The organism is Nocardia crassostreae, assembly GCF_001613405.1.
Taxonomy (GTDB): Bacteria; Actinomycetota; Actinomycetes; order Mycobacteriales; family Mycobacteriaceae; genus Nocardia; species Nocardia crassostreae.
Genome location: NZ_BDCH01000012.1, coordinates 453889 through 511559 on the forward strand (window position 1 = coordinate 453889; position 57671 = coordinate 511559).

50 protein-coding genes and 2 pseudogenes (2 of these 52 only partly in view) are annotated in these 57671 nt (G+C 67.3%); 24 read left to right on the plus strand and 28 right to left on the minus strand.

The genetic code is table 11. The annotated features are described in order from the left end of the window. The 3 genes from NC4_RS08915 to NC4_RS08925 all read left to right on the plus strand — a co-directional run. Positions 1 to 291: the end of a ComF family protein gene (locus tag NC4_RS08915; protein ID WP_067534871.1), read on the plus strand. The gene continues 354 nt to the left of window position 1, outside the view; 291 of the gene's 645 nt are visible here — the last part of the coding sequence; the start codon falls outside the window, past its left edge; its stop codon occupies positions 289 to 291. A 249-nt stretch (positions 292 to 540) separates the two neighbouring features. Continuing rightward, positions 541 to 1194, plus strand: a complete 654-nt coding sequence (gene hpf, locus NC4_RS08920) for a ribosome hibernation-promoting factor, HPF/YfiA family (protein WP_439957496.1) — start codon at positions 541 to 543, stop codon at positions 1192 to 1194. 86 nt (positions 1195 to 1280) lie between these two features. Continuing rightward, a complete protein-coding gene (locus NC4_RS08925) occupies positions 1281 to 2564 on the plus strand; it encodes an acetyl-CoA C-acyltransferase (RefSeq protein ID WP_067534873.1) in 1284 nt (427 codons plus the stop codon). A 4-nt stretch (positions 2565 to 2568) separates the two neighbouring features. Here NC4_RS08925 and bluB read toward each other — a convergent pair whose 3' ends face one another. The 6 genes from bluB to NC4_RS08955 form a co-directional block, all read right to left on the minus strand. Continuing rightward, the gene (bluB, locus tag NC4_RS08930) at positions 2569 to 3195 is read right to left on the minus strand and encodes a 5,6-dimethylbenzimidazole synthase (RefSeq protein ID WP_067536009.1); all 627 of its coding nucleotides are present in this window, start codon (positions 3193 to 3195) and stop codon (positions 2569 to 2571) included. 61 nt (positions 3196 to 3256) lie between these two features. Further along, positions 3257 to 4510: a fatty acid desaturase family protein gene (locus tag NC4_RS08935; protein ID WP_067534875.1), complete on the minus strand. Its 1254-nt coding sequence runs from the start codon at positions 4508 to 4510 to the stop codon at positions 3257 to 3259. Positions 4511 to 4605: 95 nt separating this feature from the next. After that, positions 4606 to 6051 (minus strand): fatty acid desaturase family protein, encoded by a 1446-nt coding sequence (locus tag NC4_RS08940; RefSeq protein WP_067534879.1) that lies wholly within the window; start codon positions 6049 to 6051, stop codon positions 4606 to 4608. A 191-nt stretch (positions 6052 to 6242) separates the two neighbouring features. Beyond that, complete coding sequence (locus NC4_RS08945; RefSeq protein WP_067534882.1) at positions 6243 to 7403, minus strand: ferredoxin reductase; 1161 nt, start codon at positions 7401 to 7403, stop codon at positions 6243 to 6245. Between the two features lie 92 nt (positions 7404 to 7495). Continuing rightward, a complete protein-coding gene (locus tag NC4_RS08950; RefSeq protein WP_067536012.1) occupies positions 7496 to 8017 on the minus strand; it encodes a DUF6912 family protein in 522 nt (173 codons plus the stop codon). Positions 8018 to 8069: 52 nt separating this feature from the next. Continuing rightward, the gene (locus NC4_RS08955; RefSeq protein ID WP_067534885.1) at positions 8070 to 9485 is read right to left on the minus strand and encodes a WS/DGAT/MGAT family O-acyltransferase; all 1416 of its coding nucleotides are present in this window, start codon (positions 9483 to 9485) and stop codon (positions 8070 to 8072) included. A 434-nt stretch (positions 9486 to 9919) separates the two neighbouring features. On the opposite strand from NC4_RS08955, the gene secA reads away from it, so the two are divergent. Further along, on the plus strand, positions 9920 to 12751 hold the full coding sequence (gene secA / locus NC4_RS08960) for a preprotein translocase subunit SecA (RefSeq protein WP_067534887.1): 2832 nt from the start codon (positions 9920 to 9922) through the stop codon (positions 12749 to 12751). 75 nt (positions 12752 to 12826) lie between these two features. Here the strand turns inward: secA and NC4_RS08965 are convergent, their stop codons facing one another. Continuing rightward, positions 12827 to 13144 carry a hypothetical protein gene (locus NC4_RS08965; protein ID WP_067534895.1) on the minus strand — a complete coding sequence of 106 codons (318 nt, stop codon included), beginning with the start codon at positions 13142 to 13144 and terminating at the stop codon, positions 12827 to 12829. 188 nt (positions 13145 to 13332) lie between these two features. Here NC4_RS08965 and NC4_RS08970 point away from each other — a divergent pair, with 188 nt between their 5' ends. Then, entirely contained in the window at positions 13333 to 14748 is a 1416-nt protein-coding gene (locus NC4_RS08970; RefSeq protein ID WP_067534898.1) for a nitrilase-related carbon-nitrogen hydrolase, read from the plus strand. A gap of 34 nt (positions 14749 to 14782) precedes the next feature. Here NC4_RS08970 and NC4_RS40025 read toward each other — a convergent pair whose 3' ends face one another. Beyond that, positions 14783 to 14947 (minus strand): hypothetical protein, encoded by a 165-nt coding sequence (locus NC4_RS40025; protein ID WP_157554402.1) that lies wholly within the window; start codon positions 14945 to 14947, stop codon positions 14783 to 14785. A 638-nt stretch (positions 14948 to 15585) separates the two neighbouring features. Here NC4_RS40025 and NC4_RS08975 point away from each other — a divergent pair. Continuing rightward, complete coding sequence (locus tag NC4_RS08975; RefSeq protein WP_084528713.1) at positions 15586 to 18195, plus strand: AAA family ATPase; 2610 nt, start codon at positions 15586 to 15588, stop codon at positions 18193 to 18195. 357 nt (positions 18196 to 18552) lie between these two features. Here NC4_RS08975 and rsgA read toward each other — a convergent pair whose 3' ends face one another. The 3 genes from rsgA to NC4_RS08990 all read right to left on the minus strand — a co-directional run bounded on the left by rsgA (position 18553) and on the right by NC4_RS08990 (position 22434). Beyond that, the gene (gene rsgA, locus NC4_RS08980) at positions 18553 to 19560 is read right to left on the minus strand and encodes a ribosome small subunit-dependent GTPase A (protein WP_067536018.1); all 1008 of its coding nucleotides are present in this window, start codon (positions 19558 to 19560) and stop codon (positions 18553 to 18555) included. Then, positions 19557 to 20831: a 3-phosphoshikimate 1-carboxyvinyltransferase gene (gene aroA, locus NC4_RS08985; RefSeq protein ID WP_067534901.1), complete on the minus strand. Its 1275-nt coding sequence runs from the start codon at positions 20829 to 20831 to the stop codon at positions 19557 to 19559. The genes rsgA and aroA overlap by 4 nt, the downstream gene beginning before the upstream one ends. A 91-nt stretch (positions 20832 to 20922) precedes the next feature. Beyond that, a complete protein-coding gene (locus tag NC4_RS08990) occupies positions 20923 to 22434 on the minus strand; it encodes an aldehyde dehydrogenase family protein (RefSeq protein ID WP_067534903.1) in 1512 nt (503 codons plus the stop codon). A 145-nt stretch (positions 22435 to 22579) separates the two neighbouring features. On the opposite strand from NC4_RS08990, the gene NC4_RS08995 reads away from it, so the two are divergent. Beyond that, positions 22580 to 23347: an SOS response-associated peptidase gene (locus NC4_RS08995; protein WP_067536021.1), complete on the plus strand. Its 768-nt coding sequence runs from the start codon at positions 22580 to 22582 to the stop codon at positions 23345 to 23347. A gap of 34 nt (positions 23348 to 23381) precedes the next feature. Here the strand turns inward: NC4_RS08995 and NC4_RS09000 are convergent, their stop codons facing one another. The 4 genes and pseudogenes from NC4_RS09000 to ybaK all read right to left on the minus strand — a co-directional run bounded on the left by NC4_RS09000 (position 23382) and on the right by ybaK (position 26672). Next, the gene (locus tag NC4_RS09000) at positions 23382 to 23696 is read right to left on the minus strand and encodes a hypothetical protein (RefSeq protein ID WP_157554404.1); all 315 of its coding nucleotides are present in this window, start codon (positions 23694 to 23696) and stop codon (positions 23382 to 23384) included. Between the two features lie 150 nt (positions 23697 to 23846). Beyond that, a pseudogene (locus NC4_RS09005) lies at positions 23847 to 25476 on the minus strand (MDR family MFS transporter). Positions 25477 to 25538: 62 nt separating this feature from the next. Beyond that, positions 25539 to 26066, minus strand: coding sequence for a MarR family winged helix-turn-helix transcriptional regulator (locus NC4_RS09010; protein ID WP_067534913.1), 528 nt, complete (start codon positions 26064 to 26066; stop codon positions 25539 to 25541). 111 nt (positions 26067 to 26177) lie between these two features. Continuing rightward, positions 26178 to 26672, minus strand: a complete 495-nt coding sequence (ybaK, locus tag NC4_RS09015; RefSeq protein WP_067534914.1) for a Cys-tRNA(Pro) deacylase — start codon at positions 26670 to 26672, stop codon at positions 26178 to 26180. A gap of 300 nt (positions 26673 to 26972) precedes the next feature. On the opposite strand from ybaK, the gene NC4_RS09020 reads away from it, so the two are divergent. Both NC4_RS09020 and rsrA read left to right on the plus strand, forming a co-directional pair. Continuing rightward, on the plus strand, positions 26973 to 27674 hold the full coding sequence (locus tag NC4_RS09020; RefSeq protein ID WP_439957497.1) for a sigma-70 family RNA polymerase sigma factor: 702 nt from the start codon (positions 26973 to 26975) through the stop codon (positions 27672 to 27674). An 8-nt stretch (positions 27675 to 27682) separates the two neighbouring features. Continuing rightward, the gene (gene rsrA, locus NC4_RS09025; RefSeq protein ID WP_067536031.1) at positions 27683 to 27949 is read left to right on the plus strand and encodes a mycothiol system anti-sigma-R factor; all 267 of its coding nucleotides are present in this window, start codon (positions 27683 to 27685) and stop codon (positions 27947 to 27949) included. A gap of 81 nt (positions 27950 to 28030) precedes the next feature. On the opposite strand, the gene NC4_RS45075 is transcribed toward rsrA, so the two are convergent. Continuing rightward, positions 28031 to 28105 carry a 50S ribosomal protein bL37 gene (locus tag NC4_RS45075; protein ID WP_371820987.1) on the minus strand — a complete coding sequence of 25 codons (75 nt, stop codon included), beginning with the start codon at positions 28103 to 28105 and terminating at the stop codon, positions 28031 to 28033. Positions 28106 to 28195: 90 nt separating this feature from the next. On the opposite strand from NC4_RS45075, the gene NC4_RS09030 reads away from it, so the two are divergent. Further along, a complete protein-coding gene (locus tag NC4_RS09030; RefSeq protein WP_067534917.1) occupies positions 28196 to 28411 on the plus strand; it encodes a biotin/lipoyl-binding carrier protein in 216 nt (71 codons plus the stop codon). A 97-nt stretch (positions 28412 to 28508) separates the two neighbouring features. Beyond that, the gene (locus NC4_RS09035; RefSeq protein WP_067534920.1) at positions 28509 to 30023 is read left to right on the plus strand and encodes a sensor histidine kinase; all 1515 of its coding nucleotides are present in this window, start codon (positions 28509 to 28511) and stop codon (positions 30021 to 30023) included. A gap of 169 nt (positions 30024 to 30192) precedes the next feature. On the opposite strand, the gene NC4_RS09040 is transcribed toward NC4_RS09035, so the two are convergent. Continuing rightward, a complete protein-coding gene (locus NC4_RS09040; RefSeq protein WP_011211115.1) occupies positions 30193 to 30447 on the minus strand; it encodes a WhiB family transcriptional regulator in 255 nt (84 codons plus the stop codon). Between the two features lie 258 nt (positions 30448 to 30705). Next, entirely contained in the window at positions 30706 to 31668 is a 963-nt protein-coding gene (locus NC4_RS09045; RefSeq protein WP_067534922.1) for a diacylglycerol/lipid kinase family protein, read from the minus strand. Positions 31669 to 31772: 104 nt separating this feature from the next. Here NC4_RS09045 and NC4_RS09050 point away from each other — a divergent pair, with 104 nt between their 5' ends. Further along, entirely contained in the window at positions 31773 to 32207 is a 435-nt protein-coding gene (locus NC4_RS09050; RefSeq protein ID WP_245721572.1) for a hypothetical protein, read from the plus strand. Between the two features lie 101 nt (positions 32208 to 32308). On the opposite strand, the gene NC4_RS09055 is transcribed toward NC4_RS09050, so the two are convergent. From NC4_RS09055 to NC4_RS09080, 6 genes and pseudogenes are all read right to left on the minus strand, one after another. After that, entirely contained in the window at positions 32309 to 33460 is a 1152-nt protein-coding gene (locus NC4_RS09055; RefSeq protein WP_218020964.1) for an RNA polymerase sigma factor, read from the minus strand. A 23-nt stretch (positions 33461 to 33483) separates the two neighbouring features. After that, positions 33484 to 33831 carry a YciI family protein gene (locus NC4_RS09060; RefSeq protein WP_067534931.1) on the minus strand — a complete coding sequence of 116 codons (348 nt, stop codon included), beginning with the start codon at positions 33829 to 33831 and terminating at the stop codon, positions 33484 to 33486. Positions 33832 to 33929: 98 nt separating this feature from the next. Then, a complete protein-coding gene (locus tag NC4_RS09065; RefSeq protein WP_067534936.1) occupies positions 33930 to 34415 on the minus strand; it encodes a GNAT family N-acetyltransferase in 486 nt (161 codons plus the stop codon). Between the two features lie 11 nt (positions 34416 to 34426). Then, positions 34427 to 35038: an acid phosphatase gene (locus tag NC4_RS09070; protein WP_157554406.1), complete on the minus strand. Its 612-nt coding sequence runs from the start codon at positions 35036 to 35038 to the stop codon at positions 34427 to 34429. A 95-nt stretch (positions 35039 to 35133) separates the two neighbouring features. Beyond that, positions 35134 to 36354, minus strand: a complete 1221-nt coding sequence (locus tag NC4_RS09075) for an Rv3212 family protein (protein WP_067534939.1) — start codon at positions 36352 to 36354, stop codon at positions 35134 to 35136. A 1164-nt stretch (positions 36355 to 37518) separates the two neighbouring features. Then, positions 37519 to 39093: pseudogene (locus NC4_RS09080) on the minus strand (DEAD/DEAH box helicase); the annotation flags it as partial. Between the two features lie 467 nt (positions 39094 to 39560). Between NC4_RS09080 and NC4_RS09085 the strand changes: the two are divergent. After that, positions 39561 to 40595 carry an alpha/beta hydrolase gene (locus tag NC4_RS09085; protein WP_067536039.1) on the plus strand — a complete coding sequence of 345 codons (1035 nt, stop codon included), beginning with the start codon at positions 39561 to 39563 and terminating at the stop codon, positions 40593 to 40595. Here the strand turns inward: NC4_RS09085 and NC4_RS09090 are convergent. Beyond that, complete coding sequence (locus NC4_RS09090) at positions 40588 to 41769, minus strand: SGNH/GDSL hydrolase family protein (RefSeq protein WP_067534942.1); 1182 nt, start codon at positions 41767 to 41769, stop codon at positions 40588 to 40590. The genes NC4_RS09085 and NC4_RS09090 overlap by 8 nt on opposite strands. Positions 41770 to 41931: 162 nt before the next feature. Between NC4_RS09090 and NC4_RS09095 the strand changes: the two genes are divergently transcribed. Next, the gene (locus NC4_RS09095) at positions 41932 to 42633 is read left to right on the plus strand and encodes a ferritin-like fold-containing protein (RefSeq protein ID WP_157554408.1); all 702 of its coding nucleotides are present in this window, start codon (positions 41932 to 41934) and stop codon (positions 42631 to 42633) included. Positions 42634 to 42730: 97 nt separating this feature from the next. Beyond that, positions 42731 to 42958: a DUF3107 domain-containing protein gene (locus tag NC4_RS09100; protein ID WP_067534945.1), complete on the plus strand. Its 228-nt coding sequence runs from the start codon at positions 42731 to 42733 to the stop codon at positions 42956 to 42958. Positions 42959 to 43026: 68 nt separating this feature from the next. Here the strand turns inward: NC4_RS09100 and fasR are convergent, their stop codons facing one another. Beyond that, positions 43027 to 43692, minus strand: a complete 666-nt coding sequence (fasR, locus tag NC4_RS09105) for an HTH-type transcriptional activator FasR (protein WP_067534947.1) — start codon at positions 43690 to 43692, stop codon at positions 43027 to 43029. A gap of 332 nt (positions 43693 to 44024) precedes the next feature. On the opposite strand from fasR, the gene NC4_RS09110 reads away from it, so the two are divergent. The 6 genes from NC4_RS09110 to NC4_RS09135 all read left to right on the plus strand — a co-directional run bounded on the left by NC4_RS09110 (position 44025) and on the right by NC4_RS09135 (position 49993). Further along, a complete protein-coding gene (locus tag NC4_RS09110; RefSeq protein ID WP_439957490.1) occupies positions 44025 to 45119 on the plus strand; it encodes a DUF3152 domain-containing protein in 1095 nt (364 codons plus the stop codon). 116 nt (positions 45120 to 45235) lie between these two features. Next, positions 45236 to 46423, plus strand: coding sequence for an adenylyltransferase/sulfurtransferase MoeZ (gene moeZ / locus NC4_RS09115; protein WP_067534950.1), 1188 nt, complete (start codon positions 45236 to 45238; stop codon positions 46421 to 46423). A gap of 123 nt (positions 46424 to 46546) precedes the next feature. Further along, entirely contained in the window at positions 46547 to 47014 is a 468-nt protein-coding gene (locus NC4_RS09120; RefSeq protein WP_067534953.1) for a YbaB/EbfC family nucleoid-associated protein, read from the plus strand. A gap of 4 nt (positions 47015 to 47018) precedes the next feature. Then, the gene (locus NC4_RS09125) at positions 47019 to 48725 is read left to right on the plus strand and encodes a WXG100-like domain-containing protein (RefSeq protein WP_067534956.1); all 1707 of its coding nucleotides are present in this window, start codon (positions 47019 to 47021) and stop codon (positions 48723 to 48725) included. A 2-nt stretch (positions 48726 to 48727) separates the two neighbouring features. Beyond that, complete coding sequence (locus NC4_RS09130; RefSeq protein ID WP_157554410.1) at positions 48728 to 49060, plus strand: hypothetical protein; 333 nt, start codon at positions 48728 to 48730, stop codon at positions 49058 to 49060. Positions 49061 to 49141: 81 nt separating this feature from the next. Next, complete coding sequence (locus tag NC4_RS09135) at positions 49142 to 49993, plus strand: TIGR02569 family protein (RefSeq protein WP_067536049.1); 852 nt, start codon at positions 49142 to 49144, stop codon at positions 49991 to 49993. A 69-nt stretch (positions 49994 to 50062) separates the two neighbouring features. Here the strand turns inward: NC4_RS09135 and NC4_RS09140 are convergent, their stop codons facing one another. Beyond that, positions 50063 to 51529, minus strand: coding sequence for an MFS transporter (locus NC4_RS09140; protein WP_067534962.1), 1467 nt, complete (start codon positions 51527 to 51529; stop codon positions 50063 to 50065). Positions 51530 to 51726: 197 nt separating this feature from the next. After that, positions 51727 to 52398 (minus strand): FadR/GntR family transcriptional regulator, encoded by a 672-nt coding sequence (locus NC4_RS09145; RefSeq protein WP_067534964.1) that lies wholly within the window; start codon positions 52396 to 52398, stop codon positions 51727 to 51729. A 143-nt stretch (positions 52399 to 52541) separates the two neighbouring features. On the opposite strand from NC4_RS09145, the gene NC4_RS09150 reads away from it, so the two are divergent. The 3 genes from NC4_RS09150 to nirB form a co-directional block, all read left to right on the plus strand. Next, on the plus strand, positions 52542 to 53756 hold the full coding sequence (locus NC4_RS09150) for an MFS transporter (RefSeq protein WP_067536053.1): 1215 nt from the start codon (positions 52542 to 52544) through the stop codon (positions 53754 to 53756). A 259-nt stretch (positions 53757 to 54015) separates the two neighbouring features. After that, positions 54016 to 55467 (plus strand): nitrate/nitrite transporter, encoded by a 1452-nt coding sequence (locus tag NC4_RS09155; protein WP_157554412.1) that lies wholly within the window; start codon positions 54016 to 54018, stop codon positions 55465 to 55467. Positions 55468 to 55492: 25 nt separating this feature from the next. Next, positions 55493 to 57671, plus strand: partial view of a nitrite reductase large subunit NirB gene (gene nirB / locus NC4_RS09160; protein ID WP_067534967.1) — the 5' portion only. Its footprint extends 392 nt past the window's final position; the window shows 2179 of its 2571 coding nt (coding positions 1-2179); the start codon lies at positions 55493 to 55495; the stop codon falls past the right edge of the window.

The following is a 57671-nucleotide window of genomic DNA, read 5'->3' on the forward strand; positions in this document are numbered from 1 at the left end:
GCGCGCGTCGCGGCGAGTTGGCTACCCGATTGCCGAATGTTCGGCATATTGCGCATGCGGCCCGGTGTGCGTGATTCGGTGGGCCTGGACTCCGGTGACCGCCAGCATAATCTGTCCGGCCGGGTCATGGTGGTCCCCGGCTGTCCTCCAACCGGGTGGTTTGTGGCAAATGCCGAGGTAGTGCTGGTTGATGACGTGCTCACCACCGGTACCACCATGCGCGAGTCGGTGCGCGCGCTGACTGGTGCGGGAGTGACTGTTCGTGCCGTGCTGGTTACCTGCCACGCTTGATTCTTCGAAATTTGCGTGAACACTGGCGGACAGGTCGCTGGCGAACTAGCGTGGCGATCAGACACCCGAACTCGAAAGTTTGGAGGTGGCGCCTCGGACATCATGTGCCGAGCGAGTTTCGATCGGCACACGTTTCAATCCCGCCGCACGAGCGGCTTGTGCGGCCAGATCCGGGAGGTACGCGTGACGACTACTTCACGACCTTCAGCGAAGAACACAGACACCGCGGTGCTGCTGGACGACGCTTACTTGTCAGACGAGCAGGCAGCTGCTCGGGCCACCAACGCGGATGTCGTGGTCAAGGGCCGAACCCTCGGTGAGGGTGGAGTGCCCGACCACTTCCGAATTCACGTCGCGGACAAGCTTTCCCGCTTGGAACGCTTCGACCCGACGATCTATCTCTTCGATGTGGAACTCACCCACGAACGCAACCGTCGTCAGCGCAAGAACTGCCAGCGGATCGAAATCACCGCCCGCGGCAAGGGGCCCGTCGTCCGGGCCGAAGCATGCGCGGACAGCTTCTACGCCGCCCTCGAGTCGGCGGTCGAGAAGCTGGAGAGCCGGTTGCGCCGCCTGAAGGATCGTCGCCGCGTACATCACGGGGACAAGACGCCGATCTCGGTCTCGGAGGCCACCGCGGGTCTCATCGACGACGCTCTGTTCGCCTCGTCGAACGGCTCCGATGCCCACGACCACGCCGCCGAAGCCGAGGACAACTCCGGTCCCGGCCACGTGGTGCGCACCAAGACCCATCCGGCCATTCCCATGGCGGTCGATGACGCCCTGTACCAGATGGAGCTCGTCGGCCACGATTTCTTCCTGTTCCAGGACAAGGAGACCGACCGACCGTCGGTCGTCTATCGCCGCCACGCCTTCGACTACGGTCTCATCCGGCTGGCGTAAAGGAACGGATCGTCCATCCATTTCGGCCGGGGCTTGCAGGGCCCCGGTCGCTTGATGTAACAGCGTGTATCAGATACAACTGATTCGTGAGCTCTCGTCGCGCTGTCATCGTATCCGGTGTCCGAACCCCCTTCGTGCGGGCCTTCACCGACTACACGCGTATGGATTCCATCGACCTGGCCGATACCGCCGTGCGCGGACTGCTGGAGCGCACCGGCCTGGCGAAGGCGCAGGTGCAGGCCATGGTGTGGGGCGGTGTGATCCTGCCGAGCGCCGCGCCCAATATCGCCCGCGAGATCGCCCTGGACCTGCGGCTCGATCCCGGCTGCGAGGGCTACACGGTCACGCGCGCCTGCGCCTCCGGACTGCAGGCCGTCACCTCGGCGGCCGCCGCCATCGAGCGCGGCGAGTACGACATCATGATCGCGGGCGGCAGCGATTCGACCAGCAATGCGGAAGTGAAGCTCCCGCAGAAGGTGGTGCACGCCGCCGCCCCCTTGGCGCTGGGCAAGCCCAAGCCGAAGGACTACCTCGCGGCGGCCGCGCAGCTCGCGCCCTTCTACGATCTGGTCCCGCGCCGCCCGAAGATCGAGGAACGCACCACCGGCGAGGTCATGGGCGAGTCCGCCGAGAAGATGGCCCGCATCCACGGCATCTCCCGGGCCGCGCAGGACGAGTTCGCCGCCCGCTCGCACCACCGTGCCGCCGCCGCCATCGAATCCGGCCGCTTCGACGGCGAAGTCCTCGCGGTCACCACCCCCGACGGCACGACCGTCACCCGCGACGCCCTGGTCCGCCCGAATACCAGCATCGAGAAACTCGCCACCCTCCCACCGGTTTTCGACAAGCACGGCACCGTCACCGCGGGCAATGCCAGCCCCCTGACCGACGGCGCCGCGGCGGTCCTGCTCATGAGCGAGGAGAAGGCCCGCGCCCTCGGCTTCGAGCCCCTCGCCGCCTTCCGCTCCTGGAGCTACGTCAGCGTCGATCCCCGCGACCAGGTCCTCATCGGCCCCGCCATCTCCATGCCCCGCGCCCTCGACAAGGCCGGATTGTCCCTGCCCGACATCGATTTCGTCGATATCCACGAAGCCTTCGCCGCACAGACCCTCTCCGTCGTCTCGGCCCTGGCCAGCGACGACTGGGCCAAACAACGCCTGGACCGCGACACCGCCGTAGGCGAGATCGACCCGGCCATCCTCAATGTCCACGGCGGCTCGGTCTCCCTCGGCCACCCCTTCGGCGCCACCGGCGCCCGCATGGTCACCACCATGGCCAACGAACTGGCCCGCACCGGCAAATCGACCGCATTGCTGGGCATCTGCGCCGCCGGTGGCATCGGCGCCTCCGCCGTCCTGGAACGCGTCTGACCGGTCAGTCGCGGTCGGTGAATCGGTCCCAGTGCACGGCCGCCGTCAGGGGGCGGCGGTCGCGCCAGCCGAAGCGTTCCAGGTCGGGGACGGTCTGGAATTCGGTGACCGGGCCGACGCAGAGCCAGGCGACCGGTTTGACGTGGGGCGGGAGGTTCAGGAGGTCGGTGAGGACCGGGGTGTCGTAGAAGCTCACCCAGCCGACGCCGACGCCTTCGGCGGTGGCCGCCAGCCAGAGGTTCTGGATGGCGAGGATCGTGGAGTAGATACCGGTTTCGGGGACGGTGGCGCGGCCCAGGATATGGGTGCCTCCGCGGGATTGGTTGTGCGTCACCACGATGCCGGTGCCGGATTCGACAATGCCCTCGATCTTGATGGGGTTGAAGGTCCCGGTGCGATCCGAGGGCAGGGAATCGTGGAATTCGCGGCGTTTATCGGCGACGTGGTCGGCGAATTCGCGCAGCATCGCGGTCTCCCGGACCACCACGAAATCCCAGGGCATGGAATTGCCGACGCTGGGGGCGCGATGGGCGGCTTCGAGAATGCGCAGCAGGGTGTCGTCGGGCACGACCTCCCCGGTGAATTCCACGCGCACGTCACGGCGCAGGCGGATGGCGTCGTAGACGCTCAGACATTCAGACGGGGAGATCGGGCCTTCGGAACACACGGGCTCCAGTGAACCAGGCGCCGGATCAGCCGACGAGCGCGGGCTCGCGGCGGCGCGCGAGCTTCTTCCGACCCTGCGCCAGGGCGGTGCGCAGGCCGCGGCGCTTACCGGTCGCCGGATCGATGACGGTCGCCCCACCGAAGACCTTCTCCGACTTGGTCTCCGGAGCGTCGTCGGTGGTGCGGCGCAGGTACTTGTTGGGCAGCGACAGCTTCATGATGGTGCGCCACGCCTTGGCGTACTGCACCGGCAGCGAGCCGGCGGTGTACGGCAGGTCGTACTTGTCGCACATGGCGCGCACCCGGACGGCGATCTCGGCGAGCCGGTTCGACGGCAGATCCGGGAACAGGTGGTGCTCGATCTGGTGGCTCAGATTGCCGGTCATGAAATGCATGAGCTTGCCGCCGGAGATATTGGCGCTGCCCAGCATCTGCCGCAGGTACCACTCGCCCTGGGTTTCGCTGTCCACATCGCCGCGGGTGAATTTCTCCGCGCCGTCGGGGAAGTGGCCGCAGAAGATGACGGCATTGGTCCACACATTGCGCATCACATTGGCGGCCAGATTGGCGGTCAGCGTGCCGAAGAAGGCCGGGCCGGTGAGCAGCGGGAAGAGCAGGTAGTCCTTGCCGACCTGCTTTCCGATCTTCTTCAGCACCAGCTTGCGGTCGGCGTCGAACTGCTGCCACTCGGGGCTGTCCTTGGCCCACTTCTTCTTCGCGACCTTGCCGAGCTCCAGATGCTGGATGGCGACGCCGTATTCGAAGAACATCTGCAGCAGCAGGTTGTACACCGGCTGGCCCAGGTAGAACGGCGTCCACCGCTGATCGCGGGTGACGCGCAGCAGGCCGTAGCCGATATCGTCGTCCATGCCGAGCACATTGGTGTACTTGTGGTGCAGGAAATTGTGGGTGATCTTCCAATGCTCGGCCGGACCGGCATTGTCCCATTCCCACGAGGTGGAATGGATTTCCGGATCGTTCATCCAGTCCCACTGGCCGTGCATGACGTTATGGCCGATCTCCATATTCTCGATGATCTTGGCCGTGCCGAGCAGTGCGACGCCCGCGAGCCACGCGGGCGGGAAGAGGCTGAAGAAAAGCACGCCGCGCCCGCTGATTTCGAGCGCGCGCTGTAGGCGGATCACCCGTCGGATGTAGCGGGCATCGGCCTCGCCCCGGGAGGATTCGATTTCGCGGCGGATGGCGTCGAGCTCAGCACCGATGGCTTCGACGTCCTCCGGGGTGAGGTGCGCGTATTCCTTGACATCCGATATCGCCATGCGGGTTACACTACCGTAGGTTACGGTCCCGTAGGTTACCTACGAATGAATCCCTAACGTGTCGAACACCGCATTGCGTTCGATACCCGGATCTGTTAGGATGTGCGACGCCGCAGGCGCGGGAAGGAACGCTTCCGCCCGGCCTTCTCGGTCAGCAAAGCCTTTTCCTGCCTTGCCTTTTCCTGCCTTGCCTTTTCCTGCAGCGCGGCCTTCGTCTCGCGCAGCACCTCCTTCTCGTGCTGCGCCTTCTCCTTGAGCGCCACCTTGGCCTCCTGCAGCGCCGACCGCAGGCCGCGCCGCTGCCCCGTCACCGGATCCACGCCCGGCCAGTGATGCTCGGACAGCCATTCGCTGTGCTCCGCGATCCATTCACTACCGGTGGCCAGCGAGGGCATGGACGGCAGCGTGATACCCGCGAACTTGCGCTCCGAGGACGTCTCGGGCGCGTCGTCGGAGGTGCGCTTGAGGAACTTGTCCGGCAGCGCCAGCTTGTGAATCGTGCGGAACGCCAGCAGATACTGCTTGCCCAGCGATCCGGTGGTGTAGGGCAGGTCGTACTTGTCGCACAGCTCCCGCACCTTCACCGACACCTCCGGATACCGATTGCTCGGAATATCCGGGAACAGGTGATGCTCGATCTGGTAGCTGAGATTGCCGCTCATGAAACCCATGACCGGCCCCGCCTTGAAATTGGCGCTGCCCAGCATCTGCCGCAGGTACCACTCGCCGCGCGTCTCGTTCTCGAACTGCTCGACGGTGAACTTCTCCGCGCCGTCGGGGAAGTGGCCGCAGAAGATGACCGCGTAGGCCCACAGATTGCGGATCAGATTCGCGGTGGCGTTCGCCTTCAGCGTGGACTTCCACGCCGGTCCGGTGAGCGCCGGGAAGATCACGAAATCCTTGGCGACCTGACGACCGGCCTTCTTCCAGAAGTCCTTGTTGGGCTCGGAGAAGATCTGGCCGTGCGGGACGCCCATATGTTCTTTCATTGCCGACAGATCGTGCAGCGCGATGCCCCACTCGAAGGTCGCCGCCAGGATCAGATTCGCGAATGGCTGGGCGAGGTTGATGGGCCGCCATTCCTCGTCGCGCGTCATGCGTAGAATGCCGAAGCCCAGGTCCTCGTCCATATCGAGGATATTGGTGTAGGTGTGGTGCGAGTAGTTGTGCGCGGCCTTCCACTGCGCCGACGTCCCCGTCATATCCCACTCCCAGGTGGTGGAGTGGATCTCCGGGTCGTTCATCCAATCCCATTGCCCGTGGCTGATGTTGTGCCCGAGCTCCATATTCTCGATGATCTTGGCGACCGACAGCAGCGCCGTACCCGCCAGCCAGGCCCAGCGATTCTTGGAGCCGAAGAGGGCGGCGCGCCCGGCCGCCTCCAGAATGCGCTGCCCGGCAATGGTGCGGCGGATGTACTTGGCGTCCCGCTCACCGAGCGAGAGCTCCACATTCCGGCGAATGGTGTCGAGCTCCTGACCCAGGGTCTCGATATCGGCCGCCGTCAGATGGGCGAAAGCTTTGATGTCGGTGATGGCCACGGTGTTTTTCTGCCTCCGCTTCGCTCCGGCGGGTTCGCGGCCCCGGAGGTCTCGTTCTTCCCTCCCTCCGCTCCCCCGCTCCGCTCAGTCCAGAACGAGACGGGCCGCGAACCATGAGGTCCATGCATCGAGGGGTGGTTGTCATCGAGGGTATAGGTTGTCGGGCGCCGGCGCTCCACCCGGTGGGTGCGTCACACGTCGAGGGTGCAGTCACCGGCGGCCGCCGAGATGCAGGTTTGCACCTTGTCACCGGCCCGGTGCTCATTGCCGTTGCGCAGATCGCGCACATGCCCGTCGGTGACGGTGAGCACGCAGGTCTGGCAGATGCCCATGCGGCAGCCGAACGGCATCTGCACGCCCGCGCTCTCACCCGCCTGCAGCAGCGTGGTGGCGCCGTCCACCTCGACGCTGCGGCCGGTGCGGCCGAAGGTGACGGTGCCGCCCTCGGCGGAGGCATTGCGCTCGATCTCGAATCGCTCGATATGCAGCTTCTCGGCGATTCCGGCCGCCGCCCAATGCTTTTCCATCTCGTCCAGCATGGCGGCCGGACCGCAGGCCCAGGTCTCGCGCTCGCGCCAGTCCGGGACGCGCTCGTCCAGCTCGGTGAGCGCGAGCTTGCCGTGCTCACCGGTGAGATGCAGATCCGCGGTGAAACTCGGGTGCTTGTCGTGCAATTCGCGCAGTTCATCGCCGAACATGACATCGTCCGGGGTGCGTGCGGAGTGAATGTGGCGCACATCCGGGACCACGCCGCGGCGATCCATGGTGCGCAGCATGGCCATCACGGGCGTGATGCCCGAACCGGCCGTCAGGAACAGCGTCTTGGCGGGCGGCGGCTCCGGCAGCACGAAACCGCCCTGCGGCGCGGCCAGGCGCACGATGGAGCCCACCGGAACGCCATTGACCAGATGGCTGGACAGGAAGCCCTCCGGCATGGCCTTGACCGCGATGGAGATGAGCCGCTTGCTGCGATGTTCGGGATCGGTCCAATCCGGCGGGCAGGTCAGCGAATACGACCGCCAATGCCAGCGCCCGTCCACCAGCACGCCGATGCCGATGTACTGACCGGGCTCGAACTTGAAGTCGAACCCCCAGCCCGGCTTGATGACCAGCGTGACCGAATCCGCGGTCTCCTTGCGCACCTCCACGATCCGCCCGCGCAGCTCGCGCGCCGACCACAGCGGATTCACGAGGTGCAGATAATCGTCCGGCAGCAGGGGAGTGGTGATCCGGGCGGAGGCTCCGCGCAGTGCGTTGAGCTTCGTGCGGCCCGCGATGGCGCTCTCGGTGACCGGGGCTTCCAGCCATTCCTTGAGCCCACGCACGGAGAATCCACCAGCTTTCAAACCCATGATGCGGAGCTTTCCTGTCGTTTGCGTAATGCGGTCACCGCAAGGTTACGGCATCGTAGGTTACGCCGCCGTCGGTAGCAGTAGGGGTTGTGTCAGAGCAGGTCGAGCAGGAACGGTAGTTCCTGTGCCGCGTACCAGGCGAGCTGGTGGTCTTCGGCATCCCCGAGCACGAATTCGGCATCGGATTCACCCAGGTCCGCGGCATCGATCACATCCACGGCCTTGGCCACCTCCGGCTCGGCCTCGGCCAGGTCGACGTGCACCGAAGCGATCCGGTCATAGGCGATCGGAGCCGACAGCCGCACCACGGCATCGTCGAGATCCGGCCGCAGCGTCGCGCCGTCCACATCGGCCGCGATGACCGTCCGCCGGAAGATCGGCCGCCGCACCGGGGCCTCGCTGTCATCGTCGGAGTCGGAGTCCACGGCGTTCTCGTCGGCGGCCTGCTCATCGGCCAGCAGCCGCAGCGAGGCCCGCGCGGCCTCGGCCATGGCGACCTCGGCGAGCTCCTCGTCGTCGCCGGAGGCGTACGCCTCGCGCAGCGCGGGCGTGACGGCGAAGGCGGTGTCGTTGAGCGCGCGGATCTCCCGGTCCGCGACCAGCTCCCGCAGCATGGGCACCGTCGCCGGGACGTAGACACGCAGCTTCTTGGTCACGGCGGACGACTCACTGGACGCAGGCACCGAGCATCTCCTCCATCGACTCGTGCACCGAAGCGGTCAGCACCGCGATATCGGCCATGGCGTCGCGATCGGCGGTGAGCCCGTAGAACACCCGCCCGTCGTAGGACGTGAGCCCGATACTCAGAGCCTGAAAGCGCAGCAATGGCGATACCGGGTACATCTCCAGCATCCGCGCGCCGCCGATGAACATCGGCTGCTGCGGACCCGGCGCATTGGTGATCACCAGATTGAACGTGTGCTCAGCAAAGTTACTCGCCGATCGCACGCTCATGGCATGCAGGCTCGCCGGAGCGAATCCGGCCATGTGCACCAGCGTCCGCGCCCGTACCCCGCGCTGATGCTGGGCGTGCGCCTCGGTGGCGTGCTTGATGTGCGCCAGCCGGATCACCGGATTCGGTTCGCCGACAGGCAGATCCACCAGCAGCGAGGTCACCTCCCCGGCCGGTTTCAGCTCCGCGCCGTCGGCGTAGACCGACATGGGCACCACCGCGCGCAGGGTATCGGCCTCGGTGAGCACCTGGCCGCGGGAGAGCAGCCAATTGCGCAGCGCGCCGGTGACCACGGCCAGGATGACATCGTTGATGGAGCAGTCGAACCGCTTGCGGATCTTGCGGTAGTCCTCCAGATCGGTGCGCACCACCTCGACCCGCCGATTGCGGGAGGTCCGGGTGTTCAGGGGGCTGTCGGGTGCGCCGATGGCGGCCGTGCGCAGCATGGACACCATCTTCTTGACGGCCTTGCCGGTGGCGTCGAACAGCGCGAACGCCTCGGCGCTGTGATGGCGCGCGACCTCGAGGGCCTCGCGCGGCTGGGTGGCCAGGTGCAGGACCGTCCCGACCAGCAATTCCAGATCGGCGGGTTCGCGTTTCGCGCCCCACGGGGCCTCGGCGACCTCGCGCGGCGCGGCCGAGGTGTCCAGGATCACATGCCCGATCTCGAGGGCGCTGTCGCCGTCCACCAGCGCCGAATGCGTTTTGGTGAAGATGGCCGAGCGGCCCTCGGAGAGGCCTTCCACCAGGTACATCTCCCACAGCGGGCGGGTGTGGTCAAGCGGCCGCGAGGCCAGGCGCGCCACCAGATCCAGCAGCTGATCGTCGGTGCCCGGCTCGGGCAGCGCGGAGCGCCGGATGTGATAGGTGATGTCGAAGTGCGGATCGTCCACCCAGACCGGGCGGCCCAGGGCGAACGGGATCTCGCGCACCTTGCGCCGGTACAGCGGCACCAGCGGTAGCCGCGATTCCACCAGGTCGACCAGGCCCTCGTAGTCCAATGGCGGCTTACCGGAGTTCCCGGTCGGCGCGGGATTGCGGAGAATGGCCAAGGATCCGATGTGCATCGGGTTGCTGCTCGACTCGAGCCGATAGAACGACGCGTCCTGCGGTGTCAGCCTGGTGATCACGCTGCCCGCTACTCCCTTATCTTGCCTGCGCCCGCATGCTTTCCCCTGCCGAGGCGTCGGCGGTCGGCGTCGCGCGCCGATTGAGTGCAAGTTATCGCAATCCGATGACCAGGGGGGACCGTCCGGGCGCCACTGCCCGCCGCGCGCGCCCTCGTCGGCGCCCCCCGGCCCGGGTGTGCGGGCGCAAGCCTCCGCACGCCGGACGTTCCCCATGGTACGCCAGAGGAGTCTGAAACACCTTCTCCAACAATGCGATTCATGAGCGAATCGCCGCAGCTCAGCAAGGCTGTCCAGGGCTGAACGCAATTCACCCACGCCTACACAGCTGCCACACAGCGTTGCGCATTACCATGGCATTGCGTGCGCGCCCGCGTGCGCCTTTCCCGCCCCGGCGGGCGCCCAGACGACCACCGACCAGAGGAACGACAAGACCCGTGCCTGCGCTGACGCTTTCGAGGTTGCTACGGATTGGTGAAGGTCGCACGGTCAAGCGGCTTGCGAACCTGGCGGATGAAGTCATCGCCCTGGAGGACGAGTGGTCGGTGCTGACCGACGCCGAACTCCAGGCCAAGACCGACGAGTTCAAACAGCGCTATGCCGAGGGGGAATCCCTCGACGAGCTGGTGCTGGAGGCCTTCGCGACCGCGCGGGAAGCGTCCTGGCGAGTGCTCAATCAGAAGCACTACAAGGTGCAGATCATGGGCGGCGCCGCCCTGCACATCGGCAATGTGGCGGAGATGAAGACCGGTGAGGGCAAGACCCTCACCTGTGTGCTGCCCGCCTACCTGAACGCCATCAGTGGCGAGGGCGTGCACGTCGTCACCGTCAACGACTACCTGGCCAAGCGCGATGCCGAGTGGATGGGACGCGTGCACCGCTTCCTTGGCCTCGAGGTGGGCGTGATCCTGTCCGGCATGACCCCGGCCGAGCGCCGCGTGGCCTACGCCGCCGACATCACCTACGGCACCAACAACGAGTTCGGCTTCGACTACCTGCGCGACAATATGACCCATTCGCTGGACGATCTGGTCCAGCGCGGTCACAACTTCGCCGTGGTCGACGAGGTCGACTCCATCCTCATCGACGAGGCGCGGACCCCGCTCATCATCTCGGGCCCGGCCGATGCCTCCTCGAAGTGGTACGCCGAGTTCGCGCGCATCGCGCCGCTGTTGAAGAAGGACCTGCACTACGAGGTCGACATCAAGAAGCGCACCATCGGCGTGCACGAGGCGGGCGTGGAGTTCGTCGAGGATCAGCTCGGTATCGACAATCTCTACGAGGCCGCCAACTCGCCGCTGGTGAGCTACCTGAACAACGCCATCAAGGCCAAGGAGCTCTACACCCGCGACAAGGATTACATCGTCCGCGATGGCGAAGTGATCATTGTCGACGAGTTCACCGGCCGCATTCTGGTGGGCCGCCGCTACAACGAGGGCATGCACCAGGCCATCGAGGCCAAAGAGGGCGTGGAGATCCAGCCGGAGAACCAGACCCTGGCCACCATCACGCTGCAGAACTACTTCCGCCTCTACGACAAGCTGTCCGGTATGACCGGTACCGCCGAGACCGAGGCGGCCGAGCTGCACCAGACCTACGGCCTGGGCGTGGTGCCGATCCCGACCAATAAGCCGATGATCCGCGCCGACCAGTCGGACCTCATATACAAGACCGAGGAGGCCAAGTACTCCGCGGTCGCCGACGATATCGTCGAGCGGCACGAGAAGGGCCAGCCGGTGCTGGTCGGCACCACCTCGGTGGAGCGCTCGGAGTACCTGTCCAAGCAGCTCACCAAGCGCGGTATCCCGCATTCGGTGCTGAACGCCAAGTTCCACGAGCAGGAAGCCCAGATCGTCGCCGAGGCCGGTCGCCCCGGCGCGGTCACCGTCGCCACCAATATGGCCGGTCGCGGTACCGATATCGTGCTCGGCGGCAACCCGGACATCATTGCCGACCTGCTGCTGCGCAAGCAGGGCCTGGACCCGGTGGAGACCCCCGCCGAATACGAGGCCGCCTGGCACGGCGCGCTGGAGCGGGTGAAGGAGCAGACCGAGGCGGATGCCGACGAGGTGCGCGAGGCCGGTGGCCTCTACGTGCTCGGCACCGAACGCCACGAGTCGCGGCGCATCGACAATCAGCTGCGCGGCCGCTCCGGCCGTCAGGGCGATCCGGGCGAGTCCCGCTTCTACCTGTCGCTGGGCGACGAGCTCATGCGGCGCTTCAATGGCGCGGCGCTGGAGTCGATCATGACCCGCCTGAACCTGCCCGACGATGTCCCGATCGAGGCCAAGATGGTCTCCCGCGCCATCAAGTCCGCCCAGACCCAGGTCGAACAGCAGAACTTCGAGATCCGCAAGAACGTTCTGAAGTACGACGAGGTCATGAACCAGCAGCGCACGGTCATCTACGCCGAGCGCGGCCGCATCCTCAATGGCGAGGACATGGAAGGCCAAGTCCAGGAGATGATCACCGACGTGGTCACCGCCTACACCGAGGGCGCTACCACCGAGGGCTATGTCGAGGACTGGGACCTGGAGAAGCTGTGGGGGGCGTTGAAGACGCTGTACCCCATCGGCATCGACTACCGCGAACTCAGCGGCCAGACCGAGGACGGCGAATTCGGCGAGCTGTCCCGCGAGGAACTCCTCGACGCGATCCTCGATGACGCCCACGCCGCCTACGAACGCCGCGAATCCGAAATCGACGGCCTCGCGGGCGAAGGCAGCATGCGCAATCTGGAACGCCAGATCCTCCTGTCGGTCCTGGACCGCAAATGGCGCGAACACCTCTACGAGATGGACTACCTCAAAGAGGGCATCGGCCTGCGCGCCATGGCCCAGCGCGACCCCCTGGTCGAGTACCAGCGCGAGGGCTTCGACATGTTCACCGCCATGCTCGAGGGCCTGAAGGAGGAGTCGGTCGGCTTCCTGTTCAACCTCCAGGTCGAGGTCCAGCAGCCGCAGCCCGCGGGCGTCAATGTCGGTGCGGGCCTGCAGTCCCCGGTCGGCAACCGTCCCCTCCCCACCCAGGAGCAGCAGCCCGCCGCCAATGGCGCACCGGCTGCCCTGCGCGCCAAGGGCATCGATGAGTCGGGTCCGCGCGGCCTGAGCTATTCGGGCCCCGACGAGGGCGGCCGCGCCGCCGTCCACAGCGACGCCGAGGAGTACGGCAACACCGGCGGCGCGCCCGGCACTCGCCGCGAACGCCGCGAAGCCGCCCGCTCCCAAGGCAAGCTGGACAAGGCCCCCAAGTCTAAGCGTCGCCGCTGACCCCTGAAACCCATTGGCCCCCTGGAGAAATCCAGGGGGCCAGTGTCGTTACCGGGCCGTTTCCGGGCGGGACGCCTAGTCGAGGTCGACCGATTCCCCCCAGTACCGCGGATCCCAGTTGATCAGGATCATCCCGGCCACACTGCCCGTGCAGGATCCGCAGGCGTTCACATGAATATGGCTGTCGACGTCGGTGTCGCCGTCCAGGACGGCGCGGGTGGAAAGCCAGACGGCGCGCAGGTACATGGCGGCGGGTCTGCCGCAGCGGACGCATTCGGGGAGCCCGTTCGCGGCATCGTTGCGGCCGATGCGCACCTCGGGCGTCACCGGCGCACCGGGACCCAAGGCCGCATCGAGGAGCGGCGAGAATTCCTTGCGCTCATAGTCTTCCACCTCGGCAGGCTAGCGACTTCCGAAAGCGGGCGCTACCGGTACCGATGTAGGGGCGGTAACGGTCGCCTCACCGTACGGTCGTAGTGCGAACTCACCCCCGGGTAGCATCCCCGAATCGCCTGGGCGGACCCAGTATTGAGGACGGCTCGGCGACGATCACGGTTCGCTGGGGGAGAGGCGGGCAACCGATGCAGCGTGCGATCGTGGCGGCGGCGGCGATTGCGCTGTCGGCCGCGCTCTGGCATTTCGGCACCGGCCTGCACCCCCTGCCCGGTCTCGCATTCCTCGCGCCCCTACCGGTGCTGCTCCTAGCCCCGCGCGTCGGCGGCCCGGCGGCTTTCCTCGCCGGGGCGCTCGCCTGGCTGGGCGGGCAGGCGCAGATGTGGTCCTACTTCACCGTGACACTCGAACAACCGGCCGCCTTCACCGTGGCCCTGCTCGGCGGCTCCGCGCTCGTCTTCGGTGCGCTGATCGCACTGACGCGCGTCCTGCTGCTGTGGCATCGCCCGGTGCTGGCCGCACTCGTGGTGCCCGCGGGCTGGGTGACGCTGGAATACGTCCTGTCCCTGGCGGGCTCGACCGGAGCCTGGTGGAGCATCGCCTACACCCAAGCCGATGTGCTGCCCTTCATCCAGACGGCCGCATCGACCGGTGTCTGGGGCCTCACCTTCCTGATCCTGCTCGTGCCCGCCGCCGCGGCCGCCGTCGCCGCACCGGCAACCACACGGGCGCAATGGATTCGGGTCGGCGGCGGCCTGGTCGTGGCGCTGACGGCCGTGACCGCCTTCGGCGCCTGGCGGCTGGCCGCGCCCTACGAGCGCGAGCACGTCCGCGTCGGCCTGGTGGCGATCTCCCAACCGCCGGACTACGTTCCGGTGGATTCACCCGACGGCCGGGATATGGTCGCGCGCGCGATCACCGAGATCGAACGCCTGGCCGATCAGGGCGCCCGTGCGGTCGTGCTCCCCGAAAAAGCCTGGCGCGCCGATGAATCCACCCTGCCGCTGCTGTCCGGTCCGCTCACCGAGGTCGCCGCCCGGCGCAATGTCCACGTGGTGGCGGGCCTGATCCTCACCCGGGGCGGAACGAGCGTCAATGCCGCGATCGACTTCCCCTCGGGCGTGACCTATGCCAAGCAGTACCTGGTCCCCGGTCTGGAGAACGATCTCACGCCGGGCACGGAATTCACGCTGGTACCCGGCGAACCGTGGGCTCTCGCAGTCTGTTTCGATCTGGACCGCCCCAACCTGGTCCGTGCGAACCAGCGCCGGGGTGCGACGCTGCTGCTCGTCCCCGCCCTGGACTTCACCGATGATCACTGGCTGCACAGCCGCATGGCCGTGCTGCGCGGCGTCGAATCCGGCATGGGCGTGGCGCGGTCCGCGCAATTGGGTGAACTCGTGGCCGGTGATTCGCGCGGCCGCGTCCTGACCTCGGTGCGCGCCGATATCTCCGCCACCGCCACCGCGCTGGCCGATATCCCCCTCACCGAATCCCGCACGATCTACGCCCGTTTCGGCGACTGGTTCGCCTGGCTGTCGGTGGCGCTGTTCCTGCTGGCCGCCCTCGGCGCGGCGCCCTTGCGGCTGCGGCGATCCCACTGAACGCCGCGCCCGGCGTACGCCGAGGGCAGCGGTCTCAGGGCGCCCACCGCGCCCGATCCCACTCGTCCTGCCAATCATCCGGATCGGCTGCCCCGGGCGGCAGGTCGTCGTCCTCGCGCTCATCGGGCTCCGGCGGCGTCGGCTCCGGTTTGTCCGCCGATTGCGGGGCGCCCTCGGCGTCGTCGTCCCCATTGCTCATGCGATCCCCTCGGTGCTCGTAACTCCGTGAAGGCGCCAGTTGGCAATCTTTCAGCAAACTTACTCGCCCGGAGCCGGATCGGCATGGCGGGGTGCCCCCGCGGACCGGCCGCCTCCGGGTCGACCGAATCCGCGGCCAATTCCACCGACGCCGAAATACCTGGCACGCGCTATTCCGGAATTGCAATGCGAATGGAATTCCGATCTCGCTGATCGGAATAGGACGCGATTCCGCGCATGCGAATTCGACCCGGCGCCGATAAGCGACGGGCAGTGATACAAATTGGGACACTTCGATTGAAAATCCCTTGTCGCGATGCGCGCGTCCCCGCGGGCGCGAATCGCCGACATCCCCTCCGGAAGCTCGTCTGTGAACGGCCGGTCGGCCGTCGGTCGGACATTATCATTCCATCGTGCCGAAGAGGATCGGCCGCTGTATCGGTCACTGGATCGGTCGGTAGGTTTAGGCACTGCTCAGAGCGACGCAGGTCACTGTCGAGCCGGGATCCGGCGGCGGGTCGACCGCCGAATCGGCCGACCCGATGCGCCGCTCAGTTATGTGCGCGACTTTGCACATTTAAATGCCCATGATGTGGACTTGAAATTGATTACAGGTTGACAAACGAGGTAACTTGCGTCGTGCGCGAGAAACAAGTGCTCTATGGGCGGGGACAAGAACAGGACGAGCTGGATCGAATGCTCGTCGCGGCCCGATCCGGTAGTGGATCGGCCGTCGTCTTGTGGGGTGATCCGGGAATCGGCAAGTCCGCGCTGCTCAATGCCGCCGCCGACCGCGCCGTCGAATTCCGTGTACTGCGCTGCCGCGGTTCGCGCGCCGAGTCCGAACTGCCTTTCGCGGCGCTGCACGAACTGCTGCTCCCTGTCGCCGAGCGGGTGGCGCTGCTGACCGCGCCGCAGGCCGCCGCCCTGGCGACGGCCCTCGGCGCGGCGGCCGGTCCCGCCGACGGCTTCCTGGTCGGCGCGGCGCTGGTCGCCCTGTTGTCCGGGCTCGCGACCGCGGGCCCGGTGCTGCTGATCGTGGACGATGCGCAGCTGGTGGACGATGCCACCGCCCGCGCCCTGGTTTTCGCGGTGCGCAGGCTCGTCGTCGCGCCCGTGGTGCTGTGGTGCGCGCAGCGCGACGATCCGGCCGCATCGGCCTGGGGCCAACTCTGCGCAATGCCGCTCGCCGGGCTGCCCGCCGCGGATGCGCGATCGTTGCTGGAGGATCAGCATCCGGGTATCGCGAACCAGCGCGCCGTGCGTGCCCTGCAGGCGGCGACCGGCAATCCGCTGGCATTGCGCGAACTTCCGATTGAGGCCGAGGAATTCGCGGGCATTGCGCGCGGGCCGGTTCCGCTGGGGCCGCGGCTGCGCGCCGCCTTCCGGGACCGGATCGCCGAGCTCCCGGACGCGGTGCGCACGCTGCTCGTCGTGGTGGCCGCCGAGGCGCGCGGGATGATCGGCGTGGTCGGGGCCGCCGCCACCGCCCTGGGCCTCCCCGAATCCGCCTGGGAGCAGGCGGAAGCGGCGGGCTGGCTGGAGGTCGGCGACGGCCGGGTGGAGATGCGGCACCGGCTGCTGTGCACGGCCGTCTACGACGCCGCGACCCCGGCGCAGCGACGGACCGTGCACCTCGCCGTGGCCGCCGCGCTGACCTGCCCCGCGGACGCCGTCCGCGCCGACTGGCATCGCGCCATCGCGGCCGATCGCCCCGATGCGGAATTGGCGGCCGCCCTGGCCGCGGGCGCGGAGCGGGCCGGGGGCGAACCCGCCACCGCGGCGTCCATGCTGCGCCGGGCCGCCGCCATCACCCCCGACCCGGATGCCGCCGGTTTCCGGCTGGCCGCCGCCGCCCGGCACGCCTGGGAGAGCGGCGATATCGAGTCGGCGTGCCGTCTGCTCGACCGGGCCGCCGAACGGGTGACCGCCGATCGGCTGGCCATCGCCAGCGGCGGGCTGGCGGGCCGCGTGGAGCTGGTGTCCGGTGATCCGGAACGCGCGAGCCGGATCCTGGTGCGCGACGCCGAGATCGTCGATCCGGTCGATGCCGCGGGCCTGCGCACGCTGGCCCGCCGCGCCCGCTGGGCGGCCGGGCACGACGATATCGACCGCCCGGACTTCGCGGCCTTCCATACCGAGCCCGATCCCCGCCTGGCCCAGCGGTTGCTGCCGCCCGCCGCGCTGGTGCTCCTGTGGGGCATGGGCGATCGGGCGCTCGAGCCCTACACTCAGGCCGCGCGCTGGCACACCGCCGAGACCTCCCCGGGCGCGGTCTGCCTGCTGCCGCAGCTGGCGACCCTGCAATTCGCCAACGGCCGCTGGGCCGCGGGCGAGGAGACCCTCGCCGAGGCGTTCGAGCTGGCGCGCTCCGGCGGCGTGCACAATATGCTCGCCCAGTGCTGGAATCTGCGGGCCCGGCTGGCCGCGCTGCGCGGTGATGCCGACGCCGTCGCCGAGAGCGTGGACCGCGCGCTCGCCCTGGCCCGGCCCAATGGCGCGAATGTGCTCATCGCCCAGTCCTATTGGCAGCTCGGCTTCCTGGCCCTGGGCACCGGCAATGCGGAGACCGCCCACCTGCGCCTGCGTGCGATGCTCCAGCCCGGCCACGAGGCCCGCCATCCCACTTACGCCCGGCTCGCCGTGCTCGATATGGTCGATGCCGCCTGCCGCGTGGGCCGGTTCGACGAGGCGACCGCGTACTACGAGCTCATTCGCGATTGGGCCCTGCGCTCCCGGGCCACCTGGGCCATCGCGGACGCCTACGCCTGCCGCGCGCTGCTGGGCGCCGACGATCGCACCGACCACTACTTCCGCCGGGCGCTCGCGGTCGGTGACGTTCGCCACGGTCCCATCCGCCACGCCCGCATCCAGCTGCACTACGGCAAGTGGCTGCGCCGCAACCGCCGTCGGGGTAACGCGGCCGGACAGTTGCGCGCGGCCCTGGAGGCTTTCGAGCGCTCCGGCGCCCACCAGTGGGCCACCCGCGCCCGCCTCGAACTCGACCTCACCGGCAAGCGCTCCGCCGTGGCCGACAACGGCTCGCTGCTGACCATCCAGGAATTGCGGGTGGCGCTACTGGCCGCACAGGGCATGACCAATCGCGAGATCGGCGCCGAACTGCTGCTCAGCCCGCGCACCGTGGGTCATCACCTGTCCCGAATATTCGGCAAACTCGGCCTCAGTGGCCGCGCCGAACTGGCCGCCATCGATTTCGAGAACGGCATGCGAATCATCCGACCAATTTGACGATCACCCGGTGGGGCGTCGAATTCCAGGAATGGTTATAACCAGCCCCCGCAGGTGTTTCTCACCGAATTCCGGGCGGGGGATCATAGGGTGGATTTCCCGGCGCGACCGCGGGCGGCGGCCGCAGCGGCGTCACCGCGCAGGCCGCCGACCCCGTCTCGCACAGCCACCGGCTCACCGGATCGGCGGCCGCCACCGCCGCGGTGGCCACCATCCCGAATGCCGCCGATACTCCCAGTGCGGCAACGGTTTTACGAACAAGCAAGATGCTGACCCCTCCATCGGCAATCGCTCGGAGGGTAGCGGCGCGACATCGGCCGCGCGATCGGTCGTCGAATCGGTCGTCGTATCGGCCGGTCAGGGCGCGGTCTGGGTGCGGAACCAGGGGTCGTTGGAATTGAGGGCCGTCAGGAGCAGGCGGATGGCCGCCACGCGGCGCTCCTTGCCGGGGAGATCGTCCAGGGCGCACTCCGGATCGGTGGGCGGGCCCAGATGCGTGCAGCCGCGGGGGCAGTCCTCGATGGCCTCGGCGAGATCGGAGAAGGCATTGATGACATCGTCGGGGGTGATGTGGGCCAGGCCGAAGGACCGCACGCCGGGGGTGTCGATGACCCAACCGCCGTCGGGCAGCGGGAGGGCGACCGACTGGGTGGAGGTGTGGCGGCCCTTGCCGACGCCGGAGACCTCACCGACGGCGCGATCCGCGTCGGGGACAAGGCGATTCACCAGGGTGGACTTACCGACGCCGGAGTGGCCGATGAAGGCGGTGAGGCGGTCGTCGAGCAGGTCGAGGACCGGCTCCAGCGGATCCTCGATACCGCCGTAGACGATGGTCAGATCCAAATCCTCGAAGGCGGCGGCGAATTCGGACTCGGCGGCCAGATCATGCTTGGTCAGGCACAGAATCGGTTGCAGGCCACCGACATACGCGGCGACCATGGCGCGCTCGACGAAACCGGTGCGCGGCGGCGGATCGGCCAGGGCCACCACGATGAAGAGCTGTTCGGCATTGGCCACCACCACGCGTTCGAACGGGTCGGTGTCATCGGCGGTGCGGCGCAGCACCGTTCGGCGGTCGGCCACGCGCACGATGCGGGACAGGGTGTCGGGCTTACCGGACAGATCGCCGACCACATCCACCTGATCGCCGACGACAATGGGCGTGCGGCCGAGTTCCCGCGCGCGCATGGCGACGATGGGGCGGTCCGGATCGCCGTCGAGCACACAGCCCCAGCGGCCGCGATCGACCGAAACCACCATGGCCGCTTCGGCATCCAGATGCTGGGGGCGGGTCTTGGTGCGCGGGCGCGTGCCCTTGCCCGGGCGCACCCGGACATCGGACTCGTCGTACTCGCGCCGCCTCAGCGGTCTGCTCCCAGCATGCCCTGCCAGAGTTCTACGAAGTCGGGAAGTGTCTTGGCGGTGGTGCCGATGTCCTCGATCTCGACGCCCGGCACGGTCAGCCCGATAATGGCCCCGGCGGTGGCCATGCGATGGTCGGCATAGGAATGCCACTGCCCGCCGTGCAATGGCGCGGGCACGATGTAGAGCCCGTCCTCGGTCTCGGTGACCTTGCCGTCGAGCCGGTTGATCTCGGTGGAGAGCGCTGCGAGGCGGTCGGTTTCGTGGCCGCGCAAATGCGCGATGCCCCGCAGCCGCGACGGCGAATCGGCCAGCGCCGCCAGCGCCGCCACGGTGGGCGTCAGCTCGCCCACATCGTGCAGATCGATATCGATACCGGCCAGCCGCTCCGGCCCGCGCACGGTCAGCGTCCCGTCGAAGATGCGCGCCTCCGCGCCCATCCGCACCAGAATCTCCCGGATCACGTCACCGGGCTGGGTGGTGTACCGCGGCCAGTGCGGAATGCTCACCTCGCCGCCGGTGACCGCGGCCGCCGCCAGGAACGGCGTCGCATTGGACAGATCCGGCTCGACATCCCAGTCCACCGCGCGAATCGGCCCGGGCGCGACGGTCCAGGTCTGCGCCTTGCGCGGATCGGTGGGCGCGTCCACCCGCACATCGGCCGCGCGCAGCATCTGCACGGTCATCTCGATATGCGGCATGGACGGCAGCGCCGCGCCATTGTGGTGCACGGTGATGCCGTTCTCGAACCGCGCCGCCGAGAGCAGCAGCCCGGAGACGAACTGCGAGGATCCGGAGGCGTCGATGGTGATCGGCCCGCCGCGCAGCGATCCGGTGCCGTGCACCACGAAAGGCAGTGCGTCGCCGTCGATATCGACGCCCAGCCCGCGCAGCGCCTCCAGAATGGTGCCCAGCGGCCGCACCCGCGCCTGCTCGTCGCCGTCGAAGGCCACATCCCCGGTGGCCAGCGCCGCCACCGGCGGGACGAACCGCATGACCGTGCCCGCGAGCCCGCAATCGACGACCGCGCCGCCGAAGGCCCGCGGCGGCGTGACCGTCAGGGTGTCGCCGTCGCCCTCGATACCCGCGCCCATGGCCCGCAGCGCCTCGATCATGAGGTTGGTGTCGCGGCTGCGCAGCGCCCCCGTGATGGTCGACGGTTGATCCGCCAGTGCGGCGAGGATCAGCGCCCGGTTGGTAATGGATTTGGACCCGGGCAAGGTCACGGTGGCGTGCACGGGCAGTTCGACATGGGGCGCGGGCCAGAAAGTCACCGCCCTATCTTCCCAAACGAGCGACGCCCGCCGGGGCCGCACGCCCCTTTCCGGGCAATTCTGGCACCGACGGGCGTCCCGGGCGTCGAAACTATTTGGCGCGACCGTGAATCAGCGGCACGATCTTGCGCAGCAGTTTCATGGTGCGGTCGGTGCGGGTGTAGGACAACAGCGCCATGCCCGGAATCGTGAACTTCTGCACCGCGATGGAGTGCGGGCGCGTGAACTCCAGCAGGCCCGGCGCACCGTGGATGCGGCCGATGCCGGAATCGCCGCTGCCGCCGAACGGGAGTCCGGAGATGGCGGCGAAGGCCAGCACGGAGTTGACCGAGGTGGCCCCCGCCCGCAGGCGGCGGGCGATCTCCAGGCCCTGCTTGCGCGAGTAGACCGCCGAACCCAGCCCGAAGGTGCTGTCATTGGCCAGGCGCACGGCCTCGTCGACGCCGTCGACGGTGCGAATGGTGACGGTCGGGCCGAAGGTCTCCTCACACACCGCGGCGGAGGATTCGTCGGCGTCGACAATGACGACCGGCTCGATGAAGGCGCCCTTGATCGACTCCGGGCCGCCGAGCACGGCCTTGCCGCCGTTCTTGAGCGCGTCCTCGATATGGCGGCGCACGATATCGATCTGGCTGGGCATGGTCATGGGGCCGTAGTGGGCCTTGTCGTCCGAGCCGGGCTTCACATCGGTCAGGATGCGCTTGACCTCGGCGATGAACTCGTCCGCGATCGATTTGTCGACGTACACGCGCTCGACACCGGCGCAGGTCTGACCGCTGTTGGCGGTCGCGCCCCAGGCGACGGCGTCGGCGGCGGCCTTGATATCGGCGTCGGCGGCCACGATCACCGCGTCCTTGCCGCCGCATTCCAGCAGCACCGGGGTGAGCGTCTCGGCGGCGGAGGCCATGATCTTCTTACCGGTCGCGGCGGATCCGGTGAACGCCACCTTGTCCACGCCCGCGCGCACCAGCGCGGCTCCGGTGGCGCCGAAGCCGTTCACGGTGACGAAAACGCCGTCGGGCAGTTCCGGATTCGCCTCGGCGAAGCACCGGGCCACGAAATTGCCGATGCCCGTGGAGTATTCGCTGGGCTTGAACACGACGGCATTACCGGCGGCGAGCGCGTAGGCAATGGAGCCGTTGGGGGTGTAGACCGGGTAGTTCCACGGCCCGATGATGCCGATGACGCCCAGCGGCCGCTGCTCGAGATGCGCGGAGAAGTTGGCCATGAGCGCGCCCGGCGTGATCTTCTTGGGCTTCAACACCTTCTCGGCATTGGAGGCCGCCCACTTGATGTGCTCGAGGGCCAGCATGAGCTCGAGGAAGGCGTCGTCGACCGGCTTGCCGTTCTCGGCGTGGATGAGTGCGCAGAGTTCGTCGGACTTGGCGACCAGCTTGCTGCCCCAGCGCAGCAGGTGCTTCTTGCGCTCGGCGTAGGTGAGCGCGCCCCAGGTGGCGGCTGCGGTGCGCGCCGTGGCGACGGCGGCGCGGACCGAATCCTCGTCATCGATCTTGTAACTGGCGATGGCCTCGCCGGTGGCCGGGTTGACGGAGGTCAGTGCGGCAGCCTGGTCGTCGATCGAGGCGGTGTCGGTGGCAGACATGATTGGCGGCAGTCCCCTAATGAGAGTGTGATGGGACGAACGTCTCACAGGTCACAACTGAAGTCAATCGCCATCAGATGATTTCGGGGTCCATCCGCGCGGCGTCTCCTCGAAACTGTCGGTTGCCGGTGGCAGCATGGTCGGCATGTGCGGCAGATACGCGACGACAACCAATCCCGCGACGCTGGCCGCCGAACTCGATGCCATCGACGAGACCGGCGACAAGGGCTTCAACCCGAACTACAACGTGGCGCCCACGAATCAGGTGCTCACGGTGGTCGAACGGCACGATCGCGACCATCCGGAGGATCCGGCGGCGCTGCGCCTGCGGGCCATGCGCTGGGGGCTCATCCCGCCCTGGACCAAGGCGTCCGAACAGGGTGTGCCGGTGAAGGGCAAACCGCTGTTCAATGCCCGCGCCGACAAGGCCGCCACCACCGCTTCCTTCCGTGATGCGGTGAAGAAGCGCCGCTGCCTGGTGCCCATGGATGGCTGGTACGAGTGGGTGACCGAACAGGACGCGCTCGGAAAGGCCGTCAAGAAGCCCTATTTCATGTCCCGGGAGGACGGCGGGCGGCTGTACATGGCGGGCCTGTGGTCGGTCTGGCGGGATCGCGGTCAGGGCGATGACGCCAAGCCATTGCTGTCCTGCACGATTCTCACCACCGACGCGGTGGGCGATCTGACCAGGATTCACGACCGCATGCCGCTGCCCATGCCGCGCTCGCACTGGGACGCCTGGCTGGATCCCGATCATCCCGCGCCCGCGGAGCTCTTGGAGACGCCCACGCCCGCCGATATCGCGGATATCGTCATGCGCGAGGTGCCGTCGCTGGTGAACAGCGTCAAGAACAATGGCCCGGAGCTATTGGGCTCGGCCACGGAACAGGCCGGGCAGATCAGCTTGATCTAGGCCCGGCCTGCGGTCGTTCGTGCTCAGGTACGGATCAGACGCTGCACTTCACCGACGGCAGCGCGAAATTCAGTCCGCACTTGAGCAGTCCGGCCGTGGTGTCGATGGCCTTGGTGACAATGCCGCTGCCGAGCGATTCCGCCTTCTCCGCGGTCTTGTCCTGCTTCTGCTGTCCGGGCTGAGTCGGGGCGCCCGGGTCGGTGCCGAGCGGATACTGCGGGGCCTGCGCGGGCATCTCGATGCCGGGCGCGGCCGTCGCGGCGGTGGTGAGCGGGCCGGATCCGAGCGCCAGCAGCAGCGCGGCGGAACCGGCGACCACGATGGTTCGAAAACGCAGACGGGGGGACATAGCCTCATCACATCCTCGGGTCGAACGAACCTGGTCGGTGCACGGAGTCCAGTAATGCACACATCCGGGCGCGAATCGTGGATTCGCGCCCGGATGTGCGGCGATATTCGCCAGATTGTTGCCGTCCCTAGCCGATGGCTCTGTGCGTTGCTAGCCGATGGCTTCGGCCTCGGCCTCCACCACGGCTTCGCGCCGGGCCTGGATACCGCCCGCGGTGCGCAGCGGCACTTCCTTCCAGAACAGCACCAGCACCATGGCGATCAGCGCGACTCCGGCCGCGGACAGGAACACCGTGTCCATGGCCTCGGCGAATCCGGCCTTGAACGGTTGCGCCAGTGTCGGATTCAGCTGCTGGATGACGGAGCTGTCCTCGAGCACCTGCGCCGCGGCCGAGGTGTCCTTATTGACCAGGCCATTGGCCAGCGCCGCGTCCACCGGATTGGCGCTGTGCACGCTCTCCGCGACCGCCGCCGTGAACTCCGGCCGCGTGGCCGCGGCCTGGAGCTCATTGCTGATATTCGGCGAGACCTGCGCGAACAGAATGGACAGGAAGACCGCGACTCCGAGCGTGCCGCCGATCTGCCGGAAGAAGGTGGCGGCCGCGGTCGACACGCCCATATCCTGCGGCGGCAGCGCGTTCTGGATGGCCAGGGTCAGCGGCTGCATGAGATTGCCCAGGCCCAGACCGGTAATGAGCATGAAGGCCATGGTCACCCACAGCGGCGTGTCCACATGCACGAAGTGCAGCAGGAACAGGCCCAGCACCAACAGTCCGGCGCCCAGCGGCGGGAACATCCGGTAGCGCCCGGTGCGCGAGATGAGCTGACCGGCGAAGACCGAGGCCACCATCATGCCCACCACCAGCGGCAGCATCTGCATGCCCGCCAGGGTCGGGCTCGCGCCCAGCACCACCTGCAGGTATTGCGGCAGCAGTGTGATGCCGCCGAACATGGCAGCGCCCACCACCACCGAGATGATCACGCCGAGGGCGAAGGTGGAGTTCTTGAACATGCGCAGCGGAATCAGCGCGGCATCACCCTGTTTGGCCTCCACGGCCACGAAACCGATCAGGCCGAGTACGCCCTACCACGTAGCAGGTAATGGAATTCGCGCTGCCCCAACCCCATTCACGACCCTGCTCGGCCACCACCAGCAGCGGCACAATGCCGAGCGCGATGGTGAGCACGCCGAACCAGTCCACGGATTCCTTGGCCCGCTGCACTTTCGGCAGTTTGAGCATCTTGGAGACCACGGCCAGCGCGATAATGCCCAGCGGCACGTTCACCAGGAAGGCCCAGCGCCAGCCCGCGATGCCGAAGATCTGATCCTGCCCGGCGAGCACGCCGCCCAGCACCGGCCCGACCACGCTGGACGTGCCGAAGACGGCCAGGAAGTAGCCCTGGTAGCGGGCGCGTTCGCGCGGCCCGACCATATCGCCGAGAATCGTCAGCGCCAGCGACATCAGACCGCCCGCGCCCAGACCCTGGAAGGCCCGGAAGGCCGCCAGCTGGTACATCGACTGCGCCAGCGTGCACAGGAGCGATCCGGCCACGAACAGCGTGATGGCCGCCAGATAGAACGGCTTGCGGCCGTACATGTCCGAGAGCTTGCCGTACAGGGGAGTGGCCAGCGTCGCCGTGATCAGATACGCGGTCGTCACCCACGCCTGCATCGAATACCCGTGCAGGTCATCGGCAATGGTGCGAATGGAGGTCGACACGATCGTCTGATCGAGCGCGCCCAGCAGCATGCCGAGCAGCAGGCCGCTGAGCACGACCATGATCTGCTTGTGGGTGAATCCTGCGGAATTTGCCTCCGCTTCTGTGTTTTCTGCGGTAGTCGTCACGAATTACTCTCTGCGGATTCAGCTTTCGGAAAAAGAAGGGATCGGGTCGCCAGATCGGTCAGCATGGCCTGCCGACCGGCCTCGTAGTCGTCCACGAAGCGCTCGAACAGTCCCGCGAAGCTCTCCCGTTCGGCGGGGGCCCATTGGTCGAAGATCGTGCGCAGCGCCTGATTGCGCAGGGCCCGGATCTCGGCGGCCGCGGTGCGGCCCAGGTCGGTCACGGCCAGCACGCTGACGCGCCCGTCGGCCGGGTCCGCCCGGCGCTCCAGCACTCCGCGCTTGACCAGGCTCGCCACCTGGCGGCTGATCGTCGAGGCGTCGGAGTAGAGCGATTCGGCCAGGGCGCCCGAGCGCATGGGCCCGCAGTGGAGCAACTGGAACAGGATGGCGAACGCCGCCGGTTCGACTTCGCCATTGGTGGCGGCCGCGACCTGGGTATTGGTGCGGTCGCGCAGGCGACTGAGCCGCGTCATCTGGTAGCCGACGATATCGAGCAACTCGTCGGCGACGGGGTCATCGGTCATGGCCGACCACCTCCTTGTATCCAGCAACTGCTTGCACGAATCAACTAGTTGTACCGTGCAAGTATGTGGAGATAGTTGCTAGAAGGCAAATACTTTTTCCGGAAAGGTGGCTCAGCTCACCGCGACGGCGGCCGTGACCGCACCCGTCAACCGCACCAGCTCGGCTGGGGCGAGCTCGATCTCCAGGCCGCGCTTGCCCGCGCTGCACAGCACCCGATCCCAGCGCAGCGCCGATTCGTCGACCACCGTCGGCAGTCGCTTCTTCTGCCCCAGCGGCGAAATCCCGCCCAGCACATAGCCTGTCGTGCGTTCGGCCTTGGCCTTGTCGGCCATGGCGGCCTTACCGCCGCTCAGCGCCGCGGCCGCCGCCTTCAACGACAGGGTGGTCGGCACCGGCAGCACCGCCACCGCCAGCCCGCCCGAACTCAGCTCGATGACCAAGGTCTTGAAGATCTGCTCCCCGGTCACCCCGAGCTGCTCGGCCAGCGCGTCCACCGCCTCGGTGCCGTACGAATCACTGCGCGGGTCATGGGTATAGGCGTGTACCCGATGCTCGACCTTCGCCTGCACCAGTGCCTTGATCGCCGGAGTGGAAGCAGCAGCCATGCGGCCAACCCTAAACACCCGCGTCCATGACGCGACAGCGGATTTCGGGCAAGCGGGAACAGGGCGACCGCCCACCCTGTTGCATGCATTACGCGTTTCGCCGCAACCGAATGGCCCACGGTGAGCGAGCGCCACACTCATTCATCGAAGGAGGAGTCCGTGACCGTTCTGGTCCTCGATCCCCCGGTGCGGACCGGGCCGCCACCGTCACTGCCTGCCGGTTTCCAGGCGCTCATCCCCAGCACGGTAGATTCAATTGCTACCGCGATCGAAGGGATTAGCGTGACGAGCGACGACGACATGGTGGTCGATCGCGATGACGACTCGAATATCGACGAGGGCATCGACAGCGACGATCTAGCCGTGGAACACGACGAAGCGGACGAGAACGGTGCCAGAAGCGCCGACTCCGACGCCGACCTGGCCCGGCGATTCGAGCGCGACGCACTGCCGCTGCTCGACCAGCTGTACGGCGCGGCCTTGCGCATGACCCGCAACCCGGCCGATGCCGAGGATCTGGTGCAGGAGACCTTCGCCAAGGCCTACCAGGGGTTCCGCTCCTTCCGGGAGGGCACCAACCTGCGTGCCTGGCTGTACCGCATTCTCACCAACACCTACATCAACTCGTATCGGAAGAAGCAGCGCCAGCCCGCGCAGTATCCGACCGACGAGATCACCGACTGGCAGCTGGCCTCCACCGCCGAGCACACCTCGACGGGTCTGCGCTCGGCCGAGATGGAAGCCCTGGAGGCGCTGCCCGACGACGACATCAAGGCCGCTCTGCAGGAACTTCCCGAGGAATTCCGGATGGCGGTGTACTACGCCGATGTGGAGGGCTTCCCCTACAAGGAAATCGCCGACATCATGGGGACTCCCATCGGTACCGTCATGTCCCGTCTGCACCGCGGGCGCAAACAGCTCAAGGGGCTGCTCGCCGATGTGGCGCGGGAACGTGGATTCAACCGGTCGGGCAATGGCGCGAGTCAGGAGGTAACCCAGTGAGCGACGATATGGAATTGGACTGCTCGTCGGTGCTGGCCGACGTCTGGGTGCTCCTGGACAACGAGTGCGACGAGACGGCCAAGGCCCGGCTGCAGGAGCACATCAACCGTTGCTCGCCCTGCATCGAGGCCTACGGCCTGGAGGAGAAGCTCAAGTCGCTGCTCAACTGCAAGTGCGGCGGTGAGCGCGCGCCGGAGTCGCTGCGCCAGCGGCTGACCATGGAGATCCGGACCACCTACACGCAGGTGGAGACCCGGGTGGACTCGGCCGAATAGGCCCGGAAACGACTGAGCGGCATGGCTTCCCCGTCGGGGAAAACCATGCCGCTCAGTGCTTTTCGAGCTCAGCGACGCAGCTCAGGAATTCGGCCGCTTGCCGTGGTTGGCTGCGTTCTTCTTGCGGCCACGCTTCTTACGTCCGCGCTTACCCATAGGTAGTCTCCCTTCTGATTGGAGGACATTCTTTCACGTGTGGTTGGGTGTAACTCCAGCGGTCCAGGTCAACGCAACCAAGGAGAGTCAGTGGCTGAGGAAGTCCTCGCGGAGATGGTGTCGACCGTGCAGAAGATCAGCGTCTCCGTCGGTGACCACGTCGCGATCAATGACGAGTTGATCATGCTGGAGTCCATGAAGATGGAGATTCCGGTCGTGGCCGAGATCGAGGGCACCGTGACCTCCATCAATGTCAAGCCCGGCGATGTCCTCCAGAAGGGCGACCTGATCGCCGTCATCAGCTGAGGTTCGGCCCGCTCCGGCCCCTGGAACCGCGCGATTCCGCCAACCGTTTTGCGGCGTGCGAGGATTACGCGTGATGCGGTGCAAGGAGCGTGGGTGAATGTCGACACTGAGCGATCTACTGGCCGAGCACACCGACCTACCGGGTGCGGCCGTCGATCATCTGCAGCGAGTCGTGGGCGACTGGCAGCTGCTGGCCGATCTGTCCTTCGCCGATCTGACCCTCTGGGTCGGGACCGGGCCGATCGCGGACGGCGCGAATATCGTGTGCGTCTCGCAGTGCCGCCCCACCACCGCGCCCACCGTGCACCCGGAGGATCAGGTCGGTTCGCTGGCCACCAAGGAATCGCATCCGGATATCTTCGAAGCGCTGCTCACCGGTGAGATCGTGCGCTCGGATTCCGATGTGGAGACCACCGGCGTCTACCACCCGCATCCGGTGCACGCACTGCGCGAAGCCATTCCGGTGCGCATCGGCGGCGATGTGATCGCCATTCTCGGCCGCGATACCGATACCCAGCGGCGCAAGATGCGCTCCAGCCTGGAGATCGCGTACATGTCCTGCGCCGACGACCTGTGCCAGATGGTTTCCGACGGCACCTTCCCGGCCCTCGAAGATCGCACCGGTTCGCATTCCAGCCCGCGCGCCGGTGACGGTTTCATTCGCCTCGACACCGACGGCCTGGTCGTCTACGCCAGCCCCAATGCGCTCTCGGCCTATCACCGCATGGGTTTGCAGAACGATCTGGTCGGCCAGGATCTGGCGCTCACCACCCGCTCGCTCATTACCGACCCGTTCGACGCGCAGGAGGTGGTCGGCGACATTCAGGCGGCCCTGGCCGGAAAGGCCGGTCGCCGAATGGAAGTCGAGGCCCGCGGCGCGACGGTGCTGCTGCGCACCCTGGTGCTGCGCCCGCACGGTGAACTCGGCGGCGCCGCCGAGCTGGTCCGCGATGTCACCGAGGTGAAGCGCCGCGACCGCGCGCTGCTCTCTAAGGACGCGACCATTCGCGAGATCCACCATCGCGTGAAGAACAATCTGCAGACCGTGGCCGCGCTGCTGCGACTGCAGGCCCGCCGCACCGAGAACGAAGAGGCCCGGCTGGCTCTCACCGAATCGGTCCGCCGCGTCACCTCCATCGCGTCGGTGCACGAAATGTTGTCGATGTCGGTTGACGAGGAAGTCGATCTCGACGAGGTGGTCGACCGCCTGCTGCCGATAATGGCCGATGTCGCCACCGTGCACACGGCCCGCATCAAGGTCCGCCGCGCCGGTTCTCTCGGCGTTTTCTCCGCCGAACGCGCGACTCCGCTGGTCATGGTGCTCACCGAATTGGTGCAGAACGCCATCGAGCACGCCTTCGACGCGGGGGAGAACGGCACCGTCACCATTCGCTCGGAACGTTCTGCCCGCTGGCTCGATGTGATCATCAGCGATGATGGCCGCGGCCTGCCCGACGGTTTCAGCCTGGAAGCCTCCGACCGCCTCGGCCTGCAAATTGTCCGGACTCTGGTTACCGCCGAGCTAGGCGGTTCCATCGGTTTGCACCCGGGCGCCGACGTCGGCACCGACGCGGTTCTCCGAGTTCCCCTCGGCCGCCGTTCCGCGCGCTGAATTACTGCGTCCGATCATTCGTTCGAATGGTTATCCCGTTGCACGGGAATTGTTCTCAACGAATTCTCAGGTGTGCAAAAACACTGAAGCCCGGCACCGATGTTGGTGCCGGGCCGAATTGCGTCGCGGCCGGGGGCTGGGGCTCGGCCTCGACGCCTGTCGTCTGAAGTTAGACGACGGTGCGGGTACGGGTGCGGGCGTTGCGACGCTTCAGCGCACGCCGCTCGTCTTCGCTCATACCACCCCACACGCCGGCATCCTGTCCGGACTTCAGGGCCCAGGACAGGCAATCGGCAGTGACAGGGCAGCGAGCGCAGACCAGCTTGGCATCGGCAATCTGCGCGAGCGCCGGACCACTGTTACCCACCGGGAAGAACAGCTCGGGGTCCTCGTCGCGACAGATGGCCTTGTGGCGCCAGTCCATTCCTCTGCTCCTTTGCTAGGGCATGCGCATGGCTCTGCCCTTCGGGTTTGTGGTCCGTTCACTTGTGCGACTCGAATGTTTCCGCACGGTTGCTTGTGAATGCTTTCACGAATACCGTAGATGTCAATAGATACCTGGTGCACCGTGGGGAAGCTCACGCTGTAAGACCCCTACATCGGGGGCCTACCGTGTCATTTGTACTCGGTCGAGCGGGTTTTCGCAGCACAACAGCGATTGTTCTCAGGTGTGTCGGGCCCGCTACGGCTTCGGCGCGACCACATCGAGGATATCCGCAACGGCTGTGAAATTCACCATGTTGCGTCGGCCGATGAAGTCGCCGTCGATTTGCAACCCGATGGGCTCCGCCGCCGTGATCTGCACGGATGGGACGTTATCTTCTCGAAACAATTTGTGGCCCTGTGGATTTCCATCCGCGGAGAGCAACTGGCGGGCGACCAGCAGGGTCGGCACCACACCCATCGTGCGCATGGCAAACACCCCGAGACCCGTTTCGAAGGAGGTTCCCGGATTCGTGCGCACGGGCGTGTTGTCGAGATACGTCCAGGGACTGGCGTTGGTCACGAATGCGTAATGCACTTCCGTGACCGGTTCGTGACCTGGAATCTCGAGGCGCACTTGGGGATCGCGGCCTTTGGCGCGGAAGAACTGTTTCACCGTGGTGCGCAGGTAGCGCGCGGGCGTCGCGGGTTTTCCATTGGCGCGCTTGTGATCGATCACCTCGCACACGTCGGCGTCGAGGCCGACGCCCGCGCTGAACAGGAACCAGCGATCCTCGGCGTCGTCCACCTCGGCGCTGTGCGCGAGGCCGAGTCCGATGCGGCGATCGGTGTCCACGGCGAGCAGATCGATGAGCTGATTGGTGGCGGTCACCGGATCCGGGGCGATGCCGAGCGAACGCGCGAACACATTCGCGGAGCCGCCCGGAATGACGCCGAGCCGCGGCAGCCATTCCCGCTCCGGCTGTCCGGGCAGCGGCAGGAAGCCATTGATGGTTTCGTTCACGGTGCCGTCGCCGCCGTGCACCACGATCAGGTCCATGCGGGTGTCGGCGGCCCATTTGCCCAGCTCGGCGGCATGGCCGCGATGTTCGGTGTGCGCGACGGTCAGCTGGGTGCGGCTCTCCAGGGCGTGGGCGAGCAGATCGCGAGTTTCCGGGGTCGTCGAGGTGGCATTCGGGTTCACGATCAGCAGGGTCCGCACCCAAGCATGCTACTGAGCGCCGTTCAACGGTGAACGCCCGCGGCCGCGATTTTCCTTTGCGGGCTCGCGATTCGGTGCGGCGCGCGGGTCGTAGGCTGGGCGCCGTGGCTGAGCAGAACTCCGGCGAGAAGAAGACGCGGCAGACCGGCGAGGTCGTGCCGAGCACCGTGCGCGGGGCGGGGGCGGTGGTGACCTTCGAGGGCGCGCTCGGGTTGATCGCCGCGATCGCGCTGGTGGTGACGGGTCTGACCGGGTCCGCGCAGAGTGCGAACAACAGCTATCTGACCGCGGGTTATGCGGTCATCGTGGGCGGCGCGGTGCTGGCGGCGGGCCTGGGGCTGCTGCGCGGGAAACGCTGGGGACGGGCCATCGCGGTGCTCACGCAGCTGCTGTTGCTGGGCGTCGCCTGGTACATGTTCACCTCGGGCAGGCCGGAATTGGGCACGCCCGTCACGCTCGTCGCGCTCGTCGGATTGGGATTGTTGTTCGCTCCGGCGTCGAACCAGTGGATGGCGGCGGGGTACGACACCTCCGAATAAGGCGCTGAATTCGCCGCTGAGCGTCTTTTGGTCGCCCGTCCAACCTCGGGTGTGCCCCTAGTTCCAGGGGCACGGGAAACGGGCGAGTAGCGGGTTGCCCGCTAGTCGCTGATTTCGGACATTCTGGTCATGAGGAAGTCGCGCTCGGCGGTGTTGGCCGCCAGCTCGATGGCCGCCGCATACGTTGCGCGAGCCTCCGCGTCCCAGCCGAGGGCGGCGAGGAAGTGCGCGCGGGCCGCCGGGACGTAGACGTAGCCGGAAAGTTGCGGTTCCTCGGCGAGGGCTTCGAGGGCGTCAAGCCCGGCGGACGGGCCACGCGCCATGCCGAGGGCGACCGCGCGGTTGAGCGCCACGACGGGGGAGGGCCACAGCTGGATCAGGACGTCGTAGAGGCCGAGGACTTCCTGCCAATCGGTATCGGCGTAGCTGCGCGCCTCCCCGTGCACCGCGGCAATGGCGGCCTGCAGCGCGTAGCGGCCCGGCCGATGGACGAGGGCCGCGCGGACCAGCGCGATGCCCTCGGCGATCTTGGCCCGATCCCAGCGCGAGCGGTCCTGATCGCGCAGCGCGATCATGCCGCCGTCGTCGTCGGTGCGCGCCGGGCGGCGTGCGTCGGTGAGCAGCAGGAGCGCGAGAAGTCCTGTCACATACGGGTTCTCGGGCAGCAGCAGATGCAGCATGCGGGCCAGATCGGTGGCGCGCTCGGTGAGATCGCGGCGGATCAGATCCGCGCCCGCCGGTGCGGGTACGCGATAGGGGATGCGGGCCGCCGCGATCTTCTTCTTGGCGCGGGTGATTCGCGCGGCCATGGTGGATTCCTGCACCAGGAAGGCGTGCGCCACTTCCGCGGTGGTGAGGCCGCAGACCAGCCGAAGTGTCAGCGCCACTTGGGCTTCCAGGGCCAGGGCGGGATGGCAGCAGGTGCAGATCAAGCGCAGGCGGTCGTCGGGAATCGATTCCGCCGCAATGGTTTCGGCTATGTCGCCCATGCTGTCGGGCGCGACCAGCAGGGGCAGTGCGCGGCGCATGGTGGACTGTCTACGCAGCAGATCGAGGGCGCGATTGCGGGCGACGGTGGTCAGCCAGGCGGCGGGTTTCGCGGGGACGCCCTGATCGCCCCATCGGCTCAGGGCCTGCGCGTAGGCATCCTGCACGCACTCCTCGGCCAGGTCCAGATCGCGGGTGACGCGCACCGTCGCGGCGAGCACGAAGGCCCACTCGCGCCGGTGCGCGTCCGCGACGGAGGCGGCCACGGCCGCGTGATGCACGGTGCCGCTCAGCCGAATTCCCGGATCGGCCGGAGCTCGACGCCGCAGCCGGGCGGCATCGGGATCTGCTTGGCGAGATCGATGGCGGCATCCAGATCGGGCGCCTCGACCAGGTAGTAGCCGCCCAGATTCTCCTTGGTCTCGACGAAAGGCCCGTCGGTGACCAGGAATCCGCTGCCGCCGTCGGGCCGGATACTGGTGGCGGTGGTGCGCCAGGCCAGCGCCTCCCCGCCCAGGATGGCGGTGTGGTTCTTCTCCCCGAACCGCGTGTGCTCCTGGATCACCCGGTCGAGCTCATCCGGTTCCGGATGCTCCCAGCGGGCATCCTCGAAGATCAGCGCGAGGTATTTCGACATCGGTGCTCCTCCGGTCGTGCGGTCCGCTCTTCGGACCATCCAACTCTTCGACGCGGGAGCGGGTGCGAAATCGACGACCCGGGTGGGGAATTTCGATCTCAGTCGTCGGCGTGCCCGGCCAGGCGGGTCAGGGCGGAGCCGGTCAGCCGGTAGCCGGTCCACTCGTCCTGCGCGACGGCGCCGAGGGCCTCGTAGAAGTCGATGGACGGCTTGTTCCAGTCCAGTACCGACCAGTCGACCCGGGCATACCCGTTGGCGACGGCCTCGCGGGCCAGCGCGGCCAGCAGATCGCGGCCCAGGTGCAGGCCGCGCGCCTCCGGTGCGACGAACAGATCCTCCAGGTAGATGCCGTGCGTGCCGGTCCAGGTGCTGTAGTTCAGGAACCAGATGGCGCAGCCGACCACGCCCGCGCTGCCCGGGCCCTCGGCCACGTGCGCGAACACCTTGGGGGTCGGGCCGAACAGCGAGGTCTCCAGCTGCTCCTCGGTGAGCAGGCACTCCTCGCGCGCCTTCTCGTACTCGGCCAGGTCGTAGACGAGCTTCACGAGGGCCGGGACATCGGCGGGTGTGGCGCGGCGGATCATGGCGGGTCCTCCTACGGGTCGAGCTGTGGAACCAGGTTGTGCGCGAGCACGGTTCGAGCGCCGTGATCATGCCCCAGTACCGTAACGGCGGCGGTGGACATGAAGAATCGCCGCCCCTCGACGACGTCGAACTCCGCCCAGCGGGCGATGACGACCCGCGAGAAATGGCCGTGGCCGACCAGCACCACATCGCGGGCGGCCAATTCCAGGGTCGCGGTGGCGAGCACGTGGTCGGCGCGGGCGCGCACCTGTCCGGCCGTCTCGCCCTCGGGCACCGTGCCGGTCCAGATGGTCCAGCCCGGTGCGAACCGCCGGATCTCGGTGGTGGTGAGGCCCTCGTACTCGCCGTAATCCCATTCGGCCAGGTCGTCGTCGATGACGGGGGTCGGCAGTCCGGCCAGTTCGGCCGTGCGCAGGGCGCGCTGGCGGGGACTGCTCAGTACGAGGGGATTCCGCAGTCCCAATCCGGCGATCAATTTCCCGGCCGCCACCGCCTGTGCCTCCCCGACATCGGTCAACGGCATATCGGTCCGCCCCGTATGCCGCCGCGTCGCCGACCACTCCGTCTCCCCGTGCCGCAGCAAAACCAGCCGGAACTCACCGCCATCCATACCGTCGATCATGCCCGAGCCGATCCGAAACGATTGCGACCGGGAACTGGTGGCGGGGTCTACTCGGCCGATGCCGCCATCAGTTCCCGGTGATCGGCTGTCCAGCTTCAGGAGCCCAGGGCGTGGAGGGTGGTGCCTCGGCGCTCCAGGATGGTGGGGCCCACGGTGGCTAGGGAGATGGGTTCGTCGTGGTAGTCGGTGCGCTGCACGGTGATTCGGGAGCGCTGGGCGCCGGTGGCCGGATCGAGGGCGGCCAGGCCGCCGGGGACGGGGACGAGGATCTGGGCGGCGAGCAGGGCGGGGGTGCCTAGCACGTTCGGGACGCCCCAGAGCGGGTCGAAGGCGCTGGCATTGAGGGCGATGAGGGTGTCGCCGGTGAACAGGAAGTAGGCCGAGCTCAGGTGGGCGATGGCTGCGTCGTCCGCGAGTGGGGCCGAAAGCTGGTGTGTGGCAACCGGATTGCTGGAGATGTCGTAGACCGCGATTTGCGGTGCGGTGGAAGGGGTTCCGGGTAGGTAGAGCGCGATCCGGCTGTCGGACACCGCCAGTACGCGCGCACCCCCGACCGCGCCGCCGGGTTCGGTGAGGACGTGCGAACTGTATTCCTCCGGGACGGTGCCGTCCTTCGGGGCCGGATTGAGGACGGTGAGCCTATCGGCCTCGTCCTTCGGGCAGCGCTCCAGCACCGCGAGCCGACTGGGCGCCGAGGCCGCCGACACCAGCGTGCACCCGGTCCGGGGCTGCGTCCGGGGGTTCACCGGCGCGTCGACATACCCGTACTCCAGGGTGCGCACCAGATCGGAGCGCCACATCTCAAGGCGGTTCGCACCCAGCGCCAGCACATAGGTGCCGTCCGGCGTGAGCGTCACCGTATCGTCCATATAACTGGACCGCGCCGTCAGCCGCGCCCCGTTCTCGGCCGTCAACAGCGTGGTCTGACTACACCCGCGATCATCCCGATAAGTGGCGATCACCGTGCCGAACTGCACTTCGACCGCACACAGCGGCACATCCCGCTCGTACTTCCACACCTGCTCCCCGGTAACCGGATTCCGCCCGGTCACCGTGCCCCCCTCCCCGGTAATGGCCACCCCGCCCACCGCCAGCGACCGCTCCGCCGCCGAATCCGCCGTCCGCCACAACTCGTCCATCCCAGCAGGCAACTGCACCGAGGTAGGCGGCGCCGTCAACGTCTCCGTCGCGATCACCGACTCGGTCCCCCGCGCAGCACTGTTCCACCAGACCACACCCGCCGCGATCGCCAATAGAGCGGCAATCGCGACAGCGGTCAAAATATCGGCGCGTGTCCGCCGCTCCGGTGCGAGCACGTCAGCGAGACTAGCCGATCCGCCACACCCCCCGCCCAACCCGCCGCCACCCCTATCCGACAAACCCCAGTTCGCCCGCCCCCGAGCACCGCCCACGCCCGCACCTCCGGCATGTCCGCCATTCATGCGCGAGCGGTGATCAAGGCTGGTCGATTCGCGCCACGACGCCGCGGCGGCGACCACTGCGGACGGGGCGGTGCATGCACAACGCCGGGGCGGCGACGGCGGTGTCGGTTGTGGTTGAAGTGCTTTCGGCGCGGACTGGCCTGTGCGCGTGGAATATGGGAGCGGCAGGGCCGTTCCCGGTGGGGAACGGCCCTGCCGTCGATGTGGTGGACCGTGCCGCATGAATGCGGTTGTCCGGTGGTGCTTGCGGCGTTATGCCGAGGCGGCTACCGCGGTGTCGGTGGCGGTGGCTTCGCCGGTTACGTCGGCCTTTCGGCGACGCGGGCGGCGAACGGCAACGGGCTCGCTCGAATCACCCTCGGCGGCGGCCGATTCGGTGGTTTCGAGCGCGGCCTTTGTGGCGCGTCGCACCCGCTTCTTCGGTGCCTCGGCAACCTCTGCGGTTGCGGCGGCGTCGGAGTCGCTCACGGCTGCGGTGGTGGCCTTGGTGGTGCGGCGAGTGCGCTTCTTCGGCTCGACGGTCGCATCCGAATCGGCGGCGACGGCCGTGTCGGTTGCGGCCTCCGTTCCGATGGCCGCCGCATCGGCGGTCGTTGCGGTGCGGCGAGTCCGCTTGCGCGGTGCGGCCTTGACCGGCTCATCGGAGCTTTCGCCCGCTGTAACGGCGGTGGCGACCGCGGAGCCCGTGTCCGCCGAAGCGGTGACTGCGGCACCGGCGATGTCGGCGGAGCTGTTCACGGCCTCGGCCTCGGTCTTGGTGGTGCGGCGAGTGCGCTTGCGCGGCTCGGCCTTCGGCGCCGTGGCGACGGTGTCGGCGGCCTCGGTGACGGTGACCACGGCGTCGGCCGAATTGCCGTTCACGCTGGTGCCATTGGCCTCGGCGGCGATATTCGCCGTCGCCTCGGCCGCGGCGTTATCCGAAACCGCCGGGGTGTTCACACCATTGGCGGTGTCGGCCGTGCTCTTGCCGCGGCGGTTGCGGCTGGAGCGGGCGCCCGGCTCGGCATCGGCTTCGACCACGGCGTCGGCGGTGGTGGCTTCGGCCTCGACGGTGGTGTTCACTGTCGGGGTTTCGGCGGTGTCGCCATTGCCACCGCGGCGGCGGCGACGGCGGCGACGGCGGCGACGGCCGGGCTTGTCCGAGCCCTCGGCCGAATCAGCCTCGGGGGCAGGCGAATCGGTGGTCGACTCGGTGCTGTTCTCGCCCTCGAGGGGCTGGCCGCCGCGGGTGCGGCGGCGGTTGCGCTTACGGGGGGAGCGGGATTCGCGGTCGACGACGACGGCGTCCTCGTCGCGCTGCGGTTTGGGCTTGCGGATCTGGCCGGTGGAGCCCTCCGGAATGCCGAGTTCGGAATACAGGTGAGGGGAACGCGAATACGTTTCCACCGGTTCGGGGATGCCGAGGTCGAGGGCCTTGTCGATGGAGGCCCAGCGGTGCAGCTCGTCCCAGTCGACCAGGGTCACGGCCACACCCGCGCGACCCGCGCGGCCGGTGCGGCCGATGCGGTGGACGTAGGTCTTCTCGTCCTCGGGGCACTGGTAGTTGACCACGTGGGTGACATCGTCGATATCGATGCCGCGAGCGGCGACATCGGTGGCGACCAGGACGTCGATCTTGCCCTCGCGGAACTTCTTGAGTGCCTTCTCCCGGGCGATCTGCCCGAGGTCGCCGTGCACCGCGCCGACGGAGAAGCCGCGTTCGGCCAGATCGTCCGCCACCTTCTGCGCGGTGCGCTTGGTACGGGCGAAGATCATGGTCGCGCCACGTGTTTCGGCCTGCAGGACGCGGGCGAGCAGTTCGGTCTTGTCCAGCGCGTGCGCGCGGTAGACGAACTGCGCGATGCGGTCGTGCACCGCGGAATCGTGCGGCTCCTCGGCGCGAATATGGGTCGGCCGGTTCAGGAAGGTGCGGGCCAGGGTAATGATCGGGCCCGGCATGGTGGCCGAGAACAGCATGGTCTGACGCTGCTCGGGAACCATGGTGAGAATGCGCTCGATATCGGGCAGGAAGCCCAGATCCAGCATTTCGTCGGCCTCGTCGAGGACCAGCACCTGCACCTTGCCCAGGATCAGATGACCCTGCTGGGCGAGATCCAGTAGTCGTCCCGGCGTGCCGACCACGACATCCACGCCCGCGCGCAGCGCCGCGATCTGCGACTCGTACGGACGACCGCCGTAAATGGAGGTGACGCGCAGCTTGGTCAGATGCTTGGAGGCATTCTCCAGATCCTCGGTGACCTGGATGCACAGCTCACGGGTCGGCACGATGATCAGCGCGCGCGGCGTGCCGTCCAATTCGATGGTGCCGGAGCCGGAGGTGGTGATGCGGTGCAGCAGCGGCACACCGAATCCGAAGGTCTTGCCCATACCCGTGCGGGCCTGGCCGATGAGATCCTCGCCGGCCAGCGCTAGCGGCAGCGTGAGCTCCTGGATCGCGAAGGTGCGCTCGATGCCGATCTCGGCGAGCGACCGCACGATCTCGGGGCGCACGCCCAATTCGGCGAAGGTGGGAGCGGTGTGGGTTTCGTCGAGCTCGGCGGTCAGCAGCGTGTCGGCCAGACCGGGTTCCTGCTCTACGGTGATCTTGCTCAGGTTCTTGCCTTTCCTCGTTATCGCGTCTCGCGCGCACGAGGTGTGGGGCGGACCCGGGCGGTCCGCGACGACCACTGATCCGTTCTCGCCGCTGCGGGATGCCTGTCCGGGTTCGGGAGCATCGACCTGACGCGGCGCACAATGTTCGGATCGGAGTGCGCGCACATTTTCCGTGGACTGCGGGCGCTCGAGCGCCGGTTCATCGTGTATCCGGCAAACGCGTTCGAGCGGCAATTTCCACTGCCCAGGGAGATTGTAGCGGCATACGCCCTTCGCCCTGTTTTCCGCCACCGTTAATGGCGGGCGCTATTGCGCTGGTAGGCGCATTGCCGGACGAGGTTCGCATTCCGGGTGTTCGGTTTCGCAGCGTCGTCAAAGCCTGCGCCGCACGGCAATTGGGCCGCGCGCGGGGCATTCGTGTCCGGTTCCCGAGTTGGATTGCTCACATATGTGTTACAATCTGTATCGGATTATGCGAAGTTGTGCGGGTGAGCTTGGCAGACACCGTGACCACGGCCGCGCGCAATGCGTGGGCCTTGACCTTCGGCGACGGCATCGAGGCGCCGGAACCCACCCCCTCGACCGTACTGTCGGACGCGCCGCACCGCCTGCTGAGCCGCTACGACGGCGCCGACGCGGACGCCGACGCGGTGCTGCTGATCCCGCCGCTGGCCGCCCCGGCCTTCTGCTTCGATCTGCGCCCGGACCTGTCCATGGCCCGCTTCCTGCTCGACACCGGCCGCGTGCCGTACCTGGTCGACTACGGCGACATCACCTTCGACGACCGGCGCATGGGCTTCGAGACCTGGATCGACGACATCCTGCCCGAGGCCATCCGCCAGGTCTCCGCCGATCGCGGCGGCCGTCCCGTGGATCTGGTGGGCTGGTCCATCGGCGGCGTGCTCGAACTGCTGACCGCCGCCGCCGACCCGACCCTGCCGATCCGCTCCATCACCGCCGTCGGCGCACCGCTGAGCTACGACCACATGATCGGCGTCAAGGAACTGCGCCAACTGACCCGCCTGGACGGCGGCCGCACCGCCAGCGCCGCCATCCGCGCGGTGGGCGGGGTGTCCGCGCGGCTCACCCGCTTCGCCTACCGCGCCACCGCGTGGGATCGAGAGATCAAGCGCCCCTTCTTCATTGCGAGCAATCTCGCCGACACCGCGACGCTGGCGCGCATGGAGACCATTGACCGGTTCCAGAATTCGCTGCCCGGCTATCCGGGCCGTTTCTACAACCAGTTGTGGGGGCGTTTCATGCTCAACAACGACATCGGCAAGGGCGTGGTGCACCTGGGTGAGCGCCGCATCGCCCTGGCCGCTGTGAACGTCCCCGTGCTGCTGGTCGGCGGACCGGACGATGTGATCACCCGGGCCGCCGCCGTCGAGCACGGCCGCACCACACTGACCGGTGCGCCGGAGGTGCGATACGAGACCGCACCCGGTTCTCAACTCGGCATTCTCACCGCCCGCGACACCACGTGGACGTACCTGGACAAATTCCTGCGCGATCTCACTTGATCGTGGCGAACGGCCGGATGGCCTGCCACGACGTGCGATCCAGCTTGCCCAGCGTGTAGGCGTTGAGCATGACGTCGACGATCTGTCGTCCGATGAGCTCGTACACCGCCGCGGTGGGGTGTGCGAGATCGCTGGTGGTCATGGCGCGACGCAGCTTCGGCGGCAGCGTGTCCTGCTGTCCCAGGTAAACGACCGGGCCGTGCTCCTGAGCCAGCGGCGTGAGGTGGAAATCTCCGGCGTGGTCGGAGACGAATTGCATCCAGTCGGACATGGCGACGAACGAGATATTGGCCGGATTCGCGCCGGGCCCGTCGGTCGGCTTGGCGCCGGGTGGCGGCCAGTTCGTCGCCAGCTGCTTGAGCGCGAGGTTGAATTTCCGCACATTGTCGACGGCCTGCCGCGCAGATTCCTCGCCATTGTCGGCCACCATGTCCTGGAATCGCACGGAGACCAGCGGGCTGGGCAGGTCGACGAGGATGAAGTGCTCATGGGCGGGATTGGTCGGGAGCGAGTTGGGGATGAGATTCACAAGTTCCCAGATCTCGGTGATCAATGGCTCGATGCCGGTGCCCGCCTTGGGTTTCTTACCGTCCGGGCACGGTCGTTTCGCGGTGATGAGGTCGTTGAGACCGATCCAGACGACGTGCAGGGTCTGCCCGCTGTACTCGTGATCGGCGGTGTCGGCCAGGGTGTAGGTCTTGCGCCACGGGCGCTTCTTGCTCGGTGTGCCCTCCACTTGAATGTCCTCGCCCAGCAGTGTCAGGCGGGCATTGATATAGCGGTTGAACTGGTCTTTCAAATGGCCGAGTCCGGCGGGGCTGTAGTCGGAGCCCGCGATTGCGCCGCCTTCGGCGTAGTTCGCGTAGCGCACCGGGAGCCCTTGGCCGACATGGCTGCCGAGGACATTCGATTGCACGGCGGTCAGCGCTCGGTGTCCCTTGGTCAGGTTTTCGGTGTCGTCCTTGCTCGTGCCGATCAGTGATTGTCCGCCCATCCATTCGACGACGAAATCGGTCCAGTTCTTGCCGTCGCTGTAGCGGCCGACTTCATTGGTGCGCATGAGGTTCGCGGCGCGGGCGAAAACTCCGGCGGGCGAGGTCCGTTTGATGCCGATATCCGACAGGCTGTCGCCGAGGACGATGAGATTCTGAATTGCGGTGGGCGTGGGATGCATGGGAACTCCACAGTGATGTTTCGTACCGGTAGCCCCGAGTCGTCCGGTTCGATCATGAAATATTAAGTGCCGCAACGAATTACGGACAGCTCGAGGGTACGCCACCGACAGGTTGCCTGATGGGTGAATGCGGTTCACGGTTGCGGGCTAGGGTGGGGACCTATGGGAGCAAACTCGTCATTCGCGCTGGGCGCAGCGTCGGAGTCCGCCGACGGCCGGATCGCCGCCGACAATCCGGGGGTCACCGACCTTTTCGCGGTGCTCGCCTACGGTGAGATTTCCGCCTTCTACCGGCTCACCGAGGAGGCGAAGCTCTCGCCGACCCTGCGTGGCAAGGTGTCGGTCGCCAAGATGGCCGCCAATGAGATGGAGCATTTCCAGACCCTCGAACAGGCGCTGTCCGGTCGCGGTCACGACGTCTTCGACGCCATGGCCCCGTTCGTGCGGGCCCTGGACGTCTATCACGCCTCCACCGACCCCTCCACCTGGCTGGAGTCGATGGTCAAGTTCTATGTCGGCGACGGTATCGCCGCCGACTTCTACACCGAGATCGCCGGCGCCCTGACTCCCGAGGTCGCCGCCGTGGTGCGCGATGTGCTGGCCGAGACCGACTACTCCGAATTCGTGATCGAGGAGGTGCGCGGCGCCGTCGCGGCCAACCGCTCCGAGCGCGACCGGCTCACGCTGTGGGGCCGCCGACTGCTGGGCGAGGCCATTACGCAGGCGCAGTACGTCATGGCGCAGCGCGACGAGTTGACCGATCTGGTGCTGACCGTGACCGGCGACCTGAACGGCATTGCGCCGCTGTTCGAGCACATGCAGGACAGCCATGCCGAGCGCATGCGGGTGCTGGGTCTGGGCTAGTTGTTCGCTGACAGCGCAGGCGCTGGCCGCCGGTGGCTCGCGCCGCTGCGCTAGCGTTGGCACAGACAGCACAGGACTCTAGGTTCGGAGGTTGGCCGTGGAGGTCAAGATCGGTATTTCGGATAGCCCGCGGGAGCTGATCATCAACAGCTCGCAGACCCCGGAAGAGGTCGAGGCGGCGGTTACCGGTGCGCTCACGGGCGAGACCGGCGTCGTGGCGCTCACCGACGAGAAGGGCCGCAAGTACCTCATCCAGGCCAGCAAGGTCGCCTACGTGGAGATCGGCACCCCGTCCTCCGGCCGCGTGGGTTTCGCGGCTGTCTGATCGCCCCAAAAACGGTAATTGCCCCGCCGAGTTCGCTCGGCGGGGCAATTATTTTGGCTCTGTCCGGATCAGTCGATCGGATGCAGGGGTACGTGCTTCAGGCCGCCCCAGCACAATGCGACGGTGGTATCGACCGCTTCTTCCTTGGGAATCGGGCGATCGGCTTCCAGCCAGTAGCGCGCGCTGAACTGGCTCGCGCCGACCAGGCCCACGGCGAGCACGCGGGCGCGGTAGGGATCCAGTCCGGAATCGTGGGCGACGAGATCGAAGACCGCGTCCACGCACGCCTCGGTGGCCTGCTCCACACGCCGCCGCACCTGCGGCTCATTGGTGAGATCGGATTCGAAAACCAGTCGGAAACCCTGGGTTTCGTGATCGACGAAGTCGAAATACGCCTGCACGGCGGCCTTCACGCGCTGCTTGTTGTCGGTGGTGGAGCGCAGCGCCTGCCGCACGCTCGACACCAGGGCGTCGACATAATTCTGCAGTACCGCCAGGTACAGCTCGAGCTTGCTCGAGAAGTGCTGGTACAGCACGGGTTTGCTGACGCCCGCGCACTGCGAGATCTCGTCCATGCCCGCGGCGTGGTAGCCGCGTAGCACGAAGACTTCGCCGGCCGCCGCGAGTAGCTGAGCACGGCGCGCCTCGCGGGGCAGACGGGTGCCGCGCTTGCTCGGCGCCATGGCCTCGGATGACATGCGATGTGCGGTCATCCGGTCCACGAGGTCTGTCATTGTCCGAATCTCCCAGTCGATTCCCGGCGGGAAGGATGGCCACCGGGTATCTCACGAACGATACTCGCTCGGGGTGCCGATGCCGATCCAGGTTCCGAATATTTGGTGTGCTGGATGTTGCCGATCAGCACTGGATGTATCGATCGGCGCCGGATCGGAGATCGATCCGGAGTGTGCGATCGCTCCGTCGATTATGCGAGCCCGATCACAGAAGTGGAACTCTAATCCCGATTTGTGAGATCTGTCGCTATCCATAGGGGTTATCTCCGAGCAATAGGGGCTGCGACCCCGGCCCCCGAGTGCTCCCGTGCACTCTGTGAGAGTCTTGATTGGTGACCGACCATGGGGGCAGATCGTCCGCCAAACGCCGGGGGAGACCCAGCGGGCCGATCTACGATCCCCTCGGTCTCTACACCGACGGCGACGGATCGGGATCCGGCCCCTCCGGGCTGCCCGCCACCTCCGGTGACAGGCTGCCGCAGTATCAGCCGCTGCGGGCGCGCTGGGATCCCACCGCTCCCCCCGAGGACGCCCGGGTCCGGCAGCGACCGGAGCGGGAAACCAAGAAACAGAGTGCGCTGGGGCGGTTCGTCTCCACCTACGGCTGGCGGGCCTACGCGCTGCCGGTGCTGCTGGTGGTGACGGTGCTGGTGGCGGTGGACGCCCTGCGCGGCGGCGGTCAATCGGTCGCCGGAGTGCCCGGGTTCGGGCATTTGAGCGATATGGCCGACAAGACCGGCATCATCGGCGCACCGCCCAAGGGGGATGGCAAGTTCGCGGCCGATCTGCCGACCGGGACGGTCCCCGACGGCGGGCCCTTCACGGAGGCGGGCACGGGCGTCTGGCATGTGCTGCCGGGCGCCACCGCGCAGGTCGGCAGCGGCACCGACCACGTCTTCACCTATACCGTCGGGATCGAGGATGGCATCGACACCTCCGCCTACGGCGGTGACCCCTCGGTGGTCCGCATGGTCGATGCGACGCTGTCCAATCCCAAGAGCTGGAGCCAGGATTCGCGTTTCGCGTTCCGGCGCGTCGATGGCGGCGATCCGGATTTCCGCATCTCGCTGACCTCCCGGCAAACCACGCGCACGGCGTGCGGATTCGAGATCCCCATCGATTCCTCGTGCTACAACGCCGATCTCGGCCGTGTGCTGCTGTCCGAGGCGCGCTGGGTGCGCGGGGTGCTGTCCTTCGAGGGCGATATCGGCTCCTATCGCCAATATCAGATCAATCACGAGGTCGGGCACGCTATCGGCTATCACGAGCACCAGCCCTGCGAGACCGACGGCGGCCTGGCGCCGATCATGATGCAGCAGACCTTCGGCACCAAGAACAGCGAGATCGCGGCGGCGGATCCGCACGGCGTGGTGCCCATGGACGCCCGCAAGTGCCGTTTCAATCCCTGGCCCTACCCGCGCGGCTAGCCCTGCCGGTTTTCCGGCGGCGATCGGGGCCTAGGCTGCGGGAAGAACACTCCGGTCCGCGGTGTTGCATCTGTGGCCGCGAGTATTCGGCGAATTCGATTGAGGAGTCCGCAAGCGTGACAGCATCGCATCAGTCCCTGCCGCCCCTGGTGGAACCGGCCGCGGAGCTGACCCGGGACGAGGTCGCCCGCTACAGCCGTCACCTGATCATTCCCGATCTCGGGGTCGACGGGCAGAAACGCCTGAAGAACGCCCGGGTGCTGGTCATCGGCGCCGGCGGTCTCGGTTCCCCGGCTCTGCTCTATCTGGCCGCCGCTGGTGTCGGCACGCTCGGCATTGTCGAATTCGACGAGGTCGACGCGTCCAATCTGCAGCGTCAGATCATTCACGGCGAATCCGATATCGGCCGCAGCAAGGCCGATTCCGCGCGCGATTCCATTCTGGAGATCAACTCCGGAATCACCGTCGAGCTGCACAAGATTCGCCTCGAGCCCGATAACGCCATCGAGCTGTTCTCGCGCTACGACCTGATCGTGGACGGCACCGATAATTTCGCCACCCGCTATCTCGTCAACGATGCGGCGGTGCTGGCCGGTAAGCCCTATGTCTGGGGCTCCATCTACCGCTTCGAGGGCCAGGTCTCCGTCTTCTGGGAGGACGCGCCCGACGGCCGCGGGATCAACTACCGCGACCTCTACCCCGAGGCCCCGCCGCCGGGCATGGTCCCCTCCTGCGCCGAGGGCGGCGTGCTGGGCGTGCTGTGCGCCTCCATCGGCTCGATCATGGTGACTGAGGCCATCAAGCTGATCACCGGTATCGGCGACCCGCTGCTGGGCCGTCTGATGGTCTACGACGCACTCGACATGAGCTACCGGACGATCAAGCTGCGCCGCGATCCGGAGCGCGAGCCCATTACCGAGCTCATCGACTACGACGCCTTCTGCGGCGTGGTCTCGGAGGAGGGTCAGGCCGCCGCCATCGGCTCGACCGTCACCGCCCGCGAACTCAAGGAGATGCTGGACGCGGGTAAGCCCGTCGCCCTCATCGACGTTCGCGAACCGGTGGAATGGGACATCGTCCGCATCGACGGCGCGACGCTCATTCCGAAGGACCGCATCCTCACCGGTGAGGCCCTGGCGGAGCTGCCGCAGAACACCCCGATCGTGTTGCACTGCAAGACCGGTATACGTTCCGCGGAAGCCCTCGCGGCGCTGAAGAACGCGGGTTTCTCCGATGCGACGCATCTGCAGGGCGGCATCATCGCCTGGGCCAATCAGGTCGATCCGTCGCTGCCGGTGTACTGATCCGTTCCCGAATTACGCTGCGGTGATGGCGAATTGATCTTCGCCATTACCCAGTTTCGTTGCGCGCCATCGTGAGTTCACCCGGCTTCGCTGTGCTGGTCCGGTACGGACGAGGAGGCGGCGATGGTCAACGAACGAATGCGCGCGGACGCCGAGACAATGCTCGACGGTCTGGCGCGGCAATTGGAAGGCATCGCGCAGCTGCAGGCGCGGCGCGCGGAGCTGACGGCGACGGCGACGGCCTGCGCCCGGCGCATCCGGGTGACCGTCAATGCCGACGGGCTGCTCATTCGCACCGAATTCGCCGATGACATAGCCGATCTCAGCTATGCGGAGATCGCGGCGGCCATGACCGGCGCGGTGCAGGCCGCCGCGTCGGAGGTGAACGCCAAGTGGCGGGAGCTCATGGCTCCGCTGCAGCAGGAACGGCTTCGCCTGCCGAAGCTGTCCGACATTGTCGAAGGCGCACCGGATCTGGGATCCCTGCTGCCCCCGCCGCCCGCGCCGCCGACCCGGGTGGACCGGCCGCCGCCGCCGGTCGAGCGGGAGTCGGCCGCCCCGAACTCGGCGGTGGCGGAAGCGGGCTGGTGACCGCGTGACACTGTACTGCGCACCGGAACTGCGCTGGGTGGCCTGGTTGACGGGCAACAGCTGGCCCGACGGCGACGAAGACCGTATGTGGGATATCGCCGATGACTGGCAGCAGGCCGCGGACACCCTGCGTGCGTTGCTGAAAGACATCGACACCGCCAAAAAGGCTGCGCTGGAGGCCTATCCGTCCGGTGCGGGACACGATGCCATCGGCACGGCCTTCGATCTTGTCCGCTCCGGCGACCAGTCGGTGGAGGCGCTGGTCAAGGTGTGCGAGGAAGTGCGCAATTCCGTCTTCGACACCGCCACCGAAATCCAGGCCACCAAGCTCACGATCATCATGTCGTGGGTGGCGCTGGCCATCGAAATCACATGGGCGTGGCTGTTCCCGCCCACCGCTCCGGCGGTGCAGTCCGCCGCCATCGCCGCGACCCGCTCGTTCCTCTCCCGCGTGGAGAAAGCGATGCAGGACGCCATTACCAAGTTTTTCGCGAAGCTGGGGCCCAAGGTGTCCGGATTCATCGGCACGTACTCGGTGAAAATCCTGGAATCGGCATTGATTTCGGCGGCGATGGACGGCATGGTGCAGGGCGGCCAGCTCGCGGCCGGGACGCGCCGCCATTTCGACGCCAAGCAGTTCGGCGCCTCCGTCATGGGTTCGGTGGTCTCCACCATCCCGGGCCGGGAGTTCGCCAAATTCCTGGGCAAGAGCGATAAGTGGTTCGGCGATACGCTCGGCAACATGCGCGGCGGCGCGGTGCTGCGCGGCACCGCCATCGGCATCGGCGCGGGCGCGATGAGCACCGTCTTCAGCGCGCTCGGTGCCGCAACCGTCACCGGCAAGGTGGATCTCGCCTCCCCGGAGAGCTGGGTCGGCGGTATGGCGCGCGGCGGGCTGGTCGGCGGCGCGCGCGGCGGTTTCACCGTGGGCAAGGTGCCCGCCAATGGTCGAATGGGTCCGTGGAAAGGGGTATTCCGTACCAGCGACAGCCCGAGCGGCGGTCCCGGCGGATCCCGCCCGCCCTCGGAGCACAGCATGCACACTCTGAGCCCGCGCCCCACGGCCGACGGCTCGGCCCCGCACTCCACCCCGGACGCCCCGCCGCGCGCCGCCACCCCCGATGCCCAGCCGAACCGGCAACCACCCACATCCTGGGATTCCTCGTCCGACAACCCGAGCTTCGCCTCGCGCCCCGAAAGCGTCACCACCACGACGTCGCCCAGCGCGGGCGCCGCCACCCCGGGAAGCGGCGCATCATCGCAACACGCCAGTTCGCCACAGCCTTCCGCAGCGGGCAATCCCACTGGGGCGGGCGGTGGTTCGGCAACCGGCAGCGCTGGGCCGTCGGTGCATGCTGGTTCGGGTTCGAATCAGTCCGGTGCACCCGGTGGGGCGGACGGTTCGACGCCGCGGCCCGGGGCGGTCGCCGACCACCGCGCTGAGGTGCCCGGCCGGGATCGGCTGGGACCGGCGGAGGATATGAAGTCCAAGACGCGACCCAAGGTGGTGTGGGACCAGCCGGTGTGGCCCACCAAGGTTCAGGCCGCGCCCGCGCCGGACAAGGGCATCTGGCTGGCGGGGCAGCAGCCGCAATCGGTGAATTCGCCGCCGGTCGGGGTGGTGTCCGAGGTGGATGTCGCCTTCACCATGAGCGCCGGTGGCACTGCGCCGCAGCCTGATTCGACGAATACGAACCGCAAGGAGGAGTGATCATGGCCGATCGGGTCGAGGTGGACACCGTGAAGTTGCGCAAGGCCGCGTACGCGACGGCGGCGATCAACGGCCGGATCAGCGGGGCGCTCACGACATTGAAGGCGAATCTCGCCGCCCGGGGTGCGCCGTGGGGCGACGATAAATTCGGGAAGACGTTCGCTGACGGGGCCGAGCAGCAACCGGGCTATCTCGCCATCCGGGATACCGTCACCACGGGCATCGGGGCTATGGCGGATACGTTTGCCGGGTTCGCCGATGGGCAGTTCACGGCGGCCGACAAATTCGACGGCGCGGACGGGTTCAGCCGGGATTCCTTCGATCGCAAGCAGTGAGGTTATCGCCGCCGACCTGGCGGTTTCTCGGTGTGGCTTCTCTTTCGAAAACGGGGACAGCGGTACCGTACGCGCGTGACCATGACTGCTGTGGAACCTCCCGAGCACGTGCGGGCGACCTTCGGGTTGCGCGAGGAAGCGCCGGTTCCGCTGGGGAACTGGGACGGCGGGTGGCGGTGCGGCGATGTGGTGCTGAGCCCCGTCACCGATCACGCGCGGGCCGCCTGGTCGGCCAAGGTGCGGGAGAACCTGCGGGTGGACGGGCTGAGGCTGGCGCGGCCGGTGCGCGCCACCGACGGGCGGTACGTGGTGTCGGGCTGGCGGGCGGACACCTATTTGGAGGGGACGCCGGAACCGCGGCACGACGAGGTGGTGTCGGTCTCGCTGCGACTACATCAGGTGACCGCGCAATTGGAGCGGCCGCGGTTCCTATCGCAGCCGCCGATCGCGCCGTGGGCGGATGTGGATGTGTTCGCGGCCGCGGATCGCGCGGCCTGGGAGGCGGTGCCGCTGCGCAGCCTCAAACTGGGGGGCATGCTCCCGGCGACCTCGCCGGACGGGGATCGCAGTCTGCACATGATCACGCAGCTGTCCACGCTGCGGAAGCCGGTGACCTCGCCGTCGCAGCTGGTGCACGGCGATCTGTTCGGAACCGTGCTGTTCTCAGGGACTTTCGCGCCGGGGCTGACCGATATCACCCCGTACTGGCGGCCCGCGCCGTGGGCCGCGGCGGTCATCGTGGTGGATGCGCTGTCCTGGGGCGGCGCGGACGACGGGCTCATGGAGCGCTGGCGTGATCTGCCCGAATGGCCGCAGATGCTGGTGCGCGCGGTCATGTTCCGGCTCGCGGTGCACGCCTTGCATCCGAGATCGACGCCGGAAGCCTTCCCGGGCCTGAACCGTACCGCCGATATGGTGCGACTCATTCTCTAGCGCCGAAAACGACTGTCGCGCCGAGCGGACGGATCCGCTCGGCGCGACAGGCTTTCCCTTGCAGGGGGTCTAGACGTTGGCGTAGGCCAACGACGGCGCGCGGTTCACCGCGAAGGACGACCGCAGGTAGAACCACCAGGTCGCCACCGCCATAGCGAGGAAGATACCGGAGTAGGCGAAGAATGCCGGATCCATGCTCTTGAAGTTGATATTGGACAGGCGCAGCGCCTGCTGCACCAGCCAGCCGCCGGAGGCGCCCACTGCGCCGATGACGCCGATGGCCGCACCCGCTTGGCGCTTGGCCGAGGCCAGCGCCGTCGTGATGTCCTCACCGTGCTCGGAGGCGTACCGCCGGGCCTCGGCCGAGAAGATCATGGGGATCATCCGGTAGGTGGAGCCGTTGCCGATGCCGGTGAGGACGAACAGCAGCAGGAACGCGGTCAGGTAGAGCGGGAAGCTCTTGGCCGCCAAGGCCGCGACGATCAGCAGGGTCGCCACCGACATGCCGCCGAACACATACAACGTGATCTTGGCGCCGCCGATCTTGTCGGAGACCATGCCGCCGAACGGGCGGCTGAACGATCCGACCAGCACGCCAAGGAAGGCCAGATTGCCCAGCGTGCTCATCCACCCGATCTTGGCCATATCCGGGAAGTTGGCCTTGAGCAGCGTGGGGAAGGCGAACGAGAAGCCGATGAAGGAGCCGAAGGTGCCGATGTAGAGCACCGACATGATCCAGGTGTGGCGGTTGGCCAGCGCCAGCTTGTAGGACTTCCCATCGGATTTCGCGCTCGAGATGGAGTCCATGTAGCGCAGCGCGCCGAACATGGCGACCAGGATGAACGGAATCCACACCAGTACCGCGAGGGTGATGCCGAAGCGGTACCCGGCCGCGTCCTTGGCCATGATGTGCGTGCCGAGGGTGATGATCAGCGGGACGAACAGTTGGGTCTGGGCCACGCCGAGGTTACCGCCCGCGGCGTTGATGCCAAGGGCCGCACCCTTTTTCCCCTCGGGGAAGAAGAAGTTGATATTCGCCATGGACGAGGAGAAGTTGCCGCCGCCGACACCGGCGATGGCGGCCAGCAGCAGGAACACCCACATCGGCGTGCCGGGCTGATTGATGAAGAAGGCGACACCCAGGGTCGGCAGCAGCAGCATGGCCGCGCTGAACATGGTGAATGCCCGCCCGCCGAACTTCGGAATCGCGAAGGTGTACGGGATGCGCAGGGCCGCGCCGACCAGGGTGGGGGTCGAGGTCAGCAGCAGGGCATTGCTGACGGCGGTCGGATTGCCCTTGCCGAGGCCTTCCAGGAACGGGAACCCGGCCGCGCCCATGGCGGTCACGATGCTGCCCCAGATCACCCAGACGCTGAACCCGAGATTTTCTGCGAATACCGAGAAGATGAGATTTTTGCGGGCTGTTTGTTTACCCCCTTTTTCCCAGAATTCATTGTTGTCCGGTTCCCAGTGGTCGATCCACCGGCCGCGTTTCTGATATTGGAATGTCGTCGCCGACGCCTCAACCGTTGCCATGAGCAGCGTTCCTCTCGAGCGGTTCGACCGCCCTCATCGTGGCGTCCCGTGCGGAAAAGGGTTGCGGGACGGTCCCTGCGGTCGCGTACCACCGTACGAAGCGAGGATTACGCGGACATGGCATTGGGTGACGAGCGAGGTAATTCCGGCTCACGCGCCGAGACGCGCCGTGGTGACCTTTCGGTTACTCGGAAGATTTATCGCGTGTCCGGATATTCGGCGATCATCGAGCCGAAGAAGCAACTGGCCGTGCGGGCGGCGCGGTCGGCATCGCCCTCGATGACAGCTTGCACCAGATCGACGTGCTCCGCGTGATAGGCCTCCCCGGCCTTCTCCGAGCGTGCCCGGATGCCTGCCTCGATGACCGGCAGCAGGGAGTCGTAGAACTCAAGATACACTGCATTGTGGCTCGCGACCACGATGGCGCGGTGCAGTTGCACATCGGCGGTGATGGCGGCCTCGAGGTCGTCGTCCCACGCCTTGTGCCGCTCCTCGAGCAGTTGCTGCAGGTTGGCGATATCGACATCGTCGCGGCGGCGCGCGGCGAGCGCGGCGGCGGTGGTGTCGAGGGCCTGGCGCAGCTCCAGGAGGTCGCGCTGCTGGGCGTCGGCGAAGTACTCGGTGAGGGTGCCGCCGAGGGTGGAGGTCGAGATCACATAGGTGCCCGAGCCCTGACGGCGCTCCAGCATGCCCGCGTGCACGAGGGCCTGGACGGCCTCGCGCACGGTATTTCGGCCGGTGCCGGTGAGCTCGGTGAGCTCCGGTTCGGTGGGGATGCGTGAGCCCACGGCCCAACGGCCGGAGCGTATTTCGGCACGAAGCTGCTCTGTCACCTGGGCGATGAGGTTCGTGCGCCGGACTGGTTGCACGCCTGACAGCGTACCGTGCCTCATATTCTTTGCATCACATCATCGGGTCATCCTATGATTTGCTGGTGACTGTGACGACGAATGAAACCCTGGCCCCCGGACGGGGCCTTTCTTCTGCCACCCGGCAGAAGAGCCTCGTCGACCTGCGGCGCGATCGGAAACGCTCTCTGTTCGAGGGGCGTTTGCTGGTGCTCGCCGCCATTGTCATATCGGCGCTCACCCTGCGTGTCGCCGTCACCGCCTTCTCCCCGCTGGCCACCGAGATCGGTCAGGCCATGGGGTACTCGGTCACCATCGTCGGCGTCTTCGGCATGCTGCCCACCCTCATGTTCGCCATCGCGGGCCTGCTCACGCCCATCCTGGCGCGCGGTCTCGGTCTGGAGACCACCGCGCTGATCGCCATGCTCATGGCGGGTTTGGGCAGCGCGGTGCGCGCGGTCGTCCCCAATACCTGGGAGCTGCTTGCCTTCTCGGCGCTGGCGCTGGCCGGTATGGGCATCGGCAATGTGGTGATCCCGCCGCTGGTGAAGCGGTACTTCTCCGATCGGCTGGCCGTCCTCAGCTCGGTCTACATCCTCATGGTGCAGCTGGGCACCGTCATTCCGGCCATGATCGCGGTGCCGGTCGCGGAGGCGCACGGCTGGCGGTTCTCGCTGGGCATGTGGGCGGTGCTGGGCTTCGCGGCCGCGCTGCCGTGGCTGGGCGTGCTGCGCATCCGCCGGGCGCATGCCCGCGCGGACAGCACCGATATGCCCGTCGAGCCCGCCGAGGCCGCCGGTCAGGCCTGGCGCTCGCCGCTGGCCTGGGGCATGGCCCTCATGTTCGGCATGACCTCGCTCATTACCTATTCGCTGTTCACCTGGATGCCGACGATCTTCTCCGATGCGGGCGCCAGCGCCTCCTTCGGCGGCAGCATGGTCGGCATCTTCGCGCTCATCGGCCTGGTGGCCGCGCTGTCCGCGCCGGTGGTGGTGGGCCGCATGCGCAATCCGTTCCCGGTCGTGATCGGTTGTGCGCTCTGCTATTTCGTGGGTTTCGCGGGCATCCTGATCGCTCCCATGAGCGCGCCGCTGGCATGGGTGTTGCTGCTGGGCCTGGGCCCGTCGACCTTCCCCATGGCGCTGACGCTGATCAATATGCGCACCCGCACGGGCGCCGGATCGGCCGCGCTGTCCGGGTTCACGCAGGGCGTCGGCTACACCGTGGCATGCGTCGGCCCGCTGCTGTTCGGCGCGCTGCACACGATGACCGGAGGTTGGCTGGCCCCCTTCGGATTCCTCGTGATCGCCGTGTTCGTCATGCTCGGCGGCGCGTGGCTGGCCTGCAAGCCGCACATGCTCGAGGACACCTGGGCATAATCTCTCGGTTCGAGTTGCCGACCGGTGAGGTATTCGCCATGCTGTGTGGCGGATGCCTCACCTCACCGCGGTTTCGATCGGGATCAAGGGTTTCGTTATCAACGGAAACCCTTGTGTCATATGGACGAAACATACCGCCCATTCTCACGACGTTTCCCCGTGATTCGTGAGCAACCGTTGATTTTCCCGACATTTCGCGCAGCATTGCGGCAATACCGCTTCCCTACCTTGAGGTCATCCAGATTTCAGGAGGGCCGAGTTGAAGTTGCTGACGCGCAATCGCGACATCGAACACTGGGATGCCGAGGACACCGAGGCATGGGAAGCCGGTGGTAAGAACATTGCTCGCCGCAATCTGATCTGGTCGGTGTTCGCCGAGCACATCGGCTTCTCGGTGTGGACGATCTGGTCGGTCATGGTGCTGTTCATGCCCGCCGACGTCTTCGGAATCGATCCCGCGGGCAAGTTCTTCCTGGGCGCGGTGCCGACCCTGGTCGGCGGCTTCATGCGTATCCCGTACACCGTCGCGACCGCCAGGTTCGGCGGGCGCAACTGGACCATCTTCAGCGCCCTGGCGCTGCTGATTCCGACGCTGCTGACGCTGTACTTCATCAACCAGCCCGGCACCTCGTACACGACCTTCCTGATCGTGGCGGCCTTCGCGGGCCTCGGCGGCGGCAACTTCTCCTCGTCGATGTCCAATATCAATGTCTTCTACCCGCAGCGGCTCAAGGGCTGGGCGCTGGGCCTGAACGCGGGCGGCGGCAATATCGGCGTCCCGGTCATCCAGTTGATCGGCCTGGCGGTCATCGCGACCCTGGGCAATGCCTACGGCAATGCCTCGGTGGTGTGCGCGGTCTACCTGGTGCTCATCGTGGTGGCGGCGACCGGCGCGGCGCTGTACATGGACAATGTCCGCAATCAGAAGGCCGATCTGTCCTTCATGATCACGGCGCTGAAGGTGCCGCAGTCCTGGGCCATCGCCTTCCTCTACATCGGCACCTTCGGTTCGTTCATCGGCTACAGCTTCGCCTTCGGCCAGGTGCTGCAGATCAACTTCAAGACCGGCGGCGCGACCGCCGCGCAGGCCGCCCTGCACGCCGCGTCGATCGCCTTCATCGGCCCGCTGCTGGGTTCGCTGGCGCGGCCGTACGGCGGCAAGTGGGCCGATCGCATCGGCGGCGCCCGGGTCACCCTCCTGATGTTCGGCGCCATGACCGCGGCCGCCGCGCTGGTGGCGACGGCCTCCGCCCTCGGCGATGCCGCGGGCCGCCCCACCGGTGCGGTGCTGGGCCTGCTCATCGCCGGATTCATTGCCCTGTTCGTCATCTCCGGGACTGCCAACGGCGCGGTCACCAAGATCATCCCCTCGGTGTTCGAGGCGAAATCCCACAGCCTGCCCGGTGATTCGAAGTCCCGCGCGGCCTGGGCGCAGAACACCTCCGGCGCGCTCATCGGCTTCGTCGGCGCCATCGGCGCGCTCGGCGGCGTCGGCATCAACCTGATGCTGCGCTCCTCCTATGCGAGCACTGCCTCGGCGACCACGGCCTTCTGGGTGTTCACGGCCTTCTACGTGGTCTGCGCCGCGGTCTGTTTCGCGGTCTTCCTGCGCCGCCCCGGCGCTGCCGAGGCCGACTCCGATGTCGTCGTCGAGGCCGAAGCCCTGGTGCTGGAAGCCGAAGCCACCTCCACGTCCACGGCGCGAGCCTGATCGACCATCCACGAAAGGGACTGTCATGACCCACACCGAACGCAAGATCGCGGTTGTGATCGGCCACGGCATGGTCGGCCACCGCTTCGTCGAGGCGCTGCGCTCCCGCGACGAGGTCGGCGCCTGGCAGATCATCGTCCTGAGCGAGGAGCGGCTGGCCGCCTACGACCGCGTGGGACTGTCCTCCTACGTCGGTCTCTGGGAGACCTCCGCGCTGGCGCTGCCGGGCAACGACTATGAGGGCGACGAGCTGGTCGAGGTGCGTCTGGGCGTCAAGGCCGACACGATCGACAAGGCGGCCCGCAAGGTCGCCACCTCCACCGGTGACGTGATCGGTTACGACGCACTGGTTCTCGCCACGGGCTCCTATGCCTTCGTGCCGCCGGTGCCGGGTCACGACGTCGAGGGCACCTTCGTCTACCGCACCCTCGAGGATCTCGACGGCATCCGCGCCGCGGCCGAGGCCGCCGGTCCGGGCGCGGTCGGCATCGTGGTCGGCGGCGGCCTGCTCGGCCTGGAGGCCGCCAATGCGCTGCGGCTGCTGGGCATGACCCCGCACGTGGTCGAATTCAACAAGTGGCTCATGCCCGCCCAGATCGACGAGGGCGGCGGCGCCATCCTGGAGAAGCTGGTCACCGAGCTGGGGCTGCACGTGCACACCGGCGTCGGCACCTCGTCGATCGAAACCGTCGCGGACGCACCGGTTTCCGAGCGGCTCGAGGTCGCCTTCTCCGACGGGTCGACGATCAAGGCCGCGCTGGTGGTGTTCGCGGCCGGTATCCGCCCGCGTGACGAGATCGCCCGCACCGCCGGGCTCGAGGTCGGGCCGCGCGGCGGCGTCATCACCGATCTCGGTCTGCAGACCTCGGATCCGAACATCTACGCCATTGGTGAGGTCGCCGCCGTCGAGGGCGTCTGCTACGGCCTGGTCGCTCCCGGCTACAGCACCGCCGAGGTGGTCGCGGACCGACTACTCGGCGGCGCGGGTGAATTCCCGGGCGCGGATCTGTCCACCAAGCTGAAGCTGCTCGGTGTGGACGTGGCCAGCTTCGGTGACGCGCACGGCACCACCGAGGGCGCGCTGTCGGTGGTGCTGCACGATGCCGCCAAGGGCACCTACGCCAAGCTCGTGGTCTCCGATGACGCGCAGACCCTGCTGGGCGGCGTGCTGGTCGGCGATGCCACCCAGTATTCGGCGCTGCGCCCGCTGGTCGGCCGCCCGCTGCCCGCCGATCCGGCCGCGCTGATCTCCCCGGCCGGTGCGGAACTGGGCGCGGACGCGCTGCCCGACGATGCCCAGATCTGCTCCTGCAACAATGTGTCCAAGGGTTCCATCTGCGGCGCCATCGCCGACGGGGCCTGCGACGTGCCCGCCATCAAGAGCTGCACCAATGCCGTAACCTCCTGCGGCGGTTGCGTTCCCATGCTCAAGAAGCTGCTGGAGCAGTCGGGTGTGGCGGTCTCCAAGTCGCTGTGCGAGCACTTCGCGCAGTCGCGCGCCGAGCTGTTCCACATCGTGCAGTCCACCGGGATTCGCAAGTTCTCGGATCTGATCGGCAAGTACGGCAAGGGATCCGGCTGCGATATCTGCAAGCCGACCGTGGCCTCGATTCTGGCGTCCACCTCCAGCGATCACATTCTGGACGGCGAACAGGCCGCGCTGCAGGACACCAATGACCACTTCCTGGCCAATATGCAGAAGAACGGCACGTATTCGGTGGTGCCGCGCATGCCCGGCGGCGAGGTGACCGCCGAACAGCTCATCACCATCGGCGAGGTGGCCAAGGAATTCGGCCTGTACGTGAAGGTCACCGGCGGTCAGCGCATCGACCTGTTCGGCGCGCGGGTGGAGCAGCTGCCGCTCATCTGGAAGCGCCTGGTCGATGTGGGCATGGAATCCGGTCACGCCTACGGCAAGTCGCTGCGCACGGTGAAGTCCTGCGTCGGGTCCACCTGGTGCCGTTACGGTCAGCAGGATTCGGTCGGTATGGCGGTGTTGCTGGAAAAGCGCTACCGTGGTCTGCGTTCCCCGCACAAGCTGAAGCTGGCCGTGTCCGGATGCGCGCGCGAGTGCGCGGAGGCGCGCGGTAAGGACGTCGGCGTCATCGCCACCGAGCACGGCTGGAACCTGTACGTGGGCGGCAATGGCGGTCTGACCCCGAAGCACGCCGTGCTGCTGGCCGGTGACCTCGATGACGAGACGC

Excerpts from the sequence above, each read along its gene's own strand:
- NC4_RS08935 (WP_067534875.1), bottom strand. The coding sequence starts at position 4,510 with ATGGCGATATCGGATGTCAAGGAATACGCGCACCTCACCCCGGAGGAC.
- NC4_RS08945 (WP_067534882.1), bottom strand. The coding sequence starts at position 7,403 with ATGGGTTTGAAAGCTGGTGGATTCTCCGTGCGTGGGCTCAAGGAATGG.
- NC4_RS08950 (WP_067536012.1), bottom strand. The coding sequence starts at position 8,017 with ATGCTGCGGGAGCTGGTCGCGGACCGGGAGATCCGCGCGCTCAACGAC.
- NC4_RS08970 (WP_067534898.1), top strand. The coding sequence starts at position 13,333 with ATGCAGCGTGCGATCGTGGCGGCGGCGGCGATTGCGCTGTCGGCCGCG.
- NC4_RS40025 (WP_157554402.1), bottom strand. The coding sequence starts at position 14,947 with ATGAGCAATGGGGACGACGACGCCGAGGGCGCCCCGCAATCGGCGGAC.
- NC4_RS08990 (WP_067534903.1), bottom strand. The coding sequence starts at position 22,434 with ATGTCTGCCACCGACACCGCCTCGATCGACGACCAGGCTGCCGCACTG.
- NC4_RS08995 (WP_067536021.1), top strand. The coding sequence starts at position 22,580 with ATGTGCGGCAGATACGCGACGACAACCAATCCCGCGACGCTGGCCGCC.
- NC4_RS09000 (WP_157554404.1), bottom strand. The coding sequence starts at position 23,696 with ATGTCCCCCCGTCTGCGTTTTCGAACCATCGTGGTCGCCGGTTCCGCC.
- NC4_RS09010 (WP_067534913.1), bottom strand. The coding sequence starts at position 26,066 with ATGACCGATGACCCCGTCGCCGACGAGTTGCTCGATATCGTCGGCTAC.
- ybaK (WP_067534914.1), bottom strand. The coding sequence starts at position 26,672 with ATGGCTGCTGCTTCCACTCCGGCGATCAAGGCACTGGTGCAGGCGAAG.
- NC4_RS09020 (WP_439957497.1), top strand. The coding sequence starts at position 26,973 with ATGGTGGTCGATCGCGATGACGACTCGAATATCGACGAGGGCATCGAC.
- rsrA (WP_067536031.1), top strand. The coding sequence starts at position 27,683 with ATGGAATTGGACTGCTCGTCGGTGCTGGCCGACGTCTGGGTGCTCCTG.
- NC4_RS09035 (WP_067534920.1), top strand. The coding sequence starts at position 28,509 with ATGTCGACACTGAGCGATCTACTGGCCGAGCACACCGACCTACCGGGT.
- NC4_RS09040 (WP_011211115.1), bottom strand. The coding sequence starts at position 30,447 with ATGGACTGGCGCCACAAGGCCATCTGTCGCGACGAGGACCCCGAGCTG.
- NC4_RS09060 (WP_067534931.1), bottom strand. The coding sequence starts at position 33,831 with ATGTCGAAATACCTCGCGCTGATCTTCGAGGATGCCCGCTGGGAGCAT.
- NC4_RS09065 (WP_067534936.1), bottom strand. The coding sequence starts at position 34,415 with ATGATCCGCCGCGCCACACCCGCCGATGTCCCGGCCCTCGTGAAGCTC.
- NC4_RS09070 (WP_157554406.1), bottom strand. The coding sequence starts at position 35,038 with ATGATCGACGGTATGGATGGCGGTGAGTTCCGGCTGGTTTTGCTGCGG.
- NC4_RS09090 (WP_067534942.1), bottom strand. The coding sequence starts at position 41,769 with ATGCATCCCACGCCCACCGCAATTCAGAATCTCATCGTCCTCGGCGAC.
- NC4_RS09095 (WP_157554408.1), top strand. The coding sequence starts at position 41,932 with ATGGGAGCAAACTCGTCATTCGCGCTGGGCGCAGCGTCGGAGTCCGCC.
- fasR (WP_067534947.1), bottom strand. The coding sequence starts at position 43,692 with ATGACAGACCTCGTGGACCGGATGACCGCACATCGCATGTCATCCGAG.
- NC4_RS09120 (WP_067534953.1), top strand. The coding sequence starts at position 46,547 with ATGGTCAACGAACGAATGCGCGCGGACGCCGAGACAATGCTCGACGGT.
- NC4_RS09130 (WP_157554410.1), top strand. The coding sequence starts at position 48,728 with ATGGCCGATCGGGTCGAGGTGGACACCGTGAAGTTGCGCAAGGCCGCG.
- NC4_RS09135 (WP_067536049.1), top strand. The coding sequence starts at position 49,142 with ATGACTGCTGTGGAACCTCCCGAGCACGTGCGGGCGACCTTCGGGTTG.
- NC4_RS09140 (WP_067534962.1), bottom strand. The coding sequence starts at position 51,529 with ATGGCAACGGTTGAGGCGTCGGCGACGACATTCCAATATCAGAAACGC.